The organism is Metabacillus lacus, from assembly GCF_009674805.1.
Lineage (GTDB): Bacteria > Bacillota > Bacilli > Bacillales > Bacillaceae > Metabacillus_C > Metabacillus_C lacus.
In genome coordinates this window covers 1-41,739 of the sequence record NZ_WKKI01000037.1, presented here as the reverse complement: position 1 = coordinate 41,739, position 41,739 = coordinate 1, and the positions used below count along the sequence as shown (strand labels likewise).

The window sequence follows — 41,739 nt, the reverse complement described above, 5'->3', positions numbered from 1 at the left end:
AAAGAAAATAATATCCAATTTTTGGATAACTGGGTTCAATTACAACCCCCTAGACTTTTTGGCTCTGAACGAAGAAGCTCTGATGGTAAAATTATACTTAAATTACATATAGAGTAAACTCAGTATACCCTTGTGGATATTTTTGCAATGCTAGTGGAATTTTTCCGTTTATTTCAGGCCATTTTCCCTGTTTTTTCTGAATAGGCGGAGTTCTTCCGTTTATATATGAATAGTGGCTTCCAAAGCCCCTTTCCACCCTTTCAAAAAGGATGTCTTTAAATGAAACAAAGCAATGAGCACTGCAAAAGCAGTGGAATTTTAACTGCATTTAATATGCAAAAAGAGTTTTGCGGTAGAAAAACGGAACCCTTTATCATGCAGCAACAGGAGCCGCGCACTATAATGTTTCCAAGATAAATAGTAAGCCGTAATAGAAAAAGAAGGAAAACTATTGAAACCCCTTTCATAATTGCATATAATTTAATGAAAACGATTTCATTTTTTGTGCTTATTGGTAGATTAACTGCTGTATCAGCAGGGAGGGATAAATTTGGCAACAATAGAAGATGTAGCGAAGCTCGCCGGACTATCAAGGACAACTGTTTCCAGGGTCATCAATAAACACCCTTATGTGTCCAGCGCAAAAAAAGACCTGGTTTTGCAGGCAATGGAAGAGCTTGGATATGTGCCGAATTCTTCTGCACGAAGCTTGAGAAATCAAAAAACGGGAGTGATTGCAGTTTTTATTCCAAGGGTGATGAATCCTTTTTTCAGCCAGCTCATAGAAACCCTTGAGATTGCAGCGTCTCTCAGCCATTATCAGCTGCTTGTGTGTCAGACTCAATATTCTGCAGAAAAGGAGCTTACTTATCTTCAGCTGCTGAAAGTGAAGCAGGTGGATGGGGTGATACTGGCATCTTTTGAAAATGAATGGAGTAAAATAGAACCGTTTTTAGAATATGGTCCCATTGTGCTTTGCAACGAATTTGAAAAGAATGCAAGAGTGCCAATGGTTCTTCTCGATCAGGCGTATGGAGGGTATATCGCAGCGAAGCATCTCCTTGAGAATGGACATACTGCTATTGCCTATTGCTGTGGAAGCTATCGGAGTAATGTATCCAAAGCCAGGGAGGCTGGTTTCAGGAAAGCTTTGGCAGAGTACGGCGTTCCTTTTCAGGAAGAGCTGGCTTTCCGGAATGCTTTTCAGGTCGAAGACGGAAAAAGAGTTTTTCAGCAGCTGGCAGCCAAAGCAAAAAAGCCTACTGCCATCTTTACCGGTTCTGATGAAGTGGCAGCAGGGCTTATTGCTGAAGCGAAAAGAAATCACTGGGTGGTGCCTGATGATCTTGCAGTAATAGGATTTGACAATCAAATCATTACAGAATTAATAGAACCAAGAATTACCACGGTCCATCAGCCTGTACAGGACATGGCAAAAAAAGCAATGGACATTATGGTCAGCCAGCTGGCTTCAAAACATTCTGTAAAACAAGAGGTTCATAAGTTTCAGCTGGAACTGGTTATTCGTGAGTCAACAAACAAGGTTCTTGTAAATCTCTAGCTATTTAATCAGTTTTCTTCTCACAAAGTCGAACACTTTTTTTAACAGCAATACTTTGATAAAATTTTTAATCCATCTCATGGTATAAAACCTCCCTAGTGTAGTTGTATCCTAAGTTGAAATATTTAAAACCATCCTGCTGTCAAATGCCAATTCTTTCATAGAAAAAAGGCTTCCCTTGTGAGGAAGCCTTTTTGCAATAAATGGTGTCTCCCATTTATTGCTTATGAACGTTTGTTGCCTGAGGGCCGCGGGCGCCTTGCTCAATGTCAAAGCTCACTGTTTGACCTTCGTCAAGACTTTTATACCCTTCACCCTGGATGGCAGAAAAATGAACAAAAACATCTTCCTGTCCTTCCACTTCAATAAAACCAAAACCTTTTTCTGAATTGAACCACTTTACTTTACCTTCTGGCATGTCTTTCCTCCTGCATGGGCTTATATCCCTTTAATGAAGTGTTAAAATCAACCACTTTTACTTTATATATTGTAGGATTTTCACTAAAAAATATACATTATTTTCTCAAGAAATTTTTCGATGGGCCTGAACCTCAGTAAAAAAGCGAGGCTGGAAGCCCCGCTTTTGCAGATTTACAAATCACCCATGTTAAGGCATTTGTCACAATTGTTTCCGTAACATTCGTGCTGTTCTTCAATGTCGGTTCCGCAGCTGGCACATTTTTTGGCGGGCAAGTTTTTAAAAAATTCAGTCATTTTTTCAATCATGTTTTCCCCTCCATCATTTGTTCTTGGTTTTATTGTATTATAACAGATAAAAATATGTCAACAACTGTTTTGTAACAAATGCAGAAAACATGCAGAAAAAAAGAAAAATGGGTATATTGATTAGAGAGGTCATGATCAAAGGAGGAATGAGGATGAAGCTGACTGTTATAGGCTATTGGGGAGGATATCCTGCTGCGAATGAAGCCTCGTCGGGATATTTGGTGGAGTCCGGAGACTTCAGGCTGCTTGTGGACTGTGGAAGTGCTGTACTATCACAGCTTCAAAATTATGCAGCACCCGAAAACCTCGATGCTATCATTGTGTCCCATTATCATCACGACCATATAGCCGATATAGGCGGTATTCAGCATGCCCTGTTAATACAGTCTTTTCTCGGAAAGAAGCGGGAGGCACTGCCAATCTATGGCCACAACGAGGATGAAGGAGGCTTTGCCGGGCTCACCTATAAAAGCAACACAAGGGGAGTGGCCTATTATCCGGATCAGGAGCTTGAAATCGGCCCGCTTACAATCAGATTTTTGAAAACAGTTCATCCTGTGCCCTGTTATGCGATGAGAATAACAGATGGTGTGAGCACTATTCTTTATACGGCTGACACAAGCTACAAAGATGAACTCATTTCTTTTGCGGAGGAAGCAGATGTCCTGATAGCTGAATGTAATTTGTACGGAGATCAGGATGGTTCCGGAGCCGGGCATATGAACAGCAGGGATGTTGCGAAGCTTGCCAGGGAAGCTGATGTAAAAGAAGTCATATTAACCCACTTGCCTCATTTCGGGAATCACGATAACTTAGTAAAGGAAACAAAAGAGACCTATGACGGCCCAGTCAGACTTGCTGCTTCCGGGCTCGTTTGGGAAGGAGAAGCATAATATGCTATTTATAGACAATCAAAATATTACTGATCCGCGTATCAATCTTGCAATTGAGGAGTATTGCCTGAAAAATCTTAATCCCGACAATACATATTTGCTGTTTTACATAAATGAACCTTCTATTATTATCGGGAAAAATCAGAACACTGTGGAAGAAATTAATACAAAGTATGTAGAGGATCAAGGGCTGCACGTGGTCCGTCGTCTCTCCGGCGGCGGAGCGGTTTACCACGATCTCGGCAATTTGAATTTCAGCTTTATTACGAAGGATGATGGAGACAGTTTTCACAACTTTAAAAAGTTTACTGAACCTGTTGTGCAGGCTCTCGGACGGCTTGGCGTACAAGCTGAGCTAAGCGGCAGGAATGACATTCTTGCAGAAGGAAGGAAAATTTCGGGTAATGCACAGTTTACCACGAAAGGCCGGATGTTCAGCCACGGAACGCTGCTGTTTGATTCGGAAATAGAAAATGTTGTTTCTGCATTAAAAGTAAAAAAAGATAAAATAGAGTCCAAAGGAATTAAATCCATTCGCAGCAGGGTGGCCAATATCAGCGAATTTTTAACAGAAAAAATCACTGTTTTGGAATTCAGGGAAATGCTGCTTCGATATATTTTTGACAAGGATGAAGAAATTCCCCAATATCAGTTAACAGAACAGGATTGGGAGAATATTCATGCTCTCTCTAAAGAGCGCTATCAAAATTGGGAATGGAATTATGGAAAATCTCCTAAATTCAATATTCAGCACTCACATAGATTTCCTGTCGGTTCAATTGATGTAAGGCTTGAAGTCCAAAAAGGCAGAATTGAAGAATGCAAAATCTTTGGAGACTTTTTTGGTGTGGGCGATGTCAGCGAAATCGAGGAGCGGCTTCAGTATCAAAGATATGAGAGAGACAGCATTGCAAAAGCGCTGGAAGATATCAATATTAAACATTATTTTGGAAATATCGAAAAAGAAGAGTTTATCGATCTTCTGTATTAATTCCCGGAGCCGCAGCAAAAGCTGCGGCATTTCTTATTGTTTTAAAGGAAATATAGCAGCCGCGCCTTGTCTGCTGGGTAAATATTCTCTATAATAAACTTAGTATTTAGAATTTTAAATCTCATAAAAATGAATTGTTCGTTTCTGATGACGGGATAATGGGAAAGCCTGCTTGTCAGACAAACTGGCGCTCAGAAATGAATGAGTCTCCATTCATTTTTATGGAAAAGGGGTGGGAGAATTGAATCTTAGTTCACAGTTAACACAAACAGCTGCTCAGTATCAAAGTAAACCAGCATACTACTTCGAGGGTCAAACCGCTACATATGGAGAGCTTGAGGGAGCCGTTACTCAATTTGCCGCAGGCCTTAAAGAGCTTGGTTTGAAAAAGGGAGATCACGCAGCACTGATTTTGGGGAATTCACCGTATTTTGTCATATCACTGTATGGGGCAATGAGAGCTGGGGTCACGATCATTCCCATCAATCCAATCTACACACCTGATGAAATTGGCTATATCCTTAATAATGGAGATGTAAAGGCTGTCATTACTCTGGATGTGCTGATTCCGCTGTTTGAAAAAATGAATGGCGCATTGCCAAAAATTGAGCATATCATTGTTTGTGATACGCCGCTCAGTAAAGAGAAAGCTTCTGCAGATATCAGCCAATTGAGTGTGTACCCTAAAATGAAATCGTTTACAAATATTTTGGGGCTTGGTGCTGAAGGAGGAGAATTTCCAGAACTGCAGGACGATGATACAGCTATTATTCTCTACACATCAGGAACCACCGGAAAACCAAAAGGCGCCATGCTCACACATAAGAATTTGTACAGCAACGCCATTGATGTAGGGCAGTATTTAAAGATGTCGAAGGATGATAGAGTCATTGCCGCACTGCCGATGTTCCATGTGTTCTGCCTGACAGTTTCTTTGAATGCACCGCTGATGACAGGAGCGTCGCTGCTGATTGTTCCCAAATTCAGTCCTGCTGAAATCTTCCGGTTATCCAAGGAATATGAAGCAACTGTGTTTGCCGGAGTTCCGACCATGTATAATTTCCTTTTGCAATATCCTGACGGCAATCCGGAAGATTTTACATCTCTCCGTTTGTGCATATCAGGGGGGGCTTCCATGCCGGTCGCACTGTTAAAAGGATTTGAGCAAAAATTCAAAGTGGTTATTTCGGAAGGCTACGGTTTATCTGAAGCTTCTCCTGTCACATGCTTTAACCCCCTTGACTCACCGAGAAAGCCGGGCTCCATCGGGAAAAGCATCGTAAATGTGGAAAATAAAATTGTCAATGAGCTTGGGGACGAGCTGCCACCAGGAGAAGTAGGGGAACTGATCGTCAGGGGACCGAATGTGATGGCGGGATATTATAAAATGCCTGAAGAAACAGATCATACTATCAGAAATGGCTGGCTCTATACCGGAGATTTAGCCAAAGTGGATGATGAAGGATATTTCTATATTGTTGATCGGAAAAAAGATCTTGTCATTGTAGGCGGCTATAATGTGTATCCTCGTGAAGTGGAGGAGGTTTTGTATAACCATCCTCAAATACTGGAAGCAGCTGTACTTGGCGTGCCGGATCCGAACTTTGGTGAAGCTGTGAAATGCTTTGCTGTTTTAAAAGACAAAGCAGTAACAGAAGAGGAATTGATCCAATACTGCAGGGAGCACCTTGCCAAGTATAAAGTACCGGGCTCCATTGAGTTTCTCGAAGAGCTGCCAAAAAATACAACAGGCAAAATTCTGAGAAGGGCCTTGAAGCAGCAGGTACTTCAAAATTAAGGGGAGACTGCATGATGAACAGTATCGAACTGAACATTGAAAACAATATTGCCCTGCTAACTCTGAACAGGCCGCAGGCTCTTAACTGTTTTAATTATGACCTGCTGTGCGAGCTGGAATCAAAAGTCGAAGAAATCAGGGTTCATCCCCAAGTCAGAGTTCTCATTATAACGGGGTCAGGCAGCAAGGCATTCAGCGCCGGCGCTGATTTGAAAGAAAGAAAAACGCTGTCTGATGAACAGGTAAGAAGAAACCTTTATAAGATAGGCGAGGTTTTTACGAAAATTGAACAGCTTCCACAGCCAGTAATTGCTGCAATCAACGGATACGCATTCGGGGGCGGAATGGAGCTTGCCCTCGCCTGCGATGTAAGAATCATCGCTGAAGGCACGTCAATCGGGTTAACTGAAACAAGCCTGGCGATTATACCTGGAGCGGGCGGCACACAGCGCCTTCCTCGGCTGATTGGAGAAGCCAAGGCAATGGAACTAATTTTAACGGCCAGAAAGCTTACTTCAGACGAAGCGAAGGAATATGGCATTGTAAGCAAAGTACTGCCTGGCGAGGAATTGCTGAAATCTGCGTTTCAGCTTGCTGGAGAAATCGCCAAAAACGGCCCTGTAGCAGTGAGGCAGGCTAAATTTGCTATCAAGCACGGGCTCAATACCGATCTTCAGACAGGTATGCAGATAGAGCGCAAGGCTTATGAAATCACGATTCCAACGAAAGACAGGACGGAGGCACTTGCTGCTTTTTCAGAAAAAAGATCCCCTCATTTTACTGGAGAGTGAATGAAATCCGCTGCACTTGCTGCAGCGGATTTTTTAGCGCGAAATTATAGCACATCCCCTATGTACGCCCCTTCGTAAATGAGAATTCCAACCCTTAATTTCAACCCTTTTCCAAAAACCTGTTGTTTAATAAAGTATACGAATGTATACTATGTTAAACAAAACCAATAAAAGGAAGATGCTTGTGGATATTCAGCAGCAGCTGATGCATAACCTGAAATCGTTGAGGAAGATGAGGAATTACAGCTATGATCAGCTTTCCGCATTAACAGGGGTCAGCAAAGGCATGCTCTCTCAAATCGAAAAAGGAGAAGCCAGCCCTACCATATCAACTCTATGGAAGATTGCCAATGGGCTTCAAGTATCATTCTCAAGCCTGATTGAAGAATCTTCAGCGGGTCCGGACATTGTAAAAAGGGCGGAGAAGGAGCCGGTGACCTCTTCCTCAGAAGCTTTTCAGTTATTTTCCTATTTTCCCTTTCATCATCAGCGGAAGTTTGAAATTTACTATATTGAACTTTCTCCAGACTCCAGGCATGAATCAGAGGAGCATCATGGAGGAGTGGAGGAATATATACTCGTGACAGAGGGGCAGGTAACCGTTGACATTGCCCAGGAACATTACCGTTTGGGCAAAGGCGATGCACTGCGGTTTCAGGCAAACAGAGAACATTTTTATTCCAATGAAACAAGAAATCCAGCCGGGTTTTACCTATTAATCTATTATCCATTATCTTCATAGGAGGCTAGAGGTTATGTCTACATCAGTACTTGTAAAAAAACAATCTGACTTTCTTAACGGTATGCAGGCGGGAATCAGCATTGCCGTAGGTTATATGCCGATTGCCCTGACATTCGGAATTCTGGCTAAAAGTACAGGCTTATCAATTGGCGAAACCACATTGATGAGCATCCTGGTATTTGCCGGAGCAGCACAATACATATCCCTGAGTCTGCTGGCCGCCTATACCGGTCTTTTTGAAATTATCTTAACAACGTTCATTTTAAATCTCCGCCACTTTCTCATGTCTGCATCACTTAGTGAAAAAGCAGAAAATGATCCGGTATGGAAAAAGGCAGTGTATTCTTTCGGCTTAACAGATGAGACATTTTCTGTAGCTTCCACAAAGGAAGGAACGGTTAATGCAGGCTACATGTTCGGGCTTGTCCTGATTTCTTATGGCAGCTGGGTTGTCAATTCTGCTGCAGGCTATGCCGTAGGAGATATCTTGCCGGTCTCTGTACAAGAGAGCATGGGAATTGCTCTTTATGCCATGTTTATTGGACTTCTTGTACCTTCTTTGAAAAAACATCGGAAAGTGGTATTGCTGGCGTCTTTGGCAGCGGTGTTAAATTCCATATTTACTTTTTCAGCCATGCTCCCGGCAGGCTGGTCTATTATTGTCTCCACGGTGGCTGCGTCCGTTTTGATTGAAGCAGTTCAGTACTGGAGAAAAAAGGGAGGAAGTCATCATGAATAATTCCATTCTTCTCATGATTGTCGGAATGGCAGTCGTAACCTATCTTCCGCGTATGATTCCGCTAGTTGCACTAAGCAGCATTCAGCTGCCGGAATTCCTGCAGAATATATTAAAAAATGTTCCTTATGCAACTCTGGGTGCTTTAATTGTCCCGGGCATCTTTCTCATCAATGCTGATCCCATGTTCGGAATTGTAGGAGCAGCTGCTGCTTTCACCGCTGCCTACCTGGGTGCAAACGTTATTTTTGTCGTGCTCAGCTCGATTGCTGCACTCATGATTTACAGCCAGTTTTTTCAGGGCTTGTTTTAAGAACAGTGACTAATTTTGGAAGGGATGCTGCACAATAACATAAGAAGTTCAGGTAATTTCAGAGAGCAGGTTCTAACTCTTGTCCCTGTTTATTAAACTTATAGAAACAGCTTGTTCAGGGGGGACAGCATGGCATGCGCAAATGGCTTACAGGGGCAGTACTAGGATACTTTTTATACGGCCTCTTCGTTTACTGGTATATTTATATGGGCGGACCGGATAGTATTCCTGAGCAATTCAAAGGAACCTCAGCCGATCCGGGTACATTTATGAACAGCAGGGAGCTTTTGCTGTCGGGAGAGTATTCCCGGCTCCGGAACTTTATGTATTTTATAACCGTTCCTTATGAATGGTTTATTCTGCTTAATGTTCTCCTAACAGGATTGTCCAGAAAGATGGAGCAATGGTCAGATTCTATTGCAAAACCTGATTTTTTGAAAACATCCATTTACCTTTTTTGGCTGTCACTCATTGTGACGGTATGTGTTTTGCCGGTGGAGTGGATAAACTACCGGATTTCTCTGTCTTACCAGATTACCACCCAAAGCACCACAGGCTGGATGAAGGATCAAGTGATTGATTTCTGGGTTAATTTTCTTTTAATGGCCCTGCTGGTTTCTGTGTTGTTCTGGCTGATACGAAAATATCAGAAAAGATGGTGGCTGATTGCCTGGACTCTATCCATTCCTTTTTCTCTGTTCCTCATGTTTATCCAGCCGGTTGTCATTGACCCGCTTTACAATGATTTTTACCCGCTGGAAAATAAAGAATTGGAAGAGAAAATTCTGGCTCTTGCCGATAAAGCTGATATACCTGCCGAACATGTATATGAAGTGAACATGTCTGAAAAAACAAATGCTTTAAACGCCTATGTAACAGGAATCGGATCCAACAGCAGAATTGTCTTGTGGGATACCACGTTAAACAGATTGAAGGAAGATGAAATACTGTTTATCATGGCCCATGAAATGGGACATTATGTCATGAAGCATATTTATGTCGGCATAGCGGGCTATCTGCTCCTAACGCTTGCAGGCCTTTATGCCATTGACAAGCTCTCCAGTGCGGTAATCCGGAACTGGGGGAGTATATTAAAAATTGATTCAAAAAAACAAATTGCTGCACTGCCTCTTATTCTTATCTTGATCGGCGCCCTGACATTTGCGTCAGATCCACTGACGAATACGGTTTCAAGATATCAGGAGAAAAGCGCTGATATGTATGCCATACAGCTGACAAATAACAAGGAAGCTGCAGTCTCTTCCTTTCAGGAGCTGTCAAAGGCAGGATTAAGCCAGGTTCATCCGCCGTTTCTAATTAAGCTGTTCAGGTACAGCCATCCCACTATTCTTGAGAGAATTCTGTATCTGGAAGAATATCATGCAGAAGAGCAGCTTAAGGAATCACAGGATTAAATCAGCTTGGGAAAATGTATTCAGTTAAGTGGTCATTCTCCATAAACAAGGGTTTTCAAGTATGCTGCCGAATATGTAAGGTAAGGAAGAAGGTGGCAGTCATGCTTCATTATAGGCAATATCAAGATATTCAGTCTTTTTCAAGGGACACGGTGCCTTGCCTCGAAAAGAATGAAGCCTTTCATAATCTGCTTTTGGGGCTGCTTGCTGCTTCTGGCAAACAGGGAAGTTCTTGCCCGCTTCTCATGGGTGTTTTTCAAAAAAAGGAAACAATTCAGCTGATCTTGTTTCAGACAGAGCCGCAGCAGATCATCGTGTCTGCTGCTGAGCCTGTTTCATATGGAGAAATTGAAGTGATCGCTTCAACGCTGATTCATGAGTGTTCTGATATTCATGGTTTTGTAGGTGAAAGGGACATAACCATTCGAATTGCTGCCGAAGTGGCTAAACAAAAAAATTATCAATACAGAATCGTGATGAATCAGCGAATCTATGAATTGAGAGAACTCAAAAAGCAGCCAGATGAAAGTGGAGAGTTTAGAAAATTGACGCTGCAGGACCTTCTATTTATCGAGAATGCTGTTTATGATTTTTGTGAAGATACGCTGCAGCCCCTGACCCGGAGTGAAGCAAAAAACAAATGCAGGGAACTGTACGGCCAGGGAGGCCTTTACGGCTGGGCAGCAGAGGGAAGAATTGTGGCAATGGCAAACGCAACGAGGCCGACCAGGAACAATATGAATATCAATTTCGTATTTACGCCAAGAGAGCTGAGGGGAAGGGGCTATGCCTCCAACTGTGTTGCTGCTCTGACAAAATCTATGCTGAACAAGGGCTATAAAACGGCAAGCCTCTACACGGACCTAAGCAACCCTACCTCTAACAAAATATACATGGATATCGGCTTTAAACCTGTGGGGGACTCTGTTCTGATCCACTTCCTGTAGTGGGACAAAGGGACGTGGGACAAAGGGACGGGTCCCTTGTCCCGGTATCTTGAAGCACCGAGTTGGCACTCACAAACTCGGTGCTTCTTTATGGATTATTTTAACGCCATTAGGATCAACAACGGGTGAAGATGCCAAATTATTCATTACTACTTTTTTAACTGTTACAACATTTCCAATCTCCGAATGAACTCTATGCTTATAGCTTCCAAACAAACTTAAAAGATCACTTTCTAACCCTGCTTTTTGAATTTCCAACGTCAAATCTTCTATCCTAATCCTGCTGTTTAACGAATCAATCACATCCGTATTTGTTTGAAGCTCAATTTTAAATGAATAGGGAGTTTCTATGAAGGTTCTGCGTTCATTCTTTTGAACTTTCCAACTGAGCTTCATGGCATTTTCGCATACTTGCTCTAGTTCTTTAGGAGCAACTAGAAAACCAATATGATCAAACATTGTTCTTTTCCCATAGCCGAAAGTGATATTTATAGTTCCTTTTCTCGCTTCAATAATACGAAAAAGAATATTTCTATCCCGGAAGTCATCCCAGGTTAAAGGAGGAGAAAACTCTTGAAACTCTCCTTCATATCTTCCAATCCGCTGAGATATGCGAAAACCCTGATCCTTATAAAATTGTTCAGTTTTTTCAACATGTGGTGTCCAAATATGATAATGAAATAACATAACATCATCCTCTCCTTTGCAGTTTTCCACATTGTGTACTAAAGAAATCCTTAAACCTTCTCTAAAATGGACTGAACAAGACTAGTCTTTTCTTCTGCGTATGTATGTTTATCAGTTTTATATAATTTTGCTAACCTGATTTTAAGCTGTTCATATTCAATTCTTGCTTCACGATGATTTCTTAGATAATTTCTAAACCTTATCTGTTCAAGTAAATATTTATTTCCATATTGGTACAAGTGGATTTGATGGGTTCTTGGTTCACCCTTACTAAAATAATGTCTTTCTGGTAAAATGTTTGTCCCATGATAAAAATAGCCCAGCTTCTCTAAAAATAGTGATGCTTTTTCTCCATCATTAAAATCCCTGACTTCTATTGCTATATCAATAACCGGTTTTGCACATAAGTGTTCTATGGACGTACTTCCAATGTGATGAATATTCAATACGTATTCATTCATTAAATCTTGTATTTTTTCTTTCTCTAATAAAAACTCTTTATTCCACGCTTTTGACCAAGGAACTAGGAAGACCTCTCCTTTTGGTAAGCCTAGCATGTTATTCCTCCTTTATTCTGCATGTGAAATTCACTAACCCCAATTGCTAAGAAGAGAAACTTCATGAATTCTAAACTACTGCCACATTTTGTAATATCCCTAAACATAACATCTGAAAACTCTTTAAACAATAAAAACCACATGAAATTTCTGAAAAGAAATTCCATGTGGTTACTTCTTTAAAATTCTTCTATCTGAAGCTTATACCTTGCCGCAGCCCTAGCTTTTTCGGGAATTATACAATCTTGGCTTTGGTGCATAATTGTTTCTGTTGCTTTTTCCGGGAGATAAATCCAGGAGCAGAGAGTCACATGATGTATCAAAATCAAAAGGAATAGCCTGTTCATATGGAGGAGGGAGCAGCTGTGCTCTTCGGTTTTCTCTATAAGGAATGTCAGTTTGGCCCAGATAGGTTTTGTCTTTCTTTAACTCACTTATGACAATTCTTCCTATTTGTCTGCCAAGCTTTAGGCCTTCCTGATTGTCTGCGGGATAGTGAACGCCTGCATAAAGTCTGGAAACAGCATCCTCTTCAGCGAGCTGCCTCAGCCTGTTTTTTTCTCCCGGAAAAAAATAGCCCAATATCACTTCCGCTGCACCGGAAACTGAAGAATGGCCCGAAACATAAGACGGATGCTTTGGTGTGCAAACAACCGTAGCTAAGTGAGGATCAAGCTGATTTGGCCGGGGAACAAGGTATTGAAACTTGACCGCCCAGGTGGCAACCATGGCGTCATTAATGCCCGCATGAAGAGCCGCGAGTATTCTGGCTGCCCGTGGTGCTTCCACACTGTATGTGTCAATCAGCCTGTCTGCAATTGGTGTCCATTGTTTTGTTGGCGGACCTGCAGACCAGTAGCGGGCAATGGTAATTTTCTTTTCAGTTAGTGAAGCCAGCGACTGCTGCACCTGTTTTAACTGCTGATACCAGTCAATTCTGTTGGGATCGGTTATATCAAGTTTGATGGGGCGGCCTTGAAGGGTCTTAAAGCCTCCGTATCCGTCATGCTGAATAAAATAAGTGCGCCATTTTCCTGCATCAGGCTCTACTGCTTTTCTTGGCGGTTGTTTTTCTCCTGCATAAGGAAGTTCCGTCCATAATGGATAATTTCTCTTTTTCATCTCTTCACCCTCTTTTTTTGAGCTGTTTCCTCAACCATTTGTTGCTGTGTTACTTAAGTAAGATAAGAAGTTCAATAAGCGGCCGGTCCGTTGAGCGCCGCCTCACCGGTCTCTGCGAACCCAATATTCTTCTGACTCCAGAAAGAAAGAACCCCAATTCAACCTTCTTTTTCAATACATCTTAAGAAAACAGCCTTTTGATATAAATATGAGAAATTGTTTTTTTTGCATAGGAAAAGCACCTAAAAAGAAGAAGGAAATTTATTTTTCAGAAAATATTCAAAAAAAGATTCACTTTTACTTCAAACTGTTATATATTAGTATTAAATTATAGTAACTGTATTATAACAATTTCAAAGGAGGAAATTTCTATGGCTGTTTCTGTACCAGGCCTTCAGTTTTCAAAAAAACTGAGGGAAGCAGACAGGGAAATATTAACCCCGGATGCACTGCAATTTGTAATTAGTCTTCAGCAAACATTTGGTGAGAAACGGGAAAACCTGCTGAACAAACGGAAGGAGAGACAGGAAAGCTTTCATGACGGCTTCCTCCCGGGTTTTTTGCCGGAAACAGAGCATATCCGGCAGGGAGACTGGAGCATTGCGGAAATACCGGAGGATTTAAGGGACCGCCGAGTGGAGATTACCGGCCCTGTTGACAGAAAGATGGTTATCAATGCGCTCAACTCAGGTGCCAAGATTTTTATGGCCGACTTTGAGGATGCTACATCTCCTACATGGGAAAACATCATGAATGGCCAAATCAACTTAAAGGATGCTGTAGAAGGAACAATTTCCTTTGAAAACAGCAGCGGAAAAAAATACGTACTGAAAGAAAACACCGCTGTTTTGAAAGTACGTCCAAGGGGATGGCATCTCGAGGAAAAACACGTTCTCCTAGATGGTAAAAGACTTGGTGCAAGCTTGTTCGATTTCGGCCTTTATCTTTTTCATAACGCCCATACCCTCGTGAAAAAGGGAAGCGGACCTTATTTTTATCTTCCTAAACTCGAAAGTCATCTGGAAGCAAGGTTGTGGAATCAGATTTTCTGCTTTGCTGAAGAAAAATTGTCCCTTCGACCCGGCACCATCAAAGCTACAGTCCTGATTGAAACACTGCCCGCTGCTTTTGAAATGGACGAAATACTGTACGAATTAAGAGAACACTCTGCAGGCTTGAACTGCGGAAGATGGGATTATATTTTCAGCTATCTGAAGAAGCTGCGTAATCATCAAGACATTATCCTCCCTGATCGTGCACAGGTCACTATGACTGTTCCTTTTATGAGAGCGTATTCATTGCTGGCTATTTCAACCTGCCATCGCAGAAATGCACACAGTATCGGCGGAATGGCTGCCCAGATACCAGTCAAGCATGATGAGGAGAAAAACAAAAAAGCATTTGCCAAAGTGAGAGCTGACAAGGAAAGGGAGGCAAGAGACGGACATGACGGAACCTGGGTTGCTCATCCAGATTTGGTGAAGGAAGCGCTGGATGTATTTCAACAGTATATCCAGAAGGATAACCAGATTCATAGAAAAAGAGAAGACGTATCAGTCACAGCGGAAGATCTGCTAATCGTGCCAAACGGCTCGATTACAGAAGGCGGTGTAAGAACCAACATTGATGTAGGAATCCGGTATATTGCATCCTGGCTTTCAGGCAGAGGGGCAGCTCCCATTCATCATTTGATGGAGGATGCTGCAACCGCCGAAATATCCCGGGCTCAGCTCTGGCAGTGGATTCGCCATGAAAAAGGGGTGCTGGAAGACGGACGCAAAGTTACCAGGAGTCTCTACGAAACTTTGCAGGAGGAGGAGCTGAGGAACCTGCAGAGGGAGCTGGGAACAGAAGCATACGAGAAGGGGCGGTATGAACAAGCGGCAGCTCTTTTTCAAAAGCTTGTCGAGGATGACAATTTTCCGGAATTTTTAACGTTGGAGTGCTACGAATATTTATAAAAAATGGGAGGAATGAACGATGGATCAAAGATTAGCGGATTTGCAGGAAAACTGGGAAATGAATGAAAGGTGGAAGGGAATACAGCGCCCTTACGCTGCAGAAGAGGTATTAAAGCTGAGAGGCTCGATCGACATTGAATATACCCTTGCCGCAAGAGGGGCAGAAAAGCTCTGGAATCTTTTGCACAATGAAGCATATATTCATGCGCTTGGTGCTTTAACAGGAAATCAGGCTGTACAGCAGGTAAAAGCAGGTTTAAAGGCTATCTACCTGAGCGGCTGGCAGGTAGCAGCAGATGCAAATCTGTCAGGAAATATGTATCCGGATCAAAGTCTGTATCCGGCAAACAGTGTCCCCCATGTAGTAAAGCGGATTAATCAGGCACTGCAGCGCGCGGATCAAATTCAGCATATGGAGCAAAGCGGAGACATAGACTGGTTTGCACCAATCATTGCCGATGCGGAAGCAGGGTTCGGCGGTCAGCTGAATGTATTCGAGCTAATGAAGAGCATGATAGAATCCGGAGCTGCCGCGGTTCATTTCGAGGATCAGCTGTCTTCAGAAAAAAAGTGCGGTCATCTAGGAGGAAAAGTGCTGCTGCCGACTCAAACTGCCGTGAAAAATCTTATTTCCGCCCGCCTGGCTGCTGATGTCTTGGGTGTGCCCACACTAATCATTGCCAGAACCGATGCTGATGCTGCGGACTTAATCACCAGCGATATTGATCCGGCAGACCGGACTTTTATTACAGGGGAAAGAACTCCGGAAGGATTTTACCGGACAAAATCCGGCTTGGATCAGGCGATTGCACGAGGGCTTTCTTATGCTCCTTATGCGGACCTTGTCTGGTGTGAAACAAGTGAACCTGATTTGGAGCAGGCAAGAAGATTCGCCTCCGCGATACACGAAAAGTTTCCGGGCAAGCTTTTGGCTTACAACTGTTCTCCATCCTTTAACTGGAAAAAGAAGCTTGATGAAAATACCATCGCATCTTTTCAGAAAGAAATTGCTAAAATGGGTTACAAGTTTCAATTTGTTACACTGGCGGGCTTTCATTCCTTAAATCACAGTATGTTTGAGCTTGCCAGGAAATATAGAGACCGTGGAATGGCTGCCTACTCAGAACTCCAGCAGGCTGAGTTTTCCAGTGAGGAATACGGCTACACAGCTACACGCCATCAGCGCGAGGTGGGTACTGGCTATTTTGATGAAGTTTCACAGGTTATCACAGGTGGAACATCATCGACTACGGCATTGAAAGGCTCAACCGAGGCTGAGCAATTTACTGTATAACCATCACTTACCCTTCTGCTGTGCAGAAGGGTTTTCAGCATATAAAAAACCAATCAGAGATTGGTTTAAAGAGCAAGCTTCAGCCTGTTGTATTGGACAGATAATTCCATGAAAGACTCTTTATCGTTTTTGTCCAGAGCTTCGTTAATTTGAGTTTCCAGCAGCAAAAGTTTTCGACTGAACATTGCTTCATCAAGAATCATTTGGATGTACACATCGAGAATTGAGGTTTCCTTCAATTCCTGCTGTTTCTGGTTATTGCGGGACTTCAGGATTTCGTTATACGACTTTTTATTATTCATGAAAGATCACCCCTGATGCCTTTTTTATATTATATGGACCAAGGGTGAAAAAATCAACAAAATTTTTAAAATTTTTAGAAAATTTATTAATGCTTTTGTAATCAAACAGCAACATACGTAAAGTAAACAAGTAAAATGCCGCCATCTGCAAACGAATGGCTGATAATAGGGGCGCTTACAGAGCGCAGCTTGTACTTAAAAAGGCCCCATACAATACCGGCCACAAACACAGGCAGCACTATGAGAAGATTATACGGCCAGCTGAAAATGTACCAGATCGAAAGCAGATGATAGAAGGCATAAAAGAAGGATGTTACTGCAATGGCTGAGAGCGGCCCTGATGTTCGCAAAAAACGATCCATCATATATCCACGCCAGTACACCTCTTCCAAAACAGGATTAATGAATACTAAAACAAAGGCCAAGCCAAATACATAGTTGCCTGTGAAACTCCAGCTGATCAGCAGCATTCTTACCTGTTCCAGATTAAAAAACGTATCAACAAACAGCGAGACAGTTCCGTAAATAATCAACAGAAAGATGACACCGCTCAGTATACCGATCACCACAGGCCTCAATGCAAGAAAACTTCGCCAAAAAATCAGATTGAAGCGTGATTGAGTTCTAACATATAAGAAAGAAAAGGTAACGAGCCAGCCATAAAAGAGCAAAAATGTAAGGGGTACACTTTGAAAAACATGCAGCCCGAAGAATATCATCACAGCAGGGCCAAGGCACAAAGCTGATGTTTTGAACACGCGCTTCCCTTCCTTTCCTTTCAGTTTCTATTTGTCTCTTAACCATACACCTATCATTTAGTGATAAAACAGGGAAAATCGCCCTAGATAATCCAAAAGACCTAATAATCAGGTTTACTGCTGTAAAATTGACTTTTCCACCAGTGAAAGGTGAACTTTCAATGAAAAAAGACTGTGAATCTTACTAATAAAAGAAATATACAATGTAAATTTCAGGTAATTTTTTAAATTTTTTGTAAACTATATAGAAAAAAGCATCATAAAATGATAAATTTTACCTATGGTATAAATTTCCTAATTTTGTGAGGTGGAATGATGAAAAAGCAAGGGAGTATGATGGAAGAGAAGTACAATGTTAACAGATTTACAATGGCAATCCTGCCGCTTGAAGAAGGAGACAGCACTTACTCTAAAGTGCTGGAAACTGACAAAGAAATTATTGTGAAAGCGAAACCTTTGGAATTGATTGACAGAAGCTGCAGGTACTTTGGATCCAGCTATGAAGGAAGAAAGGCGGGGACAAAGGAAGCAACAGGAATAACACACAAGCCTCCAATTGTTGTAGATCCTGCCAGTTCAATCTATTTCTTCCCGACATCATCCTCGTCTAAACTTCATTGCGCATGGCTATCCCACGGGTATGTAGATAAATATGACAGTATTAATTACTATGACACTGAAGTACTCTTTGTCAACGGTGACAAAACCACTGTGTCTGTGTCCAAGCACTCTTTTCAAACTCAGCTTTACCGTACTGCACAGCTGCGGACCGTGATTTCTTCCCGTATAGAAGAGGAACAGCAAAAAATGAGCATGATGCTTTTTCCAAAAGATAAAATGCCTGTCAGTTTTCTGTATGAACAGCTCATGAGAGACCTAAAGAATCAGCATTAGATATTTCTTTTTTGCAGAAGATAGTCTTCCAGCAGCTCGGAGACTTTGTTTCGAATCCGGGGATTGAAATAGTTGTGTTGTTCTTCGTAGCCCTTATAATGAAAGGAATACAGTGTAAAAGCTTCATCTCTTTTCAGTTCGCTTATCTTAATATGTTCTTTCCTCAGCTTCTGCCTGACTTCAGAGAGATCCCGCTGTGCTTGTTTCAGCGAATTCTCCACCAAGCTCAGGTAGGGCTGTTTCAGTTTAAACGGGCTTTTGCTGATCACCTCCAGGTCGCGGTTCAGAACCGTGATTGTCATTGGCAGGTAGATGCCCATCTCAATGATGTCGCGAATATCTCCGGGTATTCTTGTCATGCTGCATGACCTCTCTTATAGGAACGTTTGTTCGTTTTTAGTGTAAAGCAAAGTACGCTATTTTTCAAGCAGGTTTTTTTGTAAAAAAATGCTCTTTATTTAAAGTTTTTGAAGAAACGTGTAAAATAATAGTCAGTACGCATAAAAGGAGCAATTCATGAGCTGGGAAAACGTGCTGAGGACAATTACAATAGAAGATGTATTGGATATCTTTGAAAAATATGGAACGCTCGGCCCGGTAGTGGGAATTCTTCTGCCTATGCTGGAAGCATTCCTGCCGTTTCTTCCATTACTATTATTTGTTGTAGCAAATGCGAATGCTTTTGGATTATGGATCGGTTTTTTATTATCATGGTTAGGCGCCTCTGTCGGAGCCATTCTTGTCTTTATTATTGTCAGAAGACTTGGAAATAAACGCTTTTTCCGTTTTTTAAGGGAGAGGAAAGTGATTCGCAAGATGACAGGATGGGTGGAGAGACACGGCTTTACGCCCCTGTTTTTGATTTTGTGCTTTCCATTTACGCCGTCAGCGGCGGTGAATGTTGTAGCAGGCTTGTCAAAAATCAGCATGTGGCAGTTCAGTCTTGCAGTCCTTTCCGGCAAGCTGGTCATGATTTTTGTTTTGAGCTATATTGGACAAGATGTAAGATCGCTGCTCACACAGCCTCAAAAAGCGATTATAGCAGGCGTTGTCATTTTTATCATGTGGATTGTGGGGAAACAGGTGGAAAAAAGGCTGGGGTCAAAACTGTCCGAGCCTGAACAGGAAATCCGGGGGAATGAAAGATGAGAAAAAGGCGCTGGCTGATGTCTGCCATTTGCGGGCTTGTTTTGATACTTGTTGGCAAAAGCTTCATTTTCACCGAATACAAGGTAGAAGGCATTTCTATGCAGCCCACACTGGAAGAGGGCAGATATCTTTCCATCAACCGGCTTTCTCATCTCTTTGTACCCGTCAAGCGGTTTGATGTTGTCGTGTTTCTCGCTCCGCACACGAGGGAGAATTATGTGAAGAGAATTATCGGTCTCCCCGGAGACAGTTTAGAATACAAAAATGATCAGCTCTATGTCAATGGAGTGCTGATGAATGAACCTTTTCTCCTTCAAGAAAAGGACAAGCTTCCGGGAAGCAGGATGACGGGAAATTTCTCGCTTAAGGATATTTCCCATCACCGGACAATTCCCAAGGGACATTTTTTTGTAGCGGGAGACAACCGGCTGTACAGCAGAGACAGCAGGCACTTTGGACTTGTAAGGTCAGAAGACATTGTTGGAAGAGTATCAGTGAAATAAAGGTCATGAATGGGCAGAGAAATGCAGCTTTTGAGGGGCATTTTTTCCTGTTTCCTTTCATGGCATTTCCAGCTGATTTCTAGTAAAATAAGAATATATGTTTGTTTTTGAAAGGGCATATTGAGAGATATGCCTTTTTCCTGTTAATAGATCATTGTGAAAATGAAAATATTTACATAGGAATGGAGGGAAATGCATGGAAATGAAGTTTGTGTTAGGCCGTTCCGGAAGCGGAAAAACAGAGGAGCTTCTCGGTGAAATCCGTTCAAAGCTGTTTGAGGATCCGGCGGGAAGCCCAATGGTGCTGCTGGTTCCCGATCAAATGACTTTTGCGATGGAATACAGGCTTGCCAAAACCCCGGGACTTGGCGGCATGATGCGCGCCCAGGTGTACAGCTTTACAAGGCTTGCATGGAGGGTGCTTCAGGAAACCGGGGGCATGACGAGACAGTATTTATCCAGCACGGGCATACAGATGATGCTGCGCAAGCTGATTGAAGAGAACCGCCAGCAACTGAGAGTATATGCAAAAGCCAGTGATAAAGCGGGCTTTGTTGAACACGTTGAAGTAATGCTGACAGAACTGAAGAGGTACTGCGTGTCAGTGGAAGAGCTTCAGTCACAATTTGAAGATCTTAACTCCGCTGCTTCAGCAGGAGAACAGGCTTTGTCCGGGAAAATCCACGACCTTGCACTTTTGTATGCGGGAATGGAGAAGGAGCTGAGCCGGAACTATATCGATTCTGAAGATTATTTGAGGCTGTTGAGTGAAAAAATAGAGCACTGGCCAAACATAGCAGAAACAGATTTTTATATAGACGGCTTTTATCATTTTACACCACAGGAATATCAGGTGCTTGAGCAGATTATGAAGCATGCAAGAAGCGTTACAATTGCTCTTACAGCTGATAAGCCTTTTGATGAACACCTTCCTCATGAGCTGCATTTGTTTCATATGACAGGGCTGACTTACAACAAACTGACCAGCCTGGCGCAAAAAAACGGTTTGGATACAGGAGTTTGCGAGGTCCGAAAAGAACTTCATAGATTTGCAGGTTCTCCTTCCCTTGCTCATCTCGAAAAGCATTATGATTCAAGACCAACCAGAAAGTTTGAACAAGAGACAGATATCTGCCTGCTGCAGGCAGCAAACCGCAGGGCTGAGATAGAAGGGATCGCGAGAAAGATTCAAAGCCTGATCAGAACAAAGGGCTTCCGCTATAGAGATATGGCACTGCTGGTTCGAAACAGCGGAGACTATCATGATCTCATTGAACAGATTTTCAGAGACTATGATATTCCCTACTTTATTGACCAGAAACGTTCCATGCTTTCTCATCCCTTGATAGAACTTATTCGCTCGAGCCTGGAGACGGTAACCGGAAACTGGCGTTATGAGCCGGTGTTCCGCTGCATCAAAACAGAGCTTCTCTACCCGTCCGGCGCATCCAGGCATCAGCTCCGTGAAGATGCTGATCAGCTTGAAAATTATGTTCTTTCCTATGGTATTCAAGGCAAGCGCTGGACAGAGGATGTCCGCTGGGTGTATAGAAGGTTCACGTCCCTTGATGAGGATTTTGCTGTTACAGATGCAGAACTTCAAATGGAGGAAAAGCTCAACAGCATGAAGAAAATGATTGTTCCTCCCTTGAAAACACTGAGCAGCAGACTGAAAAGAGGGAAAACAGGCCGGAAAAAAGCACAGGCTCTCTATCTATTTCTTGAAGAGCTGGAGATTCCCGAGAAACTGGAGCAATTAAAGTTTGAAAGTGAAGAAGCCGGCCGCCTTGTCGAAGCTAGGGAGCATGACCAGGTATGGAATGCCGTTATCTCCATGCTGGATGAATTTGTTGAAATGATGGATGAAACGGAAATCAGCCACGCTTTATTTAACGATATGATCGACAGCGGGCTGCAAGCGCTGAAGTTTGCGCTGGTTCCTCCGGCAATGGATCAGGTGCTGGTGGCAAGTTTAACAAGATCACGGTTCTTTGATATAAAATGCAGCTTTATCCTCGGCGCAAATGACGGGGTTCTGCCGGCAAAGCCTGCAGAAGAGGGTGTGCTTTCTGAGGAGGACCGGGAGCTGCTGTGGAGAAGCGGGATGGAGCTTGCCCCAAATGCACGGCAGCAGCTGCTGGATGAAAATTTCCTTATCTATCTGGCGCTGACGAGCGCATCAGAAGAGCTGTTTATTTCCTATCCGCTCGCAGATGCTGAAGGAAAATCACTGCTTCCTTCCGTTCTGATCCGCCGCCTGCAGGAAATATTTCCAGATATGCAGCAGCATATGCTGCTGAACGAGCCGCAGGAACTGCAGGACATAGAACAGCTGGATTTTATGGTGAATCCGTCTGTTACGCTGACTTACCTAACCTCGCAGCTGCAGGCATGGAAGAGAAACTACCCTATTCATGACGGCTGGTGGGAAGCTTATAATCAGCTGATCAATGGCAGTTATTCCAGCCTGACAGCGCGTCTTGTCAGCAGCCTGTTTTATAAAAATGAGCCCCAGCGGCTTGAAAAAGAGGTCAGCAGAGAGCTGTACGGGGAGCATATTATGGGCAGTGTTTCAAGAATGGAACAATTCCAGGCCTGCGCATTTTCTCACTTTGCCTCTCATGGATTAAAACTGAGAGAAAGGCAGTTTTACAGATTGGAAGCTCCTGATATCGGCCAGCTGTTCCACTCCGCTTTAAAACTGATATCGGACAGGCTGCAGGAAATGAAAACAGACTGGAAGGATCTCACTGCTTCTCAATGCGAAAGGCTGTCTGAGGATGCAGTGAACAGGCTGGCGCCTCGTCTTCAAAGAGAAATATTGCTGAGCTCCAACCGCCATATGTACCTGATGAGAAAGCTGCAGAGAATTATTGCGAGAGCATCCTCTGTCATCAGCGAGCATGCGAGGGCAAGCGGATTTTCTCCGGCCGGAATTGAACTTGGCTTTGGAAAAAGCGAAGCACTCCCGCCAATACGATTCACGCTTGATAACGGATGTACGATGGAGCTTGCAGGAAGAATTGACAGGGTGGACAAAGCCGACAGTTCCAAGGGGCTCTTGCTGCGCATTATTGACTTTAAGTCAAGCGATAAAACGCTGAATTTGTCAGAGGTCTATTACGGACTGGCCCTACAGATGCTTACGTACCTTGATGTGATATTAACTCATTCCACGGAATGGCTGGGAGTAGAGGCTTCTCCGGCGGGAGTTCTGTATTTTCATGTTCATGATCCTCTTATCAACACTAAAAGCTGGATTTCAGAAGACATGGTAGAAGAAGAGATTTTCAAAAAATTTAAAATGAAAGGCCTGCTGCTTGGCGACGAGGAAGCCCTCAGACTGATGGATACTACGCTTGAATCCGGACAATCCTCCATTGTTTCAGCCGGGCTGAAAAAGGACGGCAGCTTCCGTTCGGATTCACAGATTGCAAGCGAAGCTGATTTCAGCCTGCTGCGAAATCATGTGAGAAAGCAGTTCAAGCAAATCGGGACAGATATTACGGATGGTGTGATTGATGTTGCACCTTACAAAATCAAAGACAAAGTTCCCTGCACCTTCTGCGAATTCAAATCTGTCTGTCAGTTTGATGTGTCATTGGAAGAAAATCAGTACCGAGTATTAAAGCCTGAGACGAATGAAGAGGTTTTAAAACGGCTGAAAGAGGAGGCAGAAAAGGATGATGAAGTATCCGCAAAAACCGGAAAACAGCCAGTGGACAGATGACCAGTGGAAGGCAATTGCTGCCAGCGGCCAGGATATCCTTGTTGCCGCCGCAGCGGGGTCGGGAAAAACAGCGGTTCTTGTTGAAAGGCTGATCAGAAAGATTATTTCCAAGGAAAACCCGGTAGATGTGGACCGCCTGCTTGTGGTGACCTTTACAAATGCGTCTGCTGCAGAAATGAAGTCGAGAATTGGGGAAGCGCTGGAAAAGGCACTGAGGGAAAGTCCTGCTTCCCTTCATATCAGAAGGCAGCTCTCATTGCTGAACCGTGCCTCTATCTCAACGCTTCATTCCTTTTGTTTAAATGTGATCCGCAAGTATTATTACAGAATTGACATTGATCCAGGGTTCCGGATTGCAGATGAAACGGAAGGCGCGCTTTTGATTGATGAGGTGTTGAATGATCTGTTTGAAGAAGAATATGGAATGGAAAACAATGAGCCGTTTTTTGATCTGGTGGACCGATATACGTCAGACAGAAATGACCTTGAGCTTTCAACATTGATCCGTGACATTTATTTCTTTTCCCGTTCAAACCCGGATCCGGGCCGGTGGCTGTCGGAACTGAAGGCCGGCTATGACACAGAGGGCAGGGTTTTAGAAGAACTTCCGTTTTTTCAGTATGTGAAGCAGGATATAGAGCTGCAGCTTCTCGGTGCCAAAGAAAAACTGCAGGGGGCACTTGAGCTCACAAAGCTTCCGGGAGGACCCGCACCGCGTGCAGAAAATCTGCTGGATGATATCAGTCAAATCGACGGGCTTATTAAGGTGATGGATGACTGGAGGGCATTATCCCAAGCTGTGCCCGCTGTTTCGTTCAGCAGAGCAAAGGCATGCAGGGGAGACGCTTATGACAGCAAGCTGATTGAGCAGGCAACAGCTTTGAGAAATTCTGTGAAAAAGCAGATAGAGCAGCTGCAGGATGAATACTTTTCCCGAAGCTATGAAAGCTATTTGAAAGATTTGCAAGAGCTCAAGCCGGTCATTGAAACGCTTGTCTCTCTGGTAGAGAAGTTCGCTAAGAGATTTCAAGCAGTGAAGCAGGAGAAAGGCCTGGTTGATTTTACAGATCTTGAGCATTACTGTCTTCAGGTGCTTTCAACAGTGGATGAGGATGGAATCAGAATGCCAACCGAGGCCGCCTCCTATTACCAAAATCAGTTCGCTGAGGTCCTGGTGGATGAATATCAGGACACGAATCTTGTGCAGGAAGCGATCTTGAGGCTCGTTGCAAAGGGGAATGAAACATCAGGAAATATGTTTATGGTGGGCGATGTGAAGCAGTCGATTGTGCGCCCATAAGGGTATTGTATATGTCACCATTAGGCGGTGGATAAACTACAGAAACGGTTTATATATCAGCCGGCTTATCTTGGAGGGAAACCAAAGAGGGAGTGCAGCATGCCGGTTAAAGCCATAAGTTAACCTAAACGGAAAGGTTACGGCTGAATGGCGAGATATAAAAGATTTGTATAAGGAAGAAGGCTATACTGCTTGAAGAACAATCCGAGCGGGGTGATGCTGCCCGTCTGGGAAACCGTTTGAAACCTGGAATCCATTCTGTTCAGTACAAATCATATATGCGGCTGAACATGGGGGAGTGTACTAAATTGATGCACAAACCTAGTTTCTGAAAAAGAAGAATGGACGCATCTCCGGATGGAGAAAAAGGATGAGTGTTCCTTCCGACAACGAATCGCAGCCTGTATACAATATACTAAATGGGGATTGCCTAAGTTGGAATGCCGAATGGCTATGTACAAGGGTACTGAAAATCCAATATGGCAACGGAGCTCCCATAGTAGTCTGAGACAGGGAAAGCCTGTTACATGGCGAAGGGGAGCAGCTTGCAATGTATAAACAATGAAGAAAGGAGCGAAATGCTCTATGCAAAGTTCAGATATTGTTTTATACAATCTATCAAAACAGGCAGCAAAAGAACATTATCAATATGACCGCTTATACCGAAATCTCTATAATGAAGATTTTCATAGTAAAGCATATGACAACATATGCAGGAATAAAGGCAGCGCAGCAAAAGAAATCGATGATAAAGCAGGAAGCTTCGGCGGGGAAAAGATACAATCAATCATTGCCTCTCTAAAAGATGAGACTTATCAGCCGAAGACAGTCCGCAACCATACTATCCCAAAGAAAAACGGCAGAACAAGACCAGTAAGTATCCCTGCAGTTTCAGACCAAGTAGTTCAAGAAGTGTGCCGCATGATCCTAGAAGCGATTTATGCACCGGCATTCTCACAGCAATTTCATGAGTTAGGGGAAAAAAGAAGTCATCATACCGCGTTCATACAAGTGAAGCAGTCATTTTCAGGTGTTAACTGGTTCATAAAAGGTGAGATAGGAGGATTTCTTGACAACATACAGTATCAAGTACTGATCAACATCTTGAGAAAACGCATCAAAGATGAGAAATTTATTCGGCTATTGTGGAAATTGCTGAAGGCCGGCTATCTGGAACAGTGGAAACTCCAAAGGACTTATAATGAGACAACTCAAGAAGGAACCCTGAGTCCTCTGCTGGCAAATATCTACTACAATGAGTTTGATACGTTTGTTGAAGAGAAATTGAAACCATCCTTTTATATGCAGCGGTTGAAGAAGGATAAGGAGAAGCCCGAAGAAAAACTTCGCGAGACTCTTCTAAAAGAGTACAAGGAAAATACTTCAGACCCAATCCGTGAAAGCTGCAAGAGGATGAAATACGTGAGATTTGCAGATGAGTTTCTCATCGGTGTTCATGGAAGTAAAGAAGATTGCGAGCAGATAAAAAATGATGCCGAAAGCTTTTTGAAAGAACACTTGAAGCTGGAAATGCAGGAAGTGAAAACGCATATTAGACACAGTACCCATTCAACTGGTTTTTTAGGTTATGACGTTTTCATCAGCCATAACCATCGTGCAGCAAAAAAACAACACAGTATCGAAGAACGAAAATATCACGGCACTGTACAGCTGGAAATTCCAACAGGTACGATTGAAAAAGTAATTGTCACACGAAAAATGGTCAAGGATATTGATGCGAAGCAATGGGATATGCTTCACAGACCGGAACTGACCGGTCTATCCGATCTGAAAATCATCGAAACATACAATGCTGAACTGCGTGAGCTGTATCATTATTACTGTCTAGCGGAAAACGTCAGTCCAAAAATGCGGCAGCTTCGACACGTCATGGAATACAGCTGCTTGAAAACACTTGCGAATAAGTATAAATCCTCAGTCAGTCAAATGAAAGTGAAGTACAAGAGAGGCAAAGACTGGGGAATACAGTACGAAACAAAGCATGGTGCAAGAATCGCATATTTTTTTAATGACGGATTCAAACAAAGACAGCCTTGGAAATGATACAGACAGAGCGTACATTATTCTATGTATATTGAGAAAAAGCTTTTAACTTTACGTTTTAGGAACATGTAAGCTTTGCAGTGCATTGCCTCAATTTTTACCGCGATGATGCTGATTAAACAAAGACGGGCATGGGCTGTATGTAAAGTAAGTCATATTGATAGAGATCAACCATGATAGATGTTTGTAAGTGGAGAGCCGTATACTCTGAGAGGAGTACGTACGGTTCGGAGGGGAGTTCCTGGAAACCTGCTGCAGAAACGCAGTAAGGCGCCGGTTTCTTACCCTACTATAGATTCCGCCTGGCTGAGCCGTTTTTGTTTCTCAGCAAATATAAAAAATTTACGCAGGACGGGTCGGGACCAGGCCTGAGAATTGACCTTTCCAGAAACTTCAGAAGCAGAGCGGAAGTGCTGGATGGTACCAACTACCTCTTCAAACAGGTGATGGGGGAAAAGGTCGGCGAGATTGCCTACGATATTGATGCGGAATTAAAACTGGGTGCGCAGTATCCGCCAAGCAGTGAAATGAATGCAGAACTGCTCCTGATTTCAAAGGGGCCGGGAATTACAGACGAAGCAGAAGAAGGACAATTTGATGCAGAAGAGCTTGAAACTGTCCAGCTTGAGGCAAGGCTGATGGCATCTAAAATACGCGAGCTGGTTCACAGCCGTTTTCAGGTTTATGACCGTAAACTGAATGGAACTAGAAACATTACTTACAAAGATATAGTGATTCTTCTCCGCTCTATGCCATGGGCTCCGCAGATACTTGAAGAGTTTAAGCAGCAGGGTATTCCGGTATATGCCAGCCTTTCAAATGGCTATTTTGAAGCGACAGAAGTAGCTATCATGATGTCTTTGCTTAAGGTGATTGATAATCCATATCAGGATATTCCGCTCGCATCTGTGCTGAGATCGCCTGTAATCGGTTTGTCCTCAAATGAGCTTGCCACCATTAAGCTTTACGGAAACAAGGGTGCATTTTACGATGCAGTCAAAGGGTTTTTGGCTGAAGCAGGAAGAGAGCATCAGGGACTTTTTGCAAAAATCAGCGGATTTTACAGCAGCCTGCAGGGCTGGCGCGACCTGGCGCGGAAGGGGTCTGTGTCAGACCTGATTTGGCAGCTTTACCGTGACACAAAGTTCTTTGACTACGTTGGCGGAATGCCTGGGGGCAAGCAGAGGCAGGCCAATCTGAGGGCGTTTTATGATCGTTCCCGACAATATGAATCTACTTCCTTCCGCGGCTTGTTCCGGTTTCTAAGATTCATAGAAAGAATGCAGGAACGCGGAGATGATCTTGGTGCTGCAAGGGCTCTTGGAGAACAGGAGGACGTTGTTCGGATTATGACAACACACAGCAGCAAAGGTCTCGAATTTCCGGTAGTCTTTGCAGCAGGATTAGCAAGGCAGTTTAATATGATGGATCTTAACAAAAAGCATCTGCTGGACAAAGAGCTGGGCTTTGGAACCAAATATATTCATCCTAAATACAGAATCAGCTATCCCACTCTTCCTTTAACAGCAATCAAGAAAAAAATGAAGGTTGAGCTTTTGTCAGAAGAACTCAGGGTGCTGTATGTGGCGCTGACAAGAGCAAAAGAAAAGCTGTTTCTGATTGGAACCATGAAGGATGCTGAAAAAAGCATAGGAAGCTGGACTCAGATGCTGGAGCATAAGGACTGGCTGATTCCTGATCATGAAAGGCTTGCGGCAAAATCCTACCTGGACTGGATCGGTCCTGCCATCATCAGGCACAGAGACGCACGTGTTCTTTCTCAGTCAGAAATGACATCTGCTATAGCAGATGATCCTTCCAAATGGTCTGTGAGCATTGTGGAGGAAAGTGACTTGGTGCAGGAGGAATTCAGCTTTGACGATATCCAGAGCGACAGAAAAGAAGCTTTGGAAAATGGGGAGCCTGTCCCGCTGGAGACGAAGTGGGCAGGAGAGGTTGAAGAGCGACTGACATGGAAATATTCCTTCCAGGATGCAGCTGTCCACCGTGCAAAACAGTCGGTATCTGAAATCAAAAGGCAGCAGGAATATCATGACGAGTACAGCGATACTTCCATACTGAACCGGAAAAGAAATTTCCTGTATGACAGGCCAACCTTTATGCAGGAAAAAAAGCTGACGGCAGCTGAGCAGGGAACTGCGCTGCATGCATTTATGCAGCATGTTCCACTGAAAAAAGGCATGGATCAGAGCTTTCTAAGAAATTATGCTGCAGAGCTGGTTTCCAAAGAAATTCTTACAAGCGATCAGTATGACGCTCTTCAGTTTGAACATATCGTCTCCTTCTTTTCTTCCGAAATCGGATTAAGGCTGTTAATGGCCGATCATGTTTCCAGAGAGGTGCCGTTCAATTTGGCTCTTCCGGCAGAAGAAGTATATAAAGAGCATCAAACGCCCCTGGACAATGAAAGTGTGCTTGTTCAGGGAATTATCGACTGTTTGTTTGAAGACAGTAACGGCCTTGTTTTGCTGGACTTTAAAACAGATGCAATTCAGGGCAGGTTTCAAGGTGGATTTGAAGGTGCAAAAGAGATATTGAAGGACAGATATGAAGTGCAGGTGAATTTGTATGCTCTTGCTGTAGAAAAAATATTAAAAAGGCCGGTAGCATCAAAATATCTATACTTCCTGGACGGAGGATATTTATTGGAAATAAAGAAATAGCCATGCTCTGGAACATGAAGGGAAGGCGGAGACGCAGCTGCAGCATCCACGCAGCGGACAGCCTGTCTGTCTGGGAAGTGAACCCTGTGTTCCAGATGAATTGTTAATAGTAACTTGTCAGGCTAAAGGCGCCGCTGCAGCAGGTGATGAAAGCTGCTGAAATGGCGCCTTGCGCTTTTCTTACGAAAGGAGAATGCATATGCGTTTACTTCATACAGCAGATTGGCATCTTGGAAAAACGCTTGAAGGCAGAAGCAGGCTCGCTGAACAGGAGCAGTTTTTGGATGAACTGGCGGACATTGTTGAGAGGGAAAAAATCGATGCTGTCCTGATGGCAGGCGATGCGTTTGATACAGTCAATCCCCCGGCAGCAGCTGAACAGCTTTTTTATGAGAGCATTTCAAGGCTGTCTGATAAAGGAAAGCGTCCGGTGGTGGTCATTGCAGGCAATCATGATAATCCTGACCGGCTTTCTGCAGCTTCCCCCCTTGCAGGGCAGCAGGGCATTTATCTGATCGGCCAGCCGCAAATGGAGCTATTGTCCATTCCTGTTCCGGCTGCCCGGGAAAAACTCAATGTAGCGGCCCTCGCATATCCTTCAGAGTCAAGGCTTTCGGAGGTGCTGTCGAAGGATTTGGAAGAGCTGCAGCTGAGAAACAAATATGATGAGAAAATCAGGGGCGTTTTTGCAAAAATGTGTGAAGGTTACTGCCATGATACCGTGAATGTGGCAATGAGTCATATTTATGTCGCAGGAGGAAGCTCTACGGATTCTGAGCGGCCTATAGAAGTAGGAGGGGCTTATACGGTTGCAGCAACAAGCCTGCCCGAGCAGGCACAATATGTTGCTCTAGGGCATTTGCACCGTCCCCAAAACATAAAAAGAGCGAAAACCCTGTCAAGATATTCCGGTTCTCCTCTCGCATACAGCTTTTCGGAAGCGGGCTATGCCAAGTCAGTCAGTATTGCAGATATAAAGCCTGGCGGGGAAGCAAATGTCTCGGAGATTTTTTTATCTTCAGGAAGACCGCTTGTAAAGTGGAGAGCAGAGCAGGGAATCAGCCAGGTACACAGCTGGCTGGATGAGGGGCGTGATAGAAACGCCTGGGTTGATCTTGAGATTTCCTTGACAGATCAGCTGTCACTGGAGCAAATCCACGGTCTTCGCAAAGCACATACAGGCATTCTCCATATTCGTCCGGTGTTTGCAGCGAGTAATTCTCACGGTGAAACAGAAAGCCTGCAAAAAAATGTCCCGCTTGAAGAAAGATTTCTCAAGTTTTATGAAAAACAAACAGGAGGAGCGAAGCCGGATGATGAGGTGATGAAGCTGTTTCTGGAACTGGCTTCTGAACAAGGGGAAGAGGAAGGTGAACAGGGATGAAGCCTATAACACTTGCTGTTGCAGGATTGCACAGCTTCAGAGAAAAACAGGAAATAAACTTTGAAGCACTCTGCGAAGGTGGAATTTTTGGGATCTTTGGTCCTACCGGAAGCGGAAAATCATCTATTCTTGATGCAATGACTCTCGCCCTTTACGGAAAAGTTGAAAGAGCAGCGAACAATACCCATGGCATTCTTAATCATGCGGAGGACTCCATTACCGTATCTTTTACTTTTCAGCTTGAGAAGGGCAGTCAAAAGAATCTGTATAAGGTAGAGAGAGTGTTTAAAAGAAGTGATGATATGCGTGTAAAAACGAGTATTTGCAGGCTCCTTGACTTGCAGGGCGAAACATCTGTGATTGCAGATAAAGCGAATGAAGTGAACGAACAGATTTATCAGCTTCTCGGCTTAACTATCGATGACTTTACAAGAGCAGTTGTCCTTCCGCAGGGGAAATTTGCAGAATTCCTATCATTAAAGGGGACAGAAAGGCGGCAAATGCTGCAAAGGCTGTTTCATCTTGAACAATACGGGGATGAACTGCTGAAAAAGCTGAGGGGGAGACTCAGCAGAACAAGAATCTCTCTTGAGAAAATAACAGCAGAACAAGCAGGCCTTGGAGAAGCATCGGCTGAAGCGCTGAAACTGCAAAAAGAAGAAGCAGCCGGGGCGGAGCTTCTGCTGAAAAAAAGGAAAGCCGAGCTTCAGCAGGTGACAGAAGAGTATCAGCGCCTCAAGGAAATTTGGCAGCTACAGGCTGAAGAGAGCGAATATCTCACTCAGCTTGCAAATGTTGAAAAAGATTCAGAGACCATTGAGAGCTTTCAAAGCCAGCTGCAGATTTCCCGGGTTGCTGAAGGATTAAAGCCTTATGCAGAACAAGTAGAAGCAGCATTGTCAGACAAAAAACTTCAAGAGCAGTCAGCTGCATCTGCAAAAATGCTGCATGAGGAAGCAGAAAAGGACTATAGAAGAATTGAAGCAGCATACAAAGGGGCGAGAGAGAGAAAAGCACAGGAAGAACCGCAGCTTGTTGCCAGGCTGGAGGGGCTGAAGGTTCTCAAAGAAATTGCTGCTGAAGTGCAGAGAGCTGAGGAAGAAAGTGACTCTTTGCAGAGACAAATCAACCATCATTCTGAGCTGTTGAAGCAAAAAGAAAAAGAGAGGGAAAGAATACAAAACCTTCTCAAAAAAGCGATTGATAAACAGCTTACTCTTAAAAAGCAGGAGGATGACAGCAGAGTTCCGGCTCAGCTGAGAAGCATGCTGCAAAAAGCCGCAAGTCAAAAAATCATGATCTCAACAAAAAACGGTTCTTTAACAGATGCGCATGAAGCACTTGCTAAAAAGGGAAAGATAATAGAACAGCATAGCAGGGAGAGCACCCTCCTGCAGAAGAAAATGACTCAGCAGAAGGAAGACCTGGCGGAGGCATTTAAAGGTATTGAAAAGCTATATGGCGTGACGAGTGAAAGAGAAAGAGAGACGCAGGAGCTGTTTGCAGCTCTCAATAAGCGGCTTGAGATGAGTCAGAGGGCTTCTGACGCCGAAAACAGGCACAAACTTGCCCACGAACTTGCAAAACAGCTGGAGAAAGGAGATTCCTGCCCTGTCTGCGGTTCAGAAATCAGTGAACTGCCTTTTTCTGAGCAGGATGCTGATAATAGCGAAAGCAGGAATCTGAAGAGCTTATCAGAGCTGAAGAAGGAAAAGGAAGCTGGTTTTCTTCAGTCTTTTCATTCGTTTAAGGTGAAGATGGAAGAGCTTTCCGGACATATGATCAGCCAGTTTCCGTTTATAGGAAGTGTGAAAGAAGACTCTGCAGCTGATCCGGAGCGGCTGCTGGAAGAAGAACTGCCGGAGCATCCTGTACAATTTCAAGACAGGCTTGCAAAAATGTCAGCAGAGATGAAAGCACTGCAGCAAGATCTTCTGCATATCAAAGAGCTTGTGAAGAAAAGGTCAGAGGACTATATGAAAACAGAAAGAGAACAGCAGCAGCTTCTTCAGCGGATTGAAACGCATGGAGCAGACAGGAAAGAAATGCTGGAACGCTCTGAGTTTCTCAGTCACGAAGTGCAGCAGCTAATTACTCAGTGGAAAACAGATTTTCCAGAATGGGATGTCTCTGATATCGACCGTCTGAACAATGAGACAGCTGAAAAAGATAAAGCAGCAGAAGAACTTGCCGCACGCATTTCAACAAGCATCCGCTTTATTGAGGAAAATGAGCAGCTGCATAAGAAACTCCAGGAGGAAGAGCAGGATCTTAAGACAAAATTGCTGCAGCTAAAGCTTACTTTTGATCATACATTCCAAGTGCTGTCCCAAAAGAAAAAGCAGCTGGGAGATGAAAATCTGACTGCTGCTGTATTGTCTCAGCAGTTTAGCCATACAGAACAAACACTGTCTTCTTTGATTGATAAGGAGGAGAAAAGCTACAATACCTGGCAGGCTGCCTCCAAAAAACTGCAGGAGCTTGACAGCGAAAGAAAAGCTGCCTCATCAGCGCTGGCACATGCTGATAAAAAAGCGGAAGAAGCGAAGGAAAGATGGACCTCAATTATAAAAGATACAGAATTTCTGTCGGTTGAGGAAGTTCTTAAAGCAATTCTTCCGCAGGAAATCAGAGAGAAAATGGAGAAAAAAATCGCCGATTATACTGAAGCTTACAGCCGCCTCAGAGACAGGCTGAATCAGATAAAACTGAAAAAAGGCGGAAAGTCTCTCACCCAGGAGAAGTGGGACAGCGTCCAATCCATAAAGCTGGAGCTGGAAGAGCTTGCGAGCGAGGCGGTGGAACATGTCGGGGCTGCAAGAAGGGCACTCGGGTTAATGGAAATCAGGCATAATCGCTACATGCAGCTGCAAAAAGAAAAAGAGGAAGCCGAAACAAAAGCAGGACATTTCGAAAAGCTTCAGCAGGTATTAAAAGGAAACAGCTTTGTAGAGTTTCTGGCTGAAGAGCAGCTCGCCCATGTCAGCAGGACAGCGTCCGACAAACTGGGGGTGCTGACACGACAGCGCTACGCAATTGAAGTCGACTCCCAGGGCGGATTTATTATGAGAGACAATGCAAACGGCGGAGTTAAGAGGCCGGTGTCCAGTCTATCTGGAGGAGAGACGTTCCTAACGTCACTGGCACTGGCCCTATCGTTGTCAACGCAGATTCAGCTCAGGGGAGAATACCCTCTCCAGTTTTTCTTCCTTGATGAAGGATTTGGGACACTTGACTCAGATCTCCTTGACACAGTAGTATCTTCTTTGGAAAAGCTTCAGTCAGAAAACCTTTCAGTCGGTGTTATCAGCCATGTACAGGAATTGAGAGCCAGACTGCCGAAAAAATTAATTGTCGAGCCTGCGCATCCATCCGGAAAGGGATCAACGGTCAAACTGGAAATAATCTAAAAAGGAGGCAACGCAGTGGGAAAGAAAGAGCAGGGAATGTGTGAGCTTTGTAAAAGAGAAAATGTTGAAATTACGAGACACCATCTAACTCCGAAAGAATTGGGCGGCACTTTCCTGCCTACTGCCTCCCTGTGCATTCCCTGCCATAAACAGATTCATGCACTCTATACAAACGAGGAACTTGCTGCCAGGCTGAACACAGTTGCTTCTTTGAAGCAGGACGAAAAAATTTCCAAATATGTTCAGTGGATTAAAAAGCAGCCATCCTCCAAGCTGATTAAGACTAAAAAGTCTAACAGCAGGAAAAAGAGAAGCTAGTTTCTGTTAAATAATTTCATTTCACAAACCCAGTGTTTATTAGTATGATAGAGGGTGGGAAAATGCTTCAGATAAAGGAGAAGAGATGATGCATAAAAGCAGGGCTTTGCACGATTATTTAAAGGACCGTGCGAGGGAATTAACTGAGGAATGGTATAACAGCATAGATAAAAGTACCGCCAGCGGAGTGTATGCCTCCAATGATCCTGAGGTAATTGAAACCCTCAAACAGCAAAATTTTGACTTTCACCTTCATTTAATAAAGCTGTTCGTTGAAGATGAAGTAACATTTTTTCAAAACTTTGATGAATGGATTCTCAGGATAGCAAGGGACGGAGAACATCAAAGTACACCGATTCATCTGATTGTTGCTGAATTTACGAGAGTACGGACTCAGTATCTTCAGTACATTAAAGAATTCTTCCGTGAAAACAAGGATGCTGTTTCGTATGATGAGTACGATTTATGGAACAAGGTCATTGTTAAAGCGTTTGACAGTGTGGTACTAAAGTATATCGAGGAAACACATAAGTTTTCTTACCGTCAGCTGAAGGCACAGCAGGAAATGATCAACGAATTAAGCTCGCCTGTCATCAGCCTGAATAACAACCATGCGCTTTTGCCATTGGTGGGAGACATTGATACTGCAAGAGCAAAATTCATCCTTGAGAGTACTTTGAACCAATGTGCCGAGCGGGGAGTCAGCAAGCTTTACATTGATTTATCCGGAGTTGTTATGGTGGATACGATGGTGGCCCACCAGATTTTTCAGCTGATTGATGCACTGCGGATGATCGGCGTAGAAACAACTATTTCCGGCATACGGCCTGAAATTGCCCTGACAGCGATGCAGCTTGGATTGTCTTTTGACAATATAACAATCAAATCCACTCTGTCACAGGCCCTCTCAGGCGCAGAGCAGTAACTGACAGAGAAGCGGTGCTGCTTAGTGCCGTTCAAACCTTCAGCAGTCCAAGTGCAAATTGGACTGCTTTTTTTAGTTGATGAAGGTCAGCTCTTCTTTACAAGTTCTTGAGGCTCTGATAAATAGGAGGATAAAAATTAGGCTAATTAGATGAAGATCCGCCCTTATCACGCAGGATTGCTTCAGGTATATTAGCCTGTTTATCTTTTACGGTTAGTTATTAGCGGTAATATTTTGATCCGCTGCATCAGGGTCTATCATATTAGTGGCACTGATTCCATTGTTTAAGATCCAGAAGTCCCCTGTGTTGCCTCCTCCTGAACCTGTAGCTGCCTTAGAAGAACTTTTAGGGGATAAATAAAAGGTATCTCCAAAATTGACCACCCCGCCTGCTACGTTGTTAATCTTTAAGGGCCCTACTATTGCTGGCATGAGAAACATCCTTTTTTTATTATAGACTTACAGAGAAGATCTGCACTTGCAGACCTGATTCTGTCTAAGAAAGTTTTCCAAATACAATACACGATATTCAACCAGGTGTGTTTTGTGAATTTCTAAACCTGAGCTGTCTTGTATGCTTGACTCTGGATTCCAAATACATTTCGTTTACAGAACCAATTTGAAATACCGCAGAAGATGAGATAGCCGTTACTTTTACAGCTTTCACCTGGATAAAAGGCTTATCGTGATACACATTTATTGTGATATTCTCATCTATCAGGGGAAGAGGAATCTCTTCTTTGAAGATAGCATACTCTTGTAAGTTCCCTTCATTTATATAGAAGATTTCCTGCTCCCTCTGCACAGCAAATACATTGGTTTTGTTGTGTATTCTTAAAGCGTCTCCTATTTGAAACACGGAACTTAAACCTGCAGAATTGAGATAGGCCGTTTGAACAACCGATGTCCTTTTCAACATGTTATTGAGGGGCCAAAGGTACAAATGGACCAATAATTAAAGATTCCGGGGGAGTGTCAAATACGGATGAAAGGGCAATTGTATCAGTGTCACCGATTAAAAAGACCGATGAACTCGATACCCCAATCACACGTATAGCATGGACACAAAGGTTTTTGTTGATAACGGTAAAATTCATGTTCTATTCCTCCTTGCTTTACTTCGGAAGATTCCGGACAAAGTGGTTTATGGAGTTTTCGATATCGGTTTTCACATTGTTGGCAATCATTTTAATATGTTCATCTGTCTGATTGGTATCCCGCAGCGGGAGCGCGGAATGATGATAGGATATCCGGCTGTCAATCTGCCTTGATATATCTGTCAAAATCATTTCTCTGTACTGCTGATTGAATTCAGTATCATAGGCAGCTTCCAGAGAATCAAACAGTGAGTCCGTCTCGTTCTCAAGGTAATCTTCTACCTGATCTCTTGCCTGGTTCAGCACATGTGCCTGAAATTCCGCTTCCATCACCGGTACCTGAGGCGGCTGCTGCTGGCTTACTTCGAAGTTTTGAATAGACTCTCCATTAGCAGGGTTGACGCCAATATTCAGTGTTCCCTCTAATGTTTCAACCTTTAATTGATCAAAGTTATATTCAATTCGTTCAATATTTGTGTAGGGCCGGTTTCTTAATTCTTCCACAGTAGCACGCAGCTCTTGAACCGACTCTTCAAGACGGGAAATTTTCTGTTCACTTGCCTGAAGCTGCGAATATAGATTCTGAATATAGTACATAAGATTTTGCTGATAGTACATAAATACACCCCGCTCTGCCGCTGCTGAAAAAAATTCTTATAATTCATCTATATGCGGAGAAGCGGAGGTTAAACTATTTTTCCTAAGATGCAGGAGAAGTTAATGGTACAAGAGGGACTGGGGTGCTGCCTTCAATTCCGGTAGTAGTCTCAGCCAACGGAGCGGGCTCGATGAAGCCGCCCGTATTATACAAGTTGGAGAGAGGCTTGATGATTCCTGCGCTGCCGATCTGCAGAACAGAAGAATTACTGACGGCTCCCACTCTCAAATAATTGATTTGGATAGATTGATCAATGTAAAAATTCATTCCTATCACCTGATTTCTACAGATTGCCTGTAATCGGCTGATCCACCACATTTCCGTCATAGGTGTTTGTATTGCTGTTTCGGTTATATACGTTAATTCCGTCGCCTGTATTGAAAGAACCGGCGCCGGCAAACGTTTTAACTTCACTTACGGGGGAAATGGTAATCACATCTCCAATATGCACGACGCTGCTCGTACCTACGTTATTAACTTTAAATGCGCCAACGATTGCCGGCATACAGCAACTTCCTTTATCAAAGACTTTATAGGGCATACTATGCCCCTTACCAAAAAGTTGTGATAAATACCCAGAATTCACATAAAAAAAACAGCTGTAGTAAGCTGTTTTAATTTGTCTGGAGGGTATCATCCTGCGAAGGGGCAGTATTCATTTTTAATTCTTGATTTAGAAGGTGGTCCAACTCCTGACTGCAGCGAATAGTTTCTGTTGCGTTCATTCCATACTTCCTGGCAGTGTCAATCATGTTTTTTCGTTGTATTTCAATGTCTTTTCGTGCCATGTCTATTCCCCATCTTTACTCTAATATTATCCAAAAAAAGTATTGTACTTATTATACAATGAAATGTTACAGAGAATGCAATTTCGGCAAATTAACAAATAAACTTACAATTTTCAACAATGTTACTCAGAAAAAGGAGAAAATGTCGCAGGCATTGCTGCGAAAAATATGGAAAAAGAGAAGGAAAAGACACAGAATTTAACGAATATGTTATGCAATTAAGTATTCAACAGTAATTCAGAGGGGTGTACAACATTATGAAGCTTGCAACAGCAGTTCTTCATGGCCGCCAGTTTATAGGGGTGCTGAATGACAACGATCAGATTTTAGACCTGCAAAGAGCAGAGAAGAGGCTTTTTGAGATGGAGACTGTCCCTTCTTCAATGATTGACTGTATTCAAATGGGAGAAAAATTTCTTAACCACGTGAACCAATTAATCCAAGGAGTTAAGAAGGAGGAGGAAACGGAATCATACCTTTACAATCTTAACGAAGTCACGCTGCTTGCTCCGATCCCCCGGCCCAGAAAAAATATCTTCTGTGTTGGGAAAAATTACCGTGAACATGCGTTGGAACTTGGTACCGAAAGTGACATTCCCCAGTACCCGATGCTATTCTCTAAAGCGCCGACAGCAGTGATCGGCCATGATGCTGAGATTGACCTCCATTCAGATGTCACCAGTGAGCTCGATTATGAAGGAGAGCTGGCTGTAGTAATCGGTAAAAATGGCAAAAGAATTGAGAAAGAAAACGCGGGTGATTACATCTTTGGATTTACCATCCTGAATGACATAACAGCAAGAGATCTTCAGGCAAGGCATAAACAATTTCTCCTGGGAAAAAGCCTTGATACCTCCTGTCCAATCGGACCTTGTATTGTTCATAAGACAGCATTTGAGGATATCAACTCCCTTACTGTAGAAACGTATGTGAATGGAGAGCAAAGACAAACCGGCAAAGTCTCTGATATGATTTTTGGAATAGAAGAAATTATTTCAGTTATTTCACAGGGTACAACACTTGAAGCTGGAGATATCATTGCAACCGGAACTCCTGCAGGTGTTGGAAAAGGCTTCAAGCCCCCGCTCTATTTAAAAGAAGGAGATGTAATTGAGATTTCGATTACAGGAATCGGAACGCTCAGCAATACAGTAAGCAAAAAAACAAAAAGCTGATCGGCTGATCAGCTTTTTGTTTTGGATAAGAATAGATAGATTAACTTAATACCTTTTGCACCTTTTCAATAGCCCAGTCAAGATCTTCTTTTGAGATGATGAGAGGCGGAGCAAAGCGAATCACGGTTTCGTGTGTTTCTTTGCAGAGAAGTCCTTCTTTTTTAAGCTCTTCACAGTATGGACGAGCTTCTTCATGGAGTTCAAGGCCGATAAACAAACCTTTGCCTCGTACTTCTTTTACGACCGGATTTTTAATCTCGCGAAGCTTTTCCATAAAATAGTTCCCAAGATCGAGGGAGCGGTCTGAAAGCTTATCATCAATCAAGACATCCAATGCTGCGATTGATACTGCACAAGCAAGCGGATTTCCTCCAAATGTTGAACCATGCGAGCCTGGATTAAACACTCCAAGGATGTCACGGTTTGCAGCAACACAGGAAATAGGGAAAACACCTCCGCCTAATGCTTTTCCGAGAATATACATATCAGGAATAATCTCTTCCCAATCACAAGCGAACAGCTTTCCTGATCTGCCAAGTCCAGCCTGAATTTCATCCGCTACAAAAAGAACGTTCTGCTCTTTACAGATTTTAAATGCTTCAGTAAGGAATCCCTCATCAGGAATATTAATGCCTGCTTCACCTTGAATCGGCTCGAAAATAAAAGCAGCTGTATTTGGTGTAATAGCATTTTTGAGTGCCTCAGTATCATTAAAAGGAATCACCTTAATGCCGGGAAGCATCGGGCCGAAACCTTCCTTGTACTCATCGCTGGAACTCATCGAAACCGCTGTCATGGTTCTGCCGTGAAAGTTATCTTCACACACAATGATTTCAGCTCTATTTTCCTCGACGCCTTTTACCTGATATGCCCATCTTCTTGCAGTTTTCACCGCAGTTTCAACAGCCTCTGCACCTGTATTCATCGGCAGAACCATTTCTTTGTAGGTTAACTTTGAAACTTTTTCATACCATGGGCCAAGCTGGTCATTGTGAAATGCACGGGAAGTCAGAGTGATTTTATCAGCCTGCTCCTTTAGTGCCTCAATGATTTTTGGGTGGCGATGACCCTGATTGACTGCTGAATACGCACTCAGCATATCCATATACTTAGTGCCTTCCGGATCCTCAACCCACACACCTTCCGCTTTGCTAATCACGATAGGAAGCGGGTGATAATTATTCGCTCCGTATTTTTCAGTTAAATGAATCATATTTTCTGTTTTTGTTGCCATCATATCCCCTCCGAATAAGTATAATCGTCAATTTGACCCTCTTCTTACAATAGCCTACAAACTGTGAGAAAACAATAGACATCTAAACAGGTTATTATTTCAAAATTTTATTCCTTTCATGATAAAATAAGAATGTTAAAGAAAAACCGGGGAGGAAACACAGATGACACACATGCATATCACAGCGTGGGTACTGGGAATAATTATATTCTTTGTTGCGTATCAAATGCATAGGGCGGGCAAAGCCACCCAATTGAAAATTGTGCATATGATCCTAAGAATGATCTATGTCCTTATTATTTTAACAGGAATTTTATTGCTGACCTCAGTATCTAGCCTCTCACTTGAATATATAATCAAAGCGGTAGTTGGATTATGGACAGTGGGTATGATGGAAATGATTTTAGTCAGAGGTAAGAAAAACAAGCCAACAAGAGTATTCTGGATTCAATTTGGCGTAGCGGCAGTTCTTTCTATCCTGCTGGGATTACGTTTACCGCTTGGTTTCCAAATATTCTAGAATAAGCATAAAGCAGCCATAAAAGCAGTGAAATTCTCTCATGAATTTCACTGCTTTTTGCATGTTTGGGAATTGCAAGTGGCGGGATTCAGATAAGGAAATAACACGGAATCGTGATAAGAGGTTTAGTGAGATACAACATGTACGGGGTGTTAAGCGTATTGAAGGAGGGGGCAGCCGGTTTCTTGTTGGGAATAGACGGAAGAATTCCGGTTAAATAGAAAATAGGGAGAAAATAGCCTGCAATAAACGGAGAAATTCCGTCTAATGGCTCCGGTAGGCTGTAAATAAAGGGTTTTTAAACGTTTAACC

39 protein-coding genes and 2 pseudogenes are annotated in these 41,739 nt (G+C 43.2%); 25 read left to right on the top strand and 16 right to left on the bottom strand.

Features of this window, described 5'->3' with window-relative positions:
* Positions 1 to 550 precede the first annotated feature (550 nt).
* Positions 551 to 1,561 (top strand): LacI family DNA-binding transcriptional regulator, encoded by a 1,011-nt coding sequence (locus tag GJU40_RS15670; protein WP_154309008.1) that lies wholly within the window; start codon positions 551 to 553, stop codon positions 1,559 to 1,561.
* Positions 1,562 to 1,778: 217 nt separating this feature from the next.
* On the opposite strand, the gene GJU40_RS15665 is transcribed toward GJU40_RS15670, so the two are convergent.
* The gene (locus GJU40_RS15665) at positions 1,779 to 1,979 is read right to left on the bottom strand and encodes a cold-shock protein (RefSeq protein WP_154309007.1); all 201 of its coding nucleotides are present in this window, start codon (positions 1,977 to 1,979) and stop codon (positions 1,779 to 1,781) included.
* 173 nt (positions 1,980 to 2,152) lie between these two features.
* Positions 2,153 to 2,287, bottom strand: coding sequence for a protein YhfH (gene yhfH / locus GJU40_RS15660; protein WP_154309006.1), 135 nt, complete (start codon positions 2,285 to 2,287; stop codon positions 2,153 to 2,155).
* Between the two features lie 152 nt (positions 2,288 to 2,439).
* Here yhfH and GJU40_RS15655 point away from each other — a divergent pair, with 152 nt between their 5' ends.
* The 9 genes from GJU40_RS15655 to GJU40_RS15615 all read left to right on the top strand — a co-directional run bounded on the left by GJU40_RS15655 (position 2,440) and on the right by GJU40_RS15615 (position 10,913).
* Positions 2,440 to 3,180 carry an MBL fold metallo-hydrolase gene (locus tag GJU40_RS15655; protein ID WP_154309015.1) on the top strand — a complete coding sequence of 247 codons (741 nt, stop codon included), beginning with the start codon at positions 2,440 to 2,442 and terminating at the stop codon, positions 3,178 to 3,180.
* A 1-nt stretch (position 3,181) separates the two neighbouring features.
* Positions 3,182 to 4,171, top strand: a complete 990-nt coding sequence (gene lplA / locus GJU40_RS15650; RefSeq protein WP_154309005.1) for a lipoate--protein ligase — start codon at positions 3,182 to 3,184, stop codon at positions 4,169 to 4,171.
* Between the two features lie 241 nt (positions 4,172 to 4,412).
* Positions 4,413 to 5,969, top strand: a complete 1,557-nt coding sequence (locus GJU40_RS15645) for a fatty acid--CoA ligase family protein (RefSeq protein ID WP_154309004.1) — start codon at positions 4,413 to 4,415, stop codon at positions 5,967 to 5,969.
* Positions 5,970 to 5,983: 14 nt separating this feature from the next.
* Positions 5,984 to 6,760, top strand: a complete 777-nt coding sequence (locus GJU40_RS15640) for an enoyl-CoA hydratase-related protein (RefSeq protein ID WP_154309014.1) — start codon at positions 5,984 to 5,986, stop codon at positions 6,758 to 6,760.
* 184 nt (positions 6,761 to 6,944) lie between these two features.
* Complete coding sequence (locus GJU40_RS15635; protein WP_425481234.1) at positions 6,945 to 7,502, top strand: helix-turn-helix domain-containing protein; 558 nt, start codon at positions 6,945 to 6,947, stop codon at positions 7,500 to 7,502.
* A 13-nt stretch (positions 7,503 to 7,515) separates the two neighbouring features.
* The gene (locus tag GJU40_RS15630; RefSeq protein ID WP_154309003.1) at positions 7,516 to 8,241 is read left to right on the top strand and encodes an AzlC family ABC transporter permease; all 726 of its coding nucleotides are present in this window, start codon (positions 7,516 to 7,518) and stop codon (positions 8,239 to 8,241) included.
* Positions 8,234 to 8,551, top strand: a complete 318-nt coding sequence (locus tag GJU40_RS15625) for an AzlD domain-containing protein (RefSeq protein WP_154309002.1) — start codon at positions 8,234 to 8,236, stop codon at positions 8,549 to 8,551. The genes GJU40_RS15630 and GJU40_RS15625 overlap by 8 nt, the downstream gene beginning before the upstream one ends.
* 134 nt (positions 8,552 to 8,685) lie before the next feature.
* A complete protein-coding gene (locus GJU40_RS15620) occupies positions 8,686 to 9,966 on the top strand; it encodes a M48 family metallopeptidase (protein WP_154309001.1) in 1,281 nt (426 codons plus the stop codon).
* Positions 9,967 to 10,067: 101 nt separating this feature from the next.
* The gene (locus GJU40_RS15615) at positions 10,068 to 10,913 is read left to right on the top strand and encodes a GNAT family N-acetyltransferase (protein ID WP_170289432.1); all 846 of its coding nucleotides are present in this window, start codon (positions 10,068 to 10,070) and stop codon (positions 10,911 to 10,913) included.
* A 69-nt stretch (positions 10,914 to 10,982) separates the two neighbouring features.
* Here the strand turns inward: GJU40_RS15615 and GJU40_RS15610 are convergent, their stop codons facing one another.
* The 3 genes from GJU40_RS15610 to GJU40_RS15600 all read right to left on the bottom strand — a co-directional run bounded on the left by GJU40_RS15610 (position 10,983) and on the right by GJU40_RS15600 (position 13,279).
* Positions 10,983 to 11,600, bottom strand: a complete 618-nt coding sequence (locus GJU40_RS15610) for a hypothetical protein (protein WP_154308999.1) — start codon at positions 11,598 to 11,600, stop codon at positions 10,983 to 10,985.
* Between the two features lie 50 nt (positions 11,601 to 11,650).
* Positions 11,651 to 12,157: a GrpB family protein gene (locus tag GJU40_RS15605; RefSeq protein ID WP_154308998.1), complete on the bottom strand. Its 507-nt coding sequence runs from the start codon at positions 12,155 to 12,157 to the stop codon at positions 11,651 to 11,653.
* Between the two features lie 219 nt (positions 12,158 to 12,376).
* Complete coding sequence (locus GJU40_RS15600) at positions 12,377 to 13,279, bottom strand: vanadium-dependent haloperoxidase (protein WP_154308997.1); 903 nt, start codon at positions 13,277 to 13,279, stop codon at positions 12,377 to 12,379.
* Between the two features lie 371 nt (positions 13,280 to 13,650).
* Between GJU40_RS15600 and aceB the strand changes: the two genes are divergently transcribed.
* Positions 13,651 to 15,240 carry a malate synthase A gene (aceB, locus tag GJU40_RS15595; RefSeq protein WP_154308996.1) on the top strand — a complete coding sequence of 530 codons (1,590 nt, stop codon included), beginning with the start codon at positions 13,651 to 13,653 and terminating at the stop codon, positions 15,238 to 15,240.
* 19 nt (positions 15,241 to 15,259) lie between these two features.
* Positions 15,260 to 16,534: an isocitrate lyase gene (aceA, locus tag GJU40_RS15590; RefSeq protein ID WP_154308995.1), complete on the top strand. Its 1,275-nt coding sequence runs from the start codon at positions 15,260 to 15,262 to the stop codon at positions 16,532 to 16,534.
* A gap of 65 nt (positions 16,535 to 16,599) precedes the next feature.
* Here the strand turns inward: aceA and GJU40_RS15585 are convergent, their stop codons facing one another.
* Positions 16,600 to 16,836 carry an IDEAL domain-containing protein gene (locus GJU40_RS15585; protein WP_154308994.1) on the bottom strand — a complete coding sequence of 79 codons (237 nt, stop codon included), beginning with the start codon at positions 16,834 to 16,836 and terminating at the stop codon, positions 16,600 to 16,602.
* Positions 16,837 to 16,937: 101 nt separating this feature from the next.
* Positions 16,938 to 17,594: a CPBP family glutamic-type intramembrane protease gene (locus GJU40_RS21385; protein ID WP_154308993.1), complete on the bottom strand. Its 657-nt coding sequence runs from the start codon at positions 17,592 to 17,594 to the stop codon at positions 16,938 to 16,940.
* A 312-nt stretch (positions 17,595 to 17,906) separates the two neighbouring features.
* Between GJU40_RS21385 and GJU40_RS15575 the strand changes: the two genes are divergently transcribed.
* Positions 17,907 to 18,488 carry a competence protein ComK gene (locus tag GJU40_RS15575; RefSeq protein WP_154308992.1) on the top strand — a complete coding sequence of 194 codons (582 nt, stop codon included), beginning with the start codon at positions 17,907 to 17,909 and terminating at the stop codon, positions 18,486 to 18,488.
* On the opposite strand, the gene GJU40_RS15570 is transcribed toward GJU40_RS15575, so the two are convergent.
* Positions 18,485 to 18,847: a YhjD family protein gene (locus GJU40_RS15570; protein WP_154308991.1), complete on the bottom strand. Its 363-nt coding sequence runs from the start codon at positions 18,845 to 18,847 to the stop codon at positions 18,485 to 18,487. The genes GJU40_RS15575 and GJU40_RS15570 overlap by 4 nt on opposite strands.
* Before the next feature lie 157 nt (positions 18,848 to 19,004).
* Between GJU40_RS15570 and GJU40_RS15565 the strand changes: the two genes are divergently transcribed.
* The 10 genes and pseudogenes from GJU40_RS15565 to GJU40_RS15520 all read left to right on the top strand — a co-directional run bounded on the left by GJU40_RS15565 (position 19,005) and on the right by GJU40_RS15520 (position 35,955).
* Positions 19,005 to 19,637: a TVP38/TMEM64 family protein gene (locus GJU40_RS15565; protein WP_154308990.1), complete on the top strand. Its 633-nt coding sequence runs from the start codon at positions 19,005 to 19,007 to the stop codon at positions 19,635 to 19,637.
* Complete coding sequence (lepB, locus tag GJU40_RS15560; RefSeq protein ID WP_154308989.1) at positions 19,634 to 20,140, top strand: signal peptidase I; 507 nt, start codon at positions 19,634 to 19,636, stop codon at positions 20,138 to 20,140. Before GJU40_RS15565 ends, lepB begins: the two co-directional genes overlap by 4 nt.
* Before the next feature lie 196 nt (positions 20,141 to 20,336).
* A complete protein-coding gene (addB, locus tag GJU40_RS15555) occupies positions 20,337 to 23,870 on the top strand; it encodes a helicase-exonuclease AddAB subunit AddB (RefSeq protein WP_154308988.1) in 3,534 nt (1,177 codons plus the stop codon).
* Positions 23,827 to 25,164: pseudogene (locus tag GJU40_RS15550) on the top strand (UvrD-helicase domain-containing protein); the annotation flags it as partial. The gene addB and the pseudogene GJU40_RS15550, both read left to right, overlap by 44 nt.
* Positions 25,165 to 25,755: 591 nt before the next feature.
* The gene (locus tag GJU40_RS15545) at positions 25,756 to 27,234 is read left to right on the top strand and encodes a reverse transcriptase/maturase family protein (RefSeq protein WP_170289431.1); all 1,479 of its coding nucleotides are present in this window, start codon (positions 25,756 to 25,758) and stop codon (positions 27,232 to 27,234) included.
* A 290-nt stretch (positions 27,235 to 27,524) separates the two neighbouring features.
* Positions 27,525 to 29,918 (top strand): annotated as a pseudogene (gene addA / locus GJU40_RS15540) (helicase-exonuclease AddAB subunit AddA); the annotation flags it as partial.
* Between the two features lie 199 nt (positions 29,919 to 30,117).
* Positions 30,118 to 31,302 (top strand): exonuclease subunit SbcD, encoded by a 1,185-nt coding sequence (gene sbcD / locus GJU40_RS15535; RefSeq protein WP_154308985.1) that lies wholly within the window; start codon positions 30,118 to 30,120, stop codon positions 31,300 to 31,302.
* Complete coding sequence (locus tag GJU40_RS15530; protein ID WP_154308984.1) at positions 31,299 to 34,712, top strand: AAA family ATPase; 3,414 nt, start codon at positions 31,299 to 31,301, stop codon at positions 34,710 to 34,712. Before sbcD ends, GJU40_RS15530 begins: the two co-directional genes overlap by 4 nt.
* A 15-nt stretch (positions 34,713 to 34,727) precedes the next feature.
* A complete protein-coding gene (locus tag GJU40_RS15525) occupies positions 34,728 to 35,030 on the top strand; it encodes an HNH endonuclease (RefSeq protein ID WP_343031577.1) in 303 nt (100 codons plus the stop codon).
* Between the two features lie 88 nt (positions 35,031 to 35,118).
* Positions 35,119 to 35,955: an STAS domain-containing protein gene (locus GJU40_RS15520; protein ID WP_154309010.1), complete on the top strand. Its 837-nt coding sequence runs from the start codon at positions 35,119 to 35,121 to the stop codon at positions 35,953 to 35,955.
* Between the two features lie 213 nt (positions 35,956 to 36,168).
* On the opposite strand, the gene GJU40_RS15515 is transcribed toward GJU40_RS15520, so the two are convergent.
* The 7 genes from GJU40_RS15515 to GJU40_RS15485 form a co-directional block, all read right to left on the bottom strand.
* Positions 36,169 to 36,387, bottom strand: a complete 219-nt coding sequence (locus tag GJU40_RS15515) for a spore germination protein (protein ID WP_154308983.1) — start codon at positions 36,385 to 36,387, stop codon at positions 36,169 to 36,171.
* 97 nt (positions 36,388 to 36,484) lie between these two features.
* The gene (locus GJU40_RS15510) at positions 36,485 to 36,874 is read right to left on the bottom strand and encodes a spore germination protein GerPE (protein WP_154308982.1); all 390 of its coding nucleotides are present in this window, start codon (positions 36,872 to 36,874) and stop codon (positions 36,485 to 36,487) included.
* A gap of 1 nt (position 36,875) precedes the next feature.
* Complete coding sequence (locus tag GJU40_RS15505) at positions 36,876 to 37,052, bottom strand: spore gernimation protein GerPD (RefSeq protein WP_154308981.1); 177 nt, start codon at positions 37,050 to 37,052, stop codon at positions 36,876 to 36,878.
* Between the two features lie 18 nt (positions 37,053 to 37,070).
* On the bottom strand, positions 37,071 to 37,670 hold the full coding sequence (gerPC, locus tag GJU40_RS15500) for a spore germination protein GerPC (protein WP_154308980.1): 600 nt from the start codon (positions 37,668 to 37,670) through the stop codon (positions 37,071 to 37,073).
* Between the two features lie 82 nt (positions 37,671 to 37,752).
* The gene (locus tag GJU40_RS15495) at positions 37,753 to 37,977 is read right to left on the bottom strand and encodes a spore germination protein GerPB (protein WP_154309009.1); all 225 of its coding nucleotides are present in this window, start codon (positions 37,975 to 37,977) and stop codon (positions 37,753 to 37,755) included.
* 16 nt (positions 37,978 to 37,993) lie between these two features.
* Positions 37,994 to 38,215 carry a spore germination protein gene (locus tag GJU40_RS15490; protein WP_154308979.1) on the bottom strand — a complete coding sequence of 74 codons (222 nt, stop codon included), beginning with the start codon at positions 38,213 to 38,215 and terminating at the stop codon, positions 37,994 to 37,996.
* Positions 38,216 to 38,324: 109 nt separating this feature from the next.
* Positions 38,325 to 38,498 (bottom strand): aspartyl-phosphate phosphatase Spo0E family protein, encoded by a 174-nt coding sequence (locus GJU40_RS15485; RefSeq protein WP_154308978.1) that lies wholly within the window; start codon positions 38,496 to 38,498, stop codon positions 38,325 to 38,327.
* A 257-nt stretch (positions 38,499 to 38,755) separates the two neighbouring features.
* On the opposite strand from GJU40_RS15485, the gene GJU40_RS15480 reads away from it, so the two are divergent.
* Positions 38,756 to 39,673, top strand: a complete 918-nt coding sequence (locus GJU40_RS15480) for a fumarylacetoacetate hydrolase family protein (protein ID WP_154308977.1) — start codon at positions 38,756 to 38,758, stop codon at positions 39,671 to 39,673.
* A gap of 40 nt (positions 39,674 to 39,713) precedes the next feature.
* Here the strand turns inward: GJU40_RS15480 and GJU40_RS15475 are convergent, their stop codons facing one another.
* On the bottom strand, positions 39,714 to 40,907 hold the full coding sequence (locus GJU40_RS15475; protein ID WP_281350726.1) for an ornithine--oxo-acid transaminase: 1,194 nt from the start codon (positions 40,905 to 40,907) through the stop codon (positions 39,714 to 39,716).
* Between the two features lie 163 nt (positions 40,908 to 41,070).
* Here GJU40_RS15475 and GJU40_RS15470 point away from each other — a divergent pair, with 163 nt between their 5' ends.
* Positions 41,071 to 41,427 (top strand): YisL family protein, encoded by a 357-nt coding sequence (locus GJU40_RS15470; protein ID WP_154308975.1) that lies wholly within the window; start codon positions 41,071 to 41,073, stop codon positions 41,425 to 41,427.
* Positions 41,428 to 41,739: the final 312 nt, after the last annotated feature.

What these genes read in the sequence shown, in the direction of transcription:
- GJU40_RS15665 (WP_154309007.1), bottom strand. Translation starts at nt 1,979, where the DNA reads ATGCCAGAAGGTAAAGTAAAGTGGTTCAATTCAGAAAAAGGTTTTGGT.
- yhfH (WP_154309006.1), bottom strand. Translation starts at nt 2,287, where the DNA reads ATGATTGAAAAAATGACTGAATTTTTTAAAAACTTGCCCGCCAAAAAA.
- GJU40_RS15655 (WP_154309015.1), top strand. Translation starts at nt 2,440, where the DNA reads ATGAAGCTGACTGTTATAGGCTATTGGGGAGGATATCCTGCTGCGAAT.
- lplA (WP_154309005.1), top strand. Translation starts at nt 3,182, where the DNA reads ATGCTATTTATAGACAATCAAAATATTACTGATCCGCGTATCAATCTT.
- GJU40_RS15640 (WP_154309014.1), top strand. Translation starts at nt 5,984, where the DNA reads ATGAACAGTATCGAACTGAACATTGAAAACAATATTGCCCTGCTAACT.
- GJU40_RS15630 (WP_154309003.1), top strand. Translation starts at nt 7,516, where the DNA reads ATGTCTACATCAGTACTTGTAAAAAAACAATCTGACTTTCTTAACGGT.
- GJU40_RS15625 (WP_154309002.1), top strand. Translation starts at nt 8,234, where the DNA reads ATGAATAATTCCATTCTTCTCATGATTGTCGGAATGGCAGTCGTAACC.
- GJU40_RS15620 (WP_154309001.1), top strand. Translation starts at nt 8,686, where the DNA reads ATGCGCAAATGGCTTACAGGGGCAGTACTAGGATACTTTTTATACGGC.
- GJU40_RS15615 (WP_170289432.1), top strand. Translation starts at nt 10,068, where the DNA reads ATGCTTCATTATAGGCAATATCAAGATATTCAGTCTTTTTCAAGGGAC.
- GJU40_RS15610 (WP_154308999.1), bottom strand. Translation starts at nt 11,600, where the DNA reads ATGTTATTTCATTATCATATTTGGACACCACATGTTGAAAAAACTGAA.
- GJU40_RS15605 (WP_154308998.1), bottom strand. Translation starts at nt 12,157, where the DNA reads ATGCTAGGCTTACCAAAAGGAGAGGTCTTCCTAGTTCCTTGGTCAAAA.
- GJU40_RS15600 (WP_154308997.1), bottom strand. Translation starts at nt 13,279, where the DNA reads ATGAAAAAGAGAAATTATCCATTATGGACGGAACTTCCTTATGCAGGA.
- aceB (WP_154308996.1), top strand. Translation starts at nt 13,651, where the DNA reads ATGGCTGTTTCTGTACCAGGCCTTCAGTTTTCAAAAAAACTGAGGGAA.
- aceA (WP_154308995.1), top strand. Translation starts at nt 15,260, where the DNA reads ATGGATCAAAGATTAGCGGATTTGCAGGAAAACTGGGAAATGAATGAA.
- GJU40_RS15585 (WP_154308994.1), bottom strand. Translation starts at nt 16,836, where the DNA reads ATGAATAATAAAAAGTCGTATAACGAAATCCTGAAGTCCCGCAATAAC.
- GJU40_RS15575 (WP_154308992.1), top strand. Translation starts at nt 17,907, where the DNA reads ATGATGAAAAAGCAAGGGAGTATGATGGAAGAGAAGTACAATGTTAAC.
- GJU40_RS15570 (WP_154308991.1), bottom strand. Translation starts at nt 18,847, where the DNA reads ATGACAAGAATACCCGGAGATATTCGCGACATCATTGAGATGGGCATC.
- GJU40_RS15565 (WP_154308990.1), top strand. Translation starts at nt 19,005, where the DNA reads ATGAGCTGGGAAAACGTGCTGAGGACAATTACAATAGAAGATGTATTG.
- lepB (WP_154308989.1), top strand. Translation starts at nt 19,634, where the DNA reads ATGAGAAAAAGGCGCTGGCTGATGTCTGCCATTTGCGGGCTTGTTTTG.
- addB (WP_154308988.1), top strand. Translation starts at nt 20,337, where the DNA reads ATGGAAATGAAGTTTGTGTTAGGCCGTTCCGGAAGCGGAAAAACAGAG.
- GJU40_RS15545 (WP_170289431.1), top strand. Translation starts at nt 25,756, where the DNA reads ATGCAAAGTTCAGATATTGTTTTATACAATCTATCAAAACAGGCAGCA.
- sbcD (WP_154308985.1), top strand. Translation starts at nt 30,118, where the DNA reads ATGCGTTTACTTCATACAGCAGATTGGCATCTTGGAAAAACGCTTGAA.
- GJU40_RS15530 (WP_154308984.1), top strand. Translation starts at nt 31,299, where the DNA reads ATGAAGCCTATAACACTTGCTGTTGCAGGATTGCACAGCTTCAGAGAA.
- GJU40_RS15520 (WP_154309010.1), top strand. Translation starts at nt 35,119, where the DNA reads ATGCATAAAAGCAGGGCTTTGCACGATTATTTAAAGGACCGTGCGAGG.
- GJU40_RS15515 (WP_154308983.1), bottom strand. Translation starts at nt 36,387, where the DNA reads ATGCCAGCAATAGTAGGGCCCTTAAAGATTAACAACGTAGCAGGCGGG.
- GJU40_RS15510 (WP_154308982.1), bottom strand. Translation starts at nt 36,874, where the DNA reads ATGTTGAAAAGGACATCGGTTGTTCAAACGGCCTATCTCAATTCTGCA.
- GJU40_RS15505 (WP_154308981.1), bottom strand. Translation starts at nt 37,052, where the DNA reads ATGAATTTTACCGTTATCAACAAAAACCTTTGTGTCCATGCTATACGT.
- gerPC (WP_154308980.1), bottom strand. Translation starts at nt 37,670, where the DNA reads ATGTACTATCAGCAAAATCTTATGTACTATATTCAGAATCTATATTCG.
- GJU40_RS15495 (WP_154309009.1), bottom strand. Translation starts at nt 37,977, where the DNA reads ATGAATTTTTACATTGATCAATCTATCCAAATCAATTATTTGAGAGTG.
- GJU40_RS15490 (WP_154308979.1), bottom strand. Translation starts at nt 38,215, where the DNA reads ATGCCGGCAATCGTTGGCGCATTTAAAGTTAATAACGTAGGTACGAGC.
- GJU40_RS15485 (WP_154308978.1), bottom strand. Translation starts at nt 38,498, where the DNA reads ATGGCACGAAAAGACATTGAAATACAACGAAAAAACATGATTGACACT.
- GJU40_RS15480 (WP_154308977.1), top strand. Translation starts at nt 38,756, where the DNA reads ATGAAGCTTGCAACAGCAGTTCTTCATGGCCGCCAGTTTATAGGGGTG.
- GJU40_RS15475 (WP_281350726.1), bottom strand. Translation starts at nt 40,907, where the DNA reads ATGGCAACAAAAACAGAAAATATGATTCATTTAACTGAAAAATACGGA.
- GJU40_RS15470 (WP_154308975.1), top strand. Translation starts at nt 41,071, where the DNA reads ATGACACACATGCATATCACAGCGTGGGTACTGGGAATAATTATATTC.